Genomic DNA, 57,671 nt, shown 5'->3' with positions numbered 1-57,671 from the left:
CGCGGCGATCGCCGAAACCGAAGCAGGTGCGGATGGCGAGCGCGGCGTGATCATCAACACCGCCTCGGCCGCAGCCTATGACGGCCAGATTGGCCAGGCCGCTTACGCCGCCTCCAAAGGCGCGATCGTCAGCCTGACCTTGCCCGCTGCCCGGGAACTGGCGCGCTTCGGCATCCGCGTGATGACCATCGCCCCGGGTATTTTCGAAACCCCGATGATGGCCGGCATGACCCAGGAAGTCCGTGCGTCCCTGGCGGCAGGCGTGCCGTTTCCGCCCCGTCTGGGCAAACCGAGCGAGTATGCCGGGCTGGTCAGGCATATCATTGAAAACAGCATGCTCAATGGCGAGGTGATCCGTCTCGACGGCGCCTTGCGCATGGCCGCCAGATAAGGAGGATTTGTCATGACTATTTCCAACGATCCCATTGTTATCGTCAGCGCCGTCCGCACCCCGATGGGCGGTTTTCAGGGCGAACTGAAAAGCCTGACTGCACCGCAACTCGGTGCGGCGGCGATTCGTGCCGCCGTCGAACGCGCGGGTGTGGCACCCGACTCGGTTGAAGAAGTGCTATTTGGTTGCGTACTGTCCGCCGGCCTCGGCCAAGCCCCTGCGCGCCAAGCCGCACTGGGCGCCGGGCTGGATAAATCGACGCGCTGCACCACCCTGAACAAAATGTGCGGTTCGGGCATGGAAGCGGCCATTCTGGCCCACGACATGCTGGTGGCCGGCAGCGCCGACGTAGTTGTTGCCGGCGGTATGGAAAGCATGTCCAACGCGCCGTATCTGTTGGACCGCGCTCGTAGCGGTTATCGCATGGGCCACGGTCGTGTGCTTGATCACATGTTCCTCGACGGTCTGGAAGACGCTTACGACAAAGGTCGCCTGATGGGCACCTACGCCGAGGATTGCGCTCAAACCAACGGTTTCACCCGTGAAGCCCAGGACGCGTTTGCCATTGCCTCGACTACCCGCGCGCAGCAGGCGATCAAGGATGGCCGCTTCAAAGACGAGATCGTGCCGCTCACCGTCACCGTCGGTAAAGAACAGGTCCTGATCAGCGACGACGAGCAACCACCGAAAGCCAAACTGGACAAGATCGCTTCGCTGAAACCGGCGTTCCGCGAAGGCGGCACGGTGACGGCGGCGAACTCCAGTTCGATCTCCGATGGCGCCGCCGCACTGGTGTTGATGCGCCGTTCCGAAGCTCAAAAGCGCGGCCTGAAACCGCTGGCAGTGATTCACGGCCATGCGGCGTTTGCCGACACCCCGGGCCTATTCCCGGTGGCACCGGTGGGCGCGATCGAGAAGCTGATGAAAAAAACCGGCTGGTCGCTGGACGAAGTCGATCTGGTCGAAGTCAATGAAGCCTTCGCCGTGGTCAGTCTGGTGACCATGACCAAACTGGAAGTCCCTCACGAGAAGGTCAACGTTCGCGGCGGCGCTTGCGCCCTGGGGCACCCGATCGGCGCGTCCGGCGCGCGGATCCTCGTGACGCTGCTCTGGGCCCTACGCCAGAAAGGCCTGAAACGCGGCGTTGCAGCGATTTGCATCGGCGGCGGTGAAGCCACGGCGATGGCCGTTGAATGCCTGTACTAAGGAATCACTATGCTGCCCAATGACGAACAACTTCAGATCAGCGAAGCGGCCCGGCAGTTTGCCCAGGAACGGCTGAAACCGTTCGCCGCCGAGTGGGACCGCGAGCATCGCTTCCCCAAGGAAGCCATCGGCGAGATGGCCGAACTGGGCTTCTTCGGCATGTTGGTGCCCGAAGAGTGGGGCGGTTGCGACACCGGTTACCTGGCCTACGCCATGGCCCTGGAAGAAATCGCGGCCGGCGATGGCGCCTGTTCGACCATCATGAGCGTGCACAACTCGGTGGGTTGCGTGCCGATTCTCAAGTACGGCAACGACGACCAGAAAGAGCGCTTCCTCAAACCTTTGGCCAGCGGCTCGATGCTCGGGGCTTTTGCCCTCACCGAACCGCAAGCCGGTTCTGACGCCAGTGGCCTGAAAACCCGTGCGCGTCTGGAAGGCGATCATTACGTGTTGAACGGCTGCAAGCAGTTCATCACCTCCGGGCAGAACGCCGGGGTGGTGATCGTGTTCGCGGTGACCGACCCAGGTGCCGGTAAACGTGGCATCACGGCGCTGATCGTGCCCACCGATTCGCCGGGCTACAAAGTCGCACGGGTCGAAGACAAGCTTGGCCAGCACGCCTCCGACACCTGCCAGATCCTGTTCGAAGACGTGAAGGTGCCGGTGGCCAACCGCTTGGGCGAGGAGGGCGAAGGTTATCGAATCGCCCTGGCCAACCTCGAAGGCGGCCGTGTCGGCATCGCTTCGCAATCGGTGGGCATGGCCCGCGCAGCATTCGAAGCGGCCCGCGACTATGCCCGCGAGCGTGAGAGCTTCGGCAAGCCGATCATCGAGCATCAAGCGGTTGCGTTCCGCCTGGCGGACATGGCCACCCAAATCGCTGTGGCCCGGCAGATGGTGCATTACGCGGCGGCGCTGCGTGACAGCGGCAAGCCGGCCTTGGTCGAAGCGTCCATGGCCAAGCTGTTCGCCTCGGAAATGGCTGAGAAGGTGTGCTCCGCAGCCTTGCAAACCCTCGGTGGTTACGGTTACTTGAACGATTTCCCGCTGGAGCGGATCTACCGCGACGTGCGGGTCTGCCAGATCTACGAAGGCACCAGCGATATTCAGCGCATGGTCATTTCGCGCAATCTTTGAGAAGGAAGCTACGTGTGAACTACGAAACGATTTTGTTGGAAACCCACGGTCGCGTTGGCCTGATTACCCTGAACCGTCCGCAAGCGCTGAATGCGTTGAACGCGCAGATCGTCAGCGAGCTGAACCACGCCCTCGATGGCCTGGAAGCCGATTCGAACATCGGCTGCATCGTGCTCACCGGCTCGAAAAAAGCGTTCGCCGCCGGTGCCGACATCAAGGAAATGGCTGAGCTGACCTACCCGCAGATCTACCTCGATGACCTGTTCAGTGACAGCGATCGCGTGGCCAACCGCCGCAAGCCGATCGTCGCAGCGGTCAACGGTTTTGCCCTGGGGGGTGGCTGTGAACTGGCGCTGATGTGCGACTTCATCCTGGCCGGCGACAACGCCAAATTCGGTCAGCCGGAAATCAACCTCGGCGTACTGCCGGGCATGGGCGGCACCCAGCGCCTGACCCGCGCGGTGGGCAAGGCCAAGGCCATGGAAATGTGCCTCAGCGGTCGCTTGATCGATGCGGTGGAAGCGGAGCGTTGCGGGATTGTGGCGCGGATTGTTCCGGCTGATGAGTTGCTGGAAGAAGCGTTGAAAGTCGCGGCGCTGATTGCCAAGAAGTCGCTGCCGATTGCAATGATGATCAAGGAAAGCGTCAACCGTGCGTTTGAAGTGAGCCTGTCGGAAGGTGTGCGCTTTGAGCGTCGAGTGTTCCATGCGGCGTTTGCGACGCAGGATCAGAAGGAAGGGATGGCGGCGTTTATTGCCAAGCGTGAAGCAGAGTTCCAAGGTAAGTAACCCGAACCGATCGTTCCCGCGCAGCGTGGGGACGATCAGCTCAGCGGCGATTCTCCTAGACCAGGTAGTGTTTCAGCTCGCGAGCAATCACCATCCGCTGTATCTCGCTCGACCCTTCATAGATCTGCGTAATCCGTGCATCCCGGTAGTAACGCTCCACCGGGTAATCCTCCAGATACCCATATCCGCCATGAATCTGCATCGCCGACGAACACACTTTCTCGGCGATCTCGGATGCAAACAGTTTGGCCTGTGAAGCCTCCGACAGGCACGGCTTGCCGGCACTGCGCAACCGCGCGGCATGCAAGATCAGCAGTCGTGCCGCGTTCAACCGGGTGTGCATGTCGGCCAGCATGTTGGCAATGCTCTGGTGCTCGATGATTGGCTTGTCGAACTGCACCCGATCCCGCGAATAGGCCAGCGCTGCTTCAAACGCCGCGCGGGCAATGCCTAACGCCTGCGCCGCGATGCCGATGCGGCCACCTTCGAGGTTCGACAGGGCAATCGCCAGTCCTTTACCGCGCTCACCCAGCAGGTTGGCTTCGGGAATCGTGCAGTTGCTCAAGGTCACCGCGCAGGTGTCGGAGGCGCGGATGCCCATTTTGTGTTCGGTGCGATCAACGATGAAACCCGCTGTATCGGTCGGCACCAGGAACGCCGAGATGCCGCGTTTGCCCAGCTCCGGATCGGTCACCGCAAACACAATGGCCAGTTTCGCCCGTTTGCCGTTGCTGACGAATTGCTTGGCGCCGTTGATCACCCACTGGCCGTCGCGCAGTTCGGCGCGGGTGCGCAAGTTGTGGGCTTCGGAACCGGCCTGAGGTTCGGTCAGGCAGAAGCAGCCGATGGCCTGGCCGCTGGCCAGATCCGGTAGCCACGCCTGTTTTTGTTCTTCGGTGCCGTAATTGAGGACCGGACCACAGCCCACCGAGTTGTGAATGCTCATCAGTGCGCCAGTGGCGCCGTCACCGGCCGAAATCTCTTCCACGGCCAAGGCGTAGGCGACGTAGTCGACATAGGTGCCGCCCCATTCCTCGGGCACCACCATGCCCAGCAGCCCCAGTTCACCCATCTTCGCCACCAGACCGTCGTCGATCCAGCCGGCCTTTTCCCAGGCCTGTGCATGGGGTGCGATTTCGCCGCGGGCAAAGTCCCGGGCCATATCGCGGATCATGACTTGCTCTTCGCTCAATTCGATATCGTGCATGGCTCAGCTCCCGCGTTGGTCAAAACCGGTGAAGAAACTCGCGACGTGCTCGGCGTCCAGCGCCTGCAAGGTCGGTGGGTTCCAGCGCGGTTTCTTGTCTTTGTCGATCAGCAAGGCGCGTACGCCTTCGATCAGGTCGCCGCGCTCGAACCACTGACGGTCCAGGTGCAGCTCAAGGGCGAAGCAGTCTTCCAGACCCAAGTGCCGACCACGACGGAGCATCTCCAGGGTCACGCCCATGGCCAGCGGTGAACGGCTTTCCAGCAGGTCGGCGGTGGTTGTGGCCCACTCGTGGCTGTCGGCGACCGTTACTTCACGCAGTTGCTCAACAATACTCGGCACATCGGGCAGGGCGAAGAAGTGATCGATGGCCGGGCGCAACGCCGCCAAAGGTGCCGCCGGCAGTTGTTGCACGGCGAGTTTGGCCAGCAGACCTTGAAGGTCTTTCAACGGTGTTTCGTGCCATTGGAGCTGATCGAGTTGCTCGTCGAGGGTGCCCAGCCTGTCGCTGTCCAGGTACCAGTCAGCCAGGCCGCAATAGAGCGCATCGGCCGCACGGATCTGTACGCCGCTGACGCCGAGGTAAATCCCCAGTTCACCGGGAACGCGCGGCAGGAAATGGCTGCCACCGACATCCGGGAAATAACCGATCGCCACTTCCGGCATCGCCAGACGGCTTTTCTCGGTGACCACCCGCAAGTCGGCGCCTTGTACCAAACCCATGCCGCCACCCAGGACAAAACCATCCATCAAAGCGAGTACAGGTTTGCGGTAATGGTGAATCGCGAGGTCGAGGGCGTATTCCTCGACGAAGAAATCTTCGTGCAGCGTGTCGCCGTTTTTGAAGCTGTCATACAGCGAGCGAATATCGCCGCCGGCACAGAAAGCCTTCTCGCCAGCACCGCGCAATACTACTGCGTGTACGTGCGGGTCGAGTGCCCAGGTGTCGAGCTGACGCTGCAGATTGCGCACCATGTCCAGGGTAATGGCGTTGAGTCCTGCGGGGCGATTGAGGGTCAGGTGGCCGATGTGGTTGCGAACCTCGGCCAGCACTTCGTTTTGCATCGCATCCATGGACGAAGTCCCCTTCGATGAAACCTGAGCAGTCATCACTAACTCCCTGCTTTTATTGTTCTTTATAGAGAAGCTCGCGCGCGAGCGATGCTGGATCGTAACAGTGCAAATTTGTGATGTACAACCGGGATATGTGCAGGTCTCGTCTGCATTTTTACATCAAGGCTGCGATCTTTTGATCTTCAAGGCTTATTGGAAAATACAGTACCAATGCTGCGCCGCTTGGCATGCAGCTCACTGGCATGGATCAGCTGTTCGAGGTCTTCGGGGGTGACGTCGAAGAAGGCTTCCATGTCCGCCAGGGCCAGTTTCAAGTCCTGGGCTGTGATCGCCTGGCTATCGGTGGGCGGGTGGTCGGCCGGCACCCGGGATACCGGTTCGCTGGCGCGTTTTGGGTAACGAATGCGCGTCAGGTTGTTGTAGGCCAGGGCGCTGAGCAGCATGGCCGATGCGCCAAGCATCACCGGGCCGAGCGCTTTCCAGTTCAGGGCAATGGTCGCCGGGTCTGCCAACACTAGAAGCAACGCCAGCGCCCCGGCCGGAGGATGCAGACAACGCAGCCAGCACATCAGGATCAGCGCCATGCCGGCCGCCAGACAGGCACTGCCAAGTGTTCGCCCGAGTACGTGAGCGACCAGAAGCGAAACCACCCCCGCGCTGAGGTAGCCGCCAAGAATCGACCAGGGCTGGGCGAGGGCGCCGGAGGACACTGCGAACAGCAACACGGCCGATGCGCCCAGCGGCCCGATCAGGTGCTGCGCCACTTGCATGCCGAATACCTGACTGCAAAGCCAGACGCTGAACATCGTGCCCAAGGACATGCCGATTGCGGCGCGGCTCCATTCGGAGGGGCGAGTGTTGATGGCGGCGGGAAACCAGCGAGCAAACATGAGGCAGACGATCCGTTAAAAAACCAAGGCAAAAAAAAGGCTTAGCTGGGATACCCAGAAAGCCCTTGAAGTTGTTCCAACTATTGGGGGAGGAACGCGCACAGTGTGCCGTTCATTCCTGATGCTGACAAATTCATATTAATGCAGTTTGAATGCATTAATTTTGCTGTAAAGCCGCCGTTCAATCTGATCCTTCGTCACAACATTATTATCGGCGGTATCGCCGAGGTAGAGCATCGCAAATGCCACGACTGGCAGCGGATAGCGGGTGACATTGCACTCAGGCGACGACCGAAGCCGTGGGCCACTGTTGATGCGGAATCGGCAAGTTGCGCGACTCACCACGGCCCATCGGGAAGTACATGAAGCCGGCGCGGGCCAGGCGTTCGGCGTCGTAGAGGTTGCGTCCGTCGAAGATCACGGGTGCGTTGAGCCGCTGCTGGATCAGACTGAAATCCGGGGCCTTGAACTGCTGCCATTCGGTGCAGATGATCAGCGCGTCAGCACCGGACAATACTGATTCCGGTGTGCCCATCAGCATCAACCGGGATTCATCGGGATACAGCTGCTGGGTTTCCTGCATGGCTTCGGGGTCGAACGCGCGGACGTTGGCCCCGGCGGCCCACAGCGATTCCAGCAGCACCCGGCTCGGTGCATCGCGCATGTCGTCGGTGTTCGGTTTGAACGCCAGCCCCCACACGGCAAAGGTCCTGCCGCGCACATCGCCCTTGTAGAACGCATTGATGCGTTCGAACAGCTTGTGCTTCTGACGCTGATTGATCGCTTCCACCGCTTGCAGTAAATCGCTGGAGCAATGCGCCTCTTCGGCGCTGTGGATCAGCGCGCGCATGTCCTTGGGAAAACACGAGCCGCCATAACCGCAGCCGGGGTAGATGAAGTGGTAACCAATGCGCGAATCGGCGCCTATGCCCAGGCGCACCGATTCGATATCGGCGCCCAGGTGTTCGGCCAGTTCGGCGATCTGGTTGATGAAGCTGATCTTGGTCGCCAGCATGCAGTTGGCGGCGTACTTGGTCAGCTCGGCGCTGCGCAGGTCCATGAACATGATCCGGTCATGATTACGGTTGAAGGGCGCGTAGAGGTCGCGCATTACCTCGCGCACCTCATCGCGTTCGCAGCCGATGACGATCCGGTCCGGGCGCCGGCAATCGGCCACGGCCGAGCCTTCTTTCAAAAATTCCGGGTTGGAGACGATATCGAATTGCAGCAGCCGACCGACTTTGATCAGGCACTTGTCGATGTGCGCGCGCAAGGTGTCACCGGTGCCCACCGGCACCGTGGATTTTTCTACCAGAATCACCGGGTGTTCACGATGACGCGCCACGGCTTCTCCCACCGACAGCACATAACGCAGGTCCGCCGAACCATCGTCCCGGGATGGCGTACCGACGGCGATAAACAACACCTGGCCATGCTGCACCGCAAACTTCTCGTCAGTGGTGAACTGTAGACGATTGGCTTCCAGACTTTCGCGCACCAGGCTGGCCAGCCCCGGTTCGAAAATGCTCACGTGGCCTTGTTGCAGCAGTTCGACTTTCCTCTCGTCAATGTCCATGCAGACCACGTCGTGGCCGACTTCAGCCAGGACAGCCGCTTGCACCAGGCCAACGTAACCGCTACCAAATACACTGATTTTCATGGGGCACTCCTGAATTCGGACGCGAGAGCAGGTTGAGCGTTGATGGTGATGACGCCAAGGATGACCAAGGCCACCCCGAGACTTTTTGAAAGGCTGAAGGTTTCGTTGAACAACGGCAGGCTGGCGGCCAAGAGCAGCAACAGGCTCATGACGCCTCCTGAGCAAAGATCAGAATCACAATGTTGCCTTGTTCATCGCGTTTGCCATCCCTGGGCAGCTGTTCGAGTTCGCGCAACTCGTCGGCGCCCTTGATGCGCATGACCACGCCGACCGAGCCGCTCTGACGGGTTGTGCGCATCCACGCTTGAACCTGGTCCGGATCGACTTGTTGCTGTGCGCCGTCAGAATAGGCAGGCCATATTTCAATTCGTCTATCGTGTTGTACAACGCCACGTCCGGACGTTTCAGACGCCAGGCCAGGGCGCCGGCGCCGGCGCCGCCGAGGTCGTTGCTCGGCACGTGGTCGCGCAACAGCGCCTCGCCCAGCTGGCGAAGGCTTCACCGTCACTGACGAACATGGCGTCCTCGGCGCAGTACTTGCTCTACGGCGGCAATGTCTTCATCGCCGATACTGGGGCGGGAAAATGGGATCAACGCCTGACTCATGCAGAGCCTCGGGGCGTAAGCCGTCCTTCAGCGAAGATGCCGAAACACACGCTATTTCAATGATTTAGCTAACTGGCAAGCTCACACTGGATTTGACTTTTACAGCCTTGGCCGGCAGGTTGGGAGTCCGTCGAGGCTCACTGGATTGATTGAAGGTTGTTCCCGATTTTGTGAAAGGAACATGAAAATCCGATCGGCGAATCGTTTGTCTGAATGTCATACAGCCACTGTTCAGACTTCTACCGCTCATCGAGTTTTTAGTGGGAAGTGCCACAGAAGTGTTCCGCTTTATATGAAGGATGTTTCAATTCTTAGTTGTTTAATGAACTGTTTCCACTGAAGGCCGTTTCGTTTGATTGACTTACCCGTTACCGACTCAATCCCCTCAACGCCCAATCCGCTGACCCTGTACCTGGCCCGTCTGGCGCCCTCCAGCCAACTGACCATGCGTTATGTGTTGCAGGACGCCGCTGACCGGTTGGGCTTTGAAGACATGAACGTCGAGGAAATTCCCTGGCACAACCTGCAACCGGAAGATGTCATCGCGCTGGTGGCCACTTTGCGCACCGACGGCTACGCGCCGAACACCTCTTCGCTGTACGTCAACGCGGTGCGCGGGGTAATGAACGAAGCGTGGCGCATGAGCCTGATCACTCAGGAACACTTGCTGAAAATGCGCACGGTCAAGGGGATTGCCGGCACGCGATTGTCCCAGGGGCGCAACCTCAGGCGTACGCTGATCCAGGAACTGATGGCAGTCTGCGCTGCCGATCCACGGCCACAAGGGTTGAGGGATGCGGCGATCATCGGGATTTTATATGGTTCGGGAATGCGCAAGTCGGAATCGGTGAACCTGGACCTGAACCAGGTCGATTTCGCCGAGCGCAGCCTTCGTGTGACCGCCAAGGGCAACCGGCAATTGATCAAGTACGCCCCGGCCTGGGCGTTCGCCAAACTCAATGACTGGCTCGAACTGCGGCGCTCGCTACTGAAGGACGGCGAAACGGACGATCCGTTCCTGTTCAACCGCATCCGCCGCGGCAGTCACATCACCCGTGAGCGCATCACCAAACATGCGATCTATTACATCGCCCGACAGCGGGGCGCGCAGGTTGGAGTGAAAATCATGCCGCATGATTTTCGACGTTCGTTCATTACCCGAGTGATTGAGGAGTATGACTTGTCGATCGCCCAGAAACTCGCCCATCACAGCAACATCCAGACCACGGCCAACTACGATGTGCGCAATGACAACGAACGGCGCCGGGCCGTGGACCGGTTCGATCTTTGATGGACGGGGTTCAAGATTCGTTCAGTACGTGGGCATGGCCGATCGTCGAGACGTGAACCGCGCTACCGGCGGGTGGCGCATAAAGGCCCGAACTGCGCACCATTAATGATCGACCAGGCTGTTGCCCGCAAAGCAACGTTTCCAATTCCACCGTCAACGTGCAGGTATTGCCGCTGAAATCCCGTTCAGTCACGACGGCACGACAACCGGCAGCCTCGGTTGGGCTGGGCTGGATGCTGACGAGTTGAAGTTGTTCGGGACGCAGCATGATCTGCGCCGAAGGGTTGTTCCGGTGGTTGTTCACCGGTATCCGACCGAGATCGCAATGGGCCCAGCCGGCTTCGATTCTGGCGGGCATGACCACGGCATCCCCCAGAAACAGCGCGGTTTGCTCATCCTCGGGGTAGCGGTAAAGATCCAACGGATGACCTGACTGCACAAGTCGACCGTCGCGCATCACCGCCAACTGATCGGCAAACGACAATGCTTCACTCTGGTCATGGGTGACCAGAATGGTGGTCACGCCGGCGCCTGTCAGTAGCCGTGCGACCATTTTGCGCATGGCGCCTCGAAGTCCGGTGTCGAGGGCCGAAAACGGCTCGTCCAGCAACATCAACCGCGGCTGTTGCGCCAATGCCCGCGCCAGCGCCACGCGTTGTTGCTGGCCGCCGGAGAGTTCATGGGGCCAGCGGCCGGCCATGTTCGCATTCAGCGCCACGCTGTCCATCAACTCGGCGATCCGCGCCTGTTTTGCACCGCCCTTGATCGACAGCCCGAACCCGATGTTGGCGGCCACGGTCATGTGTGGGAACAGGGCACCGTCCTGGGGAACATAACCAATCAAACGCTGATGCGCCGGGACTTCGTGGGTGTCGTCGACGAGCGTTTGGCCATTGAGTGACAGACGGCCGGTGTCCGGGAATTCGAAGCCGGCGATCATCCGCAACAGCGTGGTTTTTCCTGAGCCTGACGGGCCGACGATGACCGTTCGGCTGCCCGTGGGCACCGACAGGTTGATGCTCTCCAGCGCTTGATGGGCACCGTAGGATTTGGAAATGGAATGGAGTTCAAGCGCGTTCATCGGCCAGCCGTTCGTTTGGATTGGTGATAAAGAAGTCCGGTCAAGGGAAGCGACAGCAAAATCATCAGCAGGGCATAGGGCGCAGCCGCGGCGTAGTCGATTTCGCTGGTCATGGCCCAGAAACCGGTGGCCAGGGTGCGTGTGCCGTTGGGGGCGAGCAGCAGGGTAGCGGTCAACTCATTGGTGATCGCCAAAAACACCAGCGCGGCGCCAGCGGCGGCGCCGGGCGCGGCCAGGCGCAGAGTGATCAGCCACAATGCCCGGGCGGGCGAGCGGCCGAGGCTGCGGGCCATGTTTTCCAGTTCGACCGGCGCCTGTGCGATACCGGCACGCAAACTCACCAGGGCGCGGGGCAAAAACATCAGCAGATACGCCAGCAACACTGTGACAGTCGTCTGGTAAATCGGCCGGGCGAACTGGATGGTGACGGTCACCAATGCCAAGGCAACGACGATCCCGGGCAACGAACTGGTGATGTAGTTGCAGCTTTCCAGCACGCGTTGTAGCCGGCCCGGAGAGCGAATCGACAGCCAGGCAATCGGGATGGCGGCGCAGGTGGTGACGGCGGCACCCGCAACGCCGAGCAGCAGCGTCTGTTCGAGCGCCGGCAGAAGCTCGTCCATCTGCCAGACCTGCGTACCACCGGCTATCAGCCAGTTACCTAACGTCACGAGTGGTACGCCCAATGCCAGTGCACAGGTTGCGATCTGTACGGTCAGGGCGAGGAGGGTGGTTGCGGGTTTCAGGCGTACTACCCGTTGCTCGCGAGCGCTTCCCGAGCCGACCCGAGCGTAGCGCGCCGTGCCGCGAGCGGCCGATTCTGCGGTCAGCATCACCAGGCAACACAGGGCGAGCACGCTGGCCAGCATGTGGGCGGCGGGGCCGTTGAAGGTGGATTTGAACTGATCGAAGATGGCCGTGGTGAAGGTGTCGAAGCGGATCATCGCGTACAGGCCATATTCGGCCAGCAGGTGCAGGCCCACCAGCAACGCGCCGCCGCAGATGGCCAGGCGCAATTGCGGCAGCACAACGCGGAGAAATATCGCCCAAGGCTTGAGCCCCAGCGATTCGGCAACGTCTTCGATGGCCGGATCGAGCCGGCGCAGGGTCGCAGCAATTGGCAAATACAGGAACGGGAAGTAGGCGATGACCGAGACCAGAACTCCGGCAAACAGCCCGTGAATCGGCGGCACCAGACTGACCCACGCATAGCTGTGAACGAACGCTGGCACCGCCAACGGCGCGGTCGCCAACAACGACCACCAGCGTCGGCCCGGCAGGTTGGTGCGCTCTGTCAACCAGGCCAGAGACAGGCCTAATGTGACGCACAGCGGAATCGTGATCACCACCAGTAAAACGGTATTGATCAACAGTTCAGCGACCCGCGGCCGGAACACCAGCGGCACAAGGGTCGCCCAGCCTGTCTGAAACGATACGCCGATGACGAAGGCAATCGGTAGCAGCGACAGCAGCGAAACCAGCACCGACAAACCGATCACCCACGCGCCACCACGGCCCGCGAAGAGGCCGCGGGATCGTCGTCGCAAGTTCGCGGGTATCGCCTCGGCGACACCCGCTGGTAAGGTTTCAGGCATCAATTAGAGCAGTCCCGCCTGCGTCATCAACTCCACGGCTTTTTTACTGTCGAGTTTTGACGCATCGACTGTCGGCGCGTCGAGTTGCTGCAAAGGCACCAGTTTTGGATTGGATTCAGCGTTCTTGCCCACGGCGTATTCGAACGATTTGCCGGTTTTGAGGATGGCCTGGCCCTCTTTGCCGGTAATCCATTTGAGGAATGCCTGGGCGTGGTCCTTGTGTTGGCTGGACGCCAGAATGCCGCCACCGGAGACACTGACATACGCGCCCGGATCCTTGTGCTTGAAGTAGTGCAGGGCGGTGTTCTTGCTGTTTTCGCCGGTCTTGGCCTGGTCGGCGAAGCTGTAATAGTGGTAGATCAAGCCGCTGTCGATCTGCCCGGCGTTGACCGCTTTGAGCACGGAGCTGTTGCCCCGGTACGCGGTAAAGTTAGTTTTCATCCCTTTCAGCCACTCCAGGGTGGCGGCTTCGCCTTTGAGTTCCAGCACGGCGGCGACGATGGCCTGGAAGTCGGCACCGGCGGGTGACGCAGCCCAGCGACCTTTCCAACTCGGGCCGGCGAGGTCCATCAGCGACTTGGGCACCTGGGCGTCGGGCAGTTTGCTCGGGTTATAGACAAACACCGTGGAACGCGCGGCGATCCCCACCCATTTGCCATGGGCCGGGCGGTAAGCATTGCCGACTTGCTCCAGGGTGGCCGGCGCAACCGGTGCAAATAGCCCCGCGTTGTCGACCAGCACCATGGCCGGGGAGTTTTCGGTGAGGAACACGTCCGCCGGGGAGGCCGCGCCTTCCTGCACGATCTGATTGCCCATTTCGGTGTCGTCGCCATTGCGCACGGTGACCTTGATGCCGGTTTCCTTGGTAAAGCCCTCGATCCAGGATTTGGTCAAGCTTTCGTGCTGGGCGTTGTAGACCACGATGCCATCGGCCTGCGCTGCATACACGTGACCGGCGCTCAGCAATGCGGTGGCCAGCAGTGCTGTTTTCAAGAAATAGGGAAAAGGGGGATTCATGCGTTGGCAGCTCCTGTTTTTTATAATCGTGCGCGTAGATCAACCGGGACGGTCGCCAAGTATTGTAGGTCAATACGAATCATTTGCAGGATTAAGGCGGCGGCAAATGTACTGCGCAGAATGAGAAAAAAACGTCAAATCACTGCGGTGCCGGGCAACCTTTTTGGTTTCCGCTCGCGGCCTGGTTAATCAACGCGCCAAGGCGCTTGATGTTGTTCTGATGGGCGATCACCAGGTCGTCGATGGACGGCCCTGAAGGTGTTTGCAAGGTGCTTCGGCAAGTGACCAGCGCGTTATCACGTTCGCCGAGGTTGCGCAGGCGCCATTTGACGTCGATCAACCCATATTGGCCGGGGATCGAATCAAAACGTTGCACGTCCAGCCGCACCGAAACCTTGCGTTGGGGATTGCTGTTAACCAGTTGATCGACCAGGGCACTGCGCAATTCATCCGACAGGCTCGCGCCCCACCACTCGGTTTCGAGGATCGCCATGCCGCTGTTACCCTGACGAATGACGATCTGCGGGCGGTCGACCTGGGGTGGGACGCTGAGGCTCTCGATCTGAAACTCCGCAGCGCTGGTCCTTGAACTGCCGCTTGGTTGGGCCGGCGTCAGGGTGTGGAACTGGATCGGATCACTGCGGCAAGCAGTGAGTAATAACAATGCAGTGACCCAGCTGATCTTCAGCGGATAAACCATAAGTGATGCTCCTGTGGTCATTTGCGCGGAGGCCCCTGCAGGTCCATCGGCGCAGCATTGTCGGGACGACCGCGAATCAGCGATTCCGGATGCCGTCCCAGGTAATCCGCGAGTTCACGCAAGGAGCGCGACATGCGTCCGAGCTCGTCCAGGGTTTGGCCTAATTGTTCGCGTTGCGGCGAGTCTTCGGCCAAGGTCGAACTGGCTGATTGCAGCGTCTTGCTGACATCCGCCAGGGTGGTCTGCACGCTGGGGAGGGTTTTGGCGTTGAATTGTGCGAGGCCTTTGCGCAGTTCGACGAGATTGCTGTCCAAATTGCCGGCGATGCGCTCAATTGGCAGTTGGTTGATCTTGTTGACCATGCCCTCCAGTTTTTCCTGCAATTGTTCGAGGCTGCCAGGAACGGTTGGGATAGAGATTGGACGGTCGGTTGGATCGAACACGACTTTCTCCGCTTTGGGGTAGAAGTCGAGCGCAATGTAAAGCTGACCGGTCAGCAGGTTGCCGCTCCGGGCCTGGGCCCGCAGACCGTTGTCGATGAAACTGCCGATCAACCGCACGCCCGCGGCTTCGTCATTGGGATCATGCTTCAAGGTCTTGAGCATTTTGAGGTGGGCCTGGCCGAGCCGTTGCGGGTAGATCACGATGCCGACATTGACCGGAAAACTGCGTTTTTTTGCGTCGAAATCCAGATTGACCGACACCACTCTGCCGAACTCGATGCCAAGAAATTCCACTGGCGCACCCACCTTGAGCCCGCGCAAAGCCTGTTCGAAACGCAAACTCAAGAATTGCCCCTTACCGCTGGGCGGGGCGAGAGCGGTTAGCGTGTCTTCGAACAGCTGGAAGGCTTTGTCCTCGGCGGCCGATGGGTCGTTAGGGCTGTATTCCGGAGCGCGGAACGCGATTCCGCCCACCAGGATGGAGGACAGCGATTCAGTTTTCACCGAAAAGCCATTGGCGCCGACATTCACGTCGATCCCGCTGGCGTTCCAGAACCGGGTGTTTTCAGTGACGAAGGCATCGTTGGGCGCGTGGATGAACACTTCGATGCTCACCCCTTTACCGTCGGCGTCCAGGGCATAGGCCACCACTTGCCCCACCGGAATCTTGCGGTAGTAAACCGGCGAGCCAATGTCCAGCGAACCGAGGTCCTGGGTGCGCAGGGTGAAGCGCTTGCCCGGCTCGCCATAGGTAATCGGCGGCGGGTTTTCCAGGCCGGTAAAGTTTTTTGCGCGAGCGTTGGCCTGGCCGATGTCGGCGCCAATGTAGTCACCGGACAGCAGGGTATCGATACCCGACACCCCGCCAGCGCCAATACGCGGACGCACAACCCAGAATTGCGAGTCTTCGCGGGCGAAACTTTCCGCACGCTTGGACAGTTTGATGGTGGCGTTGACGCTCTTCTGATCGTTGCTCAACTCCACGTCCGAGACACGGCCGATCACCACGTTGCGGTATTTGACCTCGGTCTTGTTGGCGGTCAGGCCGCTGCCGGTTTTGAACGTGACAGTAATGGTCGGACCTTCCTGCATTATGGTGTGCACGACCAGGGATATCCCCACCAGCACCGCGACGATCGGCACGATCCATACCAGCGAAACGCTGAAACGTCGGGTTTTGACAGGGGCCTGACCGGGGGATTGCGCCCCGTCAGTGGCTTGCGACTTCATCCATGACCTCCTCGGTTTGCGGATTCTTGCGCTCGGCATCCCAGATCATGCGTGGGTCGAAACTCATCGCCGACAGCATGGTGAACACCACCACCAGGCCAAAAAACAGAATGCCCACGCGCGGTTCGATATCGCCCAGCGCCTGGAACTTCACCAGCGCGGCTACCAGCGCGACGACAATCACGTCGAGCATCGACCAATAGCCGATCAGCTCGACGAAACGGTAAAGCTTCGATCTTTCCTTGCGCGCCCATTGGCTGTTGCGTTGCACAGTGACCAGCAGCAACGTCAAGGCGACGAATTTGATGCCCGGCACCGCGATACTGGCGATGAAAATGATCAGGGCGATGTCCCAGGCGCCGTGCTGCCAGAACTCCAGCACGCCGCTCATGATGGTGCTGTCGGCGCCACTGCCGAGCATGGTGGTGTTCATCACCGGCAGCAGGTTGGCCGGGATGTAAAACACCAGTGATGTCAGCAAGTAGGCCCAGGTCCGGGTCATGGCATTGAGTTTGCGCCGATGCAGGGACGCGCCGCAGCGCTCACATTCGTGAGGCTCATGGGTCATGTCACAGGCCAGGCCGCAGCGGTGACACAAGCACAGGTTGAGTTCACTGGCAGTCGGTGGCGTGTTCATAGGATGTCCCACAGATCACGGATATCGCGCCCGGCAAGGCGGATCATCATCAGGCTGAGGATAGCCAGGGCAAACAGGCCAATACCCGGCAGCACATCGAGTAATCCTGCGAGTTTGAACACTGCCACCATGGCCCCCAGCAAGCACACTTCCAGCATGCTCCAGGGCCGAAGGGTTTCCAGCCAGCGCATGCAGAACCTGAAGCCGGGCGAGCGCCGGGAGCCGAGGGCGAAGCTCAGGACCCAGATCAGCAGGAGTAGCTGGAAAACCGGCGCGATGATGATGGCAATCGCCGCCACCATGGCAATGAACGTGATCGGCCCATGGTTCAAGGCCAACACGGAATCCCAGAGCGTCGCGCTGTTTTTCAGGCCCTTTAGGCTGATGCTCATGACCGGATAGAAGTTGGCGAAGATCCACAGCACCGCAGCGGTGAAGGTCAAGGCCAGCCGCTGCTCCTCCGACAGGCCGTTATGGCGCTGAAGCACGCCGCCGCAGCGTGTACACAGGGTTTTCTGATGTTTGGCGAGCGTGACTTTTTCATACACGCAGTCGCAGTGCTCGCAGATGATCAGTGGGTCAGTCGTCGCCATAGGCTGCACTCGCCAGGTCGCAGGGAATTCAGAGCACTCCCTCAATATAGAAGCGCCTAGCGATTGAGCAAATCTAAAGGCTGAACGATCAGTTGGGGCGTCAGCCGAGCAGTTCGCGCAGGCGATACCAGAGCATGCCGAGGGCCAGCAGTGGAGAACGCAGCATCGGCCCACCGGGAAAGGTCATGTGCGGCACCGCGCTGAACACGTCAAACCCCTGACTGTGTCCGACATGGATCGCTTCGCCCAACAACTTTGCGCACCAGTGGGTCACGTTCAGGCCATGACCGGAGTAACCCTGGGCGTAAAACACGTTCGGATGCTGACTCAAGCGCCCGACCTGGGGGAAGCGATTGGCGGAAATGCCAATCTTGCCGCCCCATTGATAGTCGATCCGCACGTTGGCCAATTGCGGGAAGACCTTGAGCATGTGCGGGCGCATGTAAGCTTCGATGTCCGCCGGATCGCGCCCGGAATAATGACAGGCGCCGCCGAATAGCAAACGTCGGTCCGCCGAGAGCCGGTAGTAGTCCAGGCCGACTTTCTGGTCGCAGAGTGCCAGGTTATGCGGGATCAACTGCGCCGCAACGTCAGGCGCCAGCGGCTCGGTGGCGATGATGTAGCTACCCGCCGGGAGGACCTTGCCGCTCAGTTTCGGTTCGAGTTCTTCCAGGTGAGCGTTGCACGCCAGCACCAGACTGCCAGCGCGCACCGTGCCGCCCGCACAGCGAACCTGCACGGTGCTGCCATGGACCAACTCCCGCACCGGGCTCTGCTCGAAGATCTGCACGCCTAAGGATTGCGCCAATAGCGCTTCGCCAAGGACCAGATTAAGCGGGTGCAAGTGACCTGAGCCCATATCAACGAGACCACCGGCATACACGTCCGAGTTCACCACCTGCTGACGGATCTGCTTCGGTCCGATGAGTCGGGTTTCGTGGGCGTAACCCGATTCGGCAAGGCCTTGCTGCTCGGCCGTGAACGCTGCGAACTGCGCTTTAGTATTGGCCAGTTCGCAGAACCCCCAGCGCAGGTCGCAATCAATCCCGTGTTCACGAATGCGGTTGCCCACGAGCGCTACCGACTCGACGCCCGCACGCTCAAGGTAACGCACGCCTTCTTCACCGACATGACGGGAAAAACCGCTGACGTCATGGCCGATACCGCGGATCAACTGACCACCGTTGCGCCCGCTGGCACCCCAGCCGATCCGTCGGCCCTCCAGCAAAATGACCGAGAGACCGCGCTGCGCCAGTTCGATCGCAGTGTTAACGCCGGTAAAACCGCCGCCGATCACACAGACATCGGCTTCAAGATCCGCGGCCAGTGTGGGGTAGGGCGCCATTCCATTGGCTGACGCCGCGTAATAGGAACGAGCATGTTCGTTGCGGTACTGGTTCATTGGTTGGACTTCACTTTGCTCCAGGAACGGGTCATCAAACGCATGATTGCCTGGGGCGGGGTGGTCGAAATGTAGAGCTTGTCGAGGACTGCCTGAGGCGGATAAATCTCGGGATTGTTGACCAGTTCAGGGTCCATGTCTTGCTTGGATGCCGGGTTCGGGTTGGCGTAACCGACGGACTCACTGATCTTGGCAATCACTTGCGGATCAAGCAGGTAATTGATGAAAGCATGCGCCTCTTTCTGGTTGCTGGAGTCTGCGGGAACCGCCAACAGGTCGAACCACAAGTTACTGCCTTCCTTGGGAATCGCGTAGGCGATGTGCACGCCGTTCTTGGCTTCCTTGGCCCGGTTCGCGGCCTGGAACACGTCACCCGAGTAACCGAAAGCCAAGCAGATGTTGCCGTTGGCCAGGTCCGAAACGTACTTGGAGGAGTGGAAGTAGGTGATGTAAGGGCGGATGGTCAACAGCTTCGCTTCGGCCTTTTTGTAATCCTCAGGATTTTCGCTGCGGGGGTCCATGCCCATGTAATTAAGGATCGCCGGGTACACTTCATCCGCCGAATCCATCATCGACACGCCGCACTGGCTGAGCTTCTTCAGGTTCTGCGGTTCGAAAAACACGGCCCAGGAATCGATGCGGTCAATGCCGAGCACTTGCTTGACCTTGTCAACGTTGTAGCCAATGCCGTTAGTGCCCCACAGGTATGGGACTGAGTGTTCGTTGCCCGGATCGTTTTTCTCCAGCAGCGCCAGCAGTTTCGGGTCGAGGTTTTTGAAATTGGGCAGCTGCGAACGATCGAGCTTCAGGAACGCACCGGCTTTTACCTGACGAGCGAGGAAGTGGTTGGACGGCACCACCACGTCATACCCGGTGCGGCCAGCGAGCAATTTGCCCTCCAGGGTTTCGTTGGAGTCGAACACGTCGTAGATTACCTTGATCCCGCTTTTCGCCTGGAAATCGGCGAGGGTGGTCTCGCCGATGTAATCGGTCCAGTTGTAGACGCTGACTGTTGGCTTAGCCTGTGCAACGGCGCTGAACAACAACGCCAGCGCGACCGGAGCCACGGATTTCAATAGACACATATCGCCACCTCTTATTGTTTTGTTTGTGATCGTTCCCACTTCGCGTGGGAACGATAGGCGTTAGACGCTGAGCAGCAGAAACTCACGTTCCCAGGAGCTGATCACCCGTTTGAAGTTCTCGTGTTCGGCGCGCTTGACTGCGACATACCCGCGGACGAATTTGCTGCCCAGATAGCGCCCGACGGTTTCGCATTCTTCCATCTGCGTCAGCGCGTCTTCGATGGTGATCGGCAAGCGCAGGTTGCGACGTTCGTACGCACGACCTTGCACCGCAGCGCTCGGTTCGACGCGCTCGACCATGCCCAGGTACCCGCACAACAGGCTTGCTGCGATCGCCAGATATGGGTTGGCATCGGCTCCCGGCAAACGGTTTTCCACGCGCATTGCATCCGGCGTGGAGGTCGGCACACGCAGCCCCACAGTACGGTTTTCTTCGCCCCATTCGACGTTCACCGGTGCCGAAGTGTCCGGCAGGAAGCGGCGGAACGAATTGACGTTCGGCGCGAACATCGGCAGTACCTTGGGAATGTACTTTTGCAGGCCGCCGATGTGGTGCAGGAACAGTTCGCTCATCTGCCCGTCGGCATCGGCAAAGATCGGCTGGCCGGTGGCGATGTCCACGACGCTCTGGTGAATATGCATGGCGCTGCCGGGTTCATCGCCAATCGGTTTGGCCATGAAGGTCGCGGTGACGTTGTGCTTGAGCGCCGCTTCGCGCAGGGTTCGCTTGAACACGGTGATCTGGTCGGCCAGATCCAGTGCGTCGCCATGACGGAAGTTGATTTCCATCTGCGCCGGGCCGTCTTCGTGGATCAAGGTATCGAGGTCCAGACCCTGAAGTTCACACCAGTCGTACACGTCTTCAAACAGCGGATCGAATTCGTTGGCGGCGTCGATGGAAAATGACTGACGACCACTTTCCGCACGGCCCGAACGCCCCAGCGGTGCCTTGAGCGGCAAGTCCGGGTCTTCGCAGCGCTGAGTCAGGTAGAACTCCATTTCCGGCGCGACAATCGGCCGCCAGCCTTTGTCGGTGTACAACTGCAGGACTTTTTTCAGCACGTTACGCGGTGACAGTTCAATCGGGTTGCCGAATTTGTCGAAGGTGTCGTGAATCACGATAGCGGTGGGCTCAATGGCCCATGGAATCACATACACCGCGTCAGAGACGGGCTTGCACACCATGTCGATGTCGGCCGGATCGAGCAGGTCGTAGTAGATGTCGTCGTCGACAAAGTCCCCGGTTACCGTTTGCAAGAGCACACTTTCCGGCAGGCGCATGCCTCGCTCATGCAGGAACTTGTTGGTGGGTGCAATTTTGCCGCGTGCGATGCCGGTCAAGTCGCTGACCACACACTCGACTTCGGTAATCTTGTGATCTTTCAGCCACGTGAGCAGCTGATCGAAAGGGACATTCATAAAGACCTCGTTATTGGTTTTATTAACGCCGGGGAGGCTGGTTTCATCCACCACACACTTCCCCTGTGACGCGTTGACGACTATCTTGGGCGAGCCATGACGTTCCATCTATCCACTTTCAACAGCACCAAAACGCACCAAACGAGTGCGTAAGGTCACCCATGACAACGTGCAACCCCCTACAAGTCCAAGCGTTCAACACCGCCGATGTGGCCGAGCAAATCCGCGCCACACCAGGCTGGGTGCAGCATTATCAGCAAATGTCACCGGGGCATTTCGCCGGGCGCGTGCGCTACCTGGACCTGCAAGGCGTGGAGATTTACGAGGAACAGATGAACACGCGAGTCGAACAGAATTTCAGCGCGCCCGAAGGTGCGTTGGCGTTCTGTTTCGATCGAAGCGACAACGCGCTGTACGTGTTGAATGGCGAAAGCCGCAACATTTGGATCACCCCGGAGAACTACCAGGAAATTGCCGTGGTGTTCGGTCCGGCGTTCGTGCAGCGTCACGGTTTGAACGTGGCCAGGCTCGAAGGCCTGTTCATGGCGCCACTGAATTCGGAGCAGAACGCATTGTTCAGTCGCTGGCTCAGCGGGACGTTGACCCGACTGGCGCAAACACTCGATCCGCCGAGCAAGGAGGCGTTGACCCAGCAGTTGCTGGAAGACTGCCTGTACATCCTCGACAACGCGTGTGTTTGCCTTGATCGCGGAGGTTTACAGCGCCGCGCCGAAGAGCGCGCAGTGATGAAACGCATCGGTGAGTGGGCGGCTGATGCACCGGAAGACACCCTGAATCTGCTGGAGCTTTCGCAAATTGCCGGGGTTTCACTGCGTCAGTTGCAGCATGCGTTCAAGGCTTATACCGGGATGACCCCAACCCATTGGCTGCGCTTGCGCCGACTGAACAGCGCACGCCGCGAACTGCTCAATCGCACAGCGATGGACACCACCGTTGCCGAAGTGGCGATGCATTGGTCGTTCTGGCATTTAGGGCGATTTTCCAGCAGCTATCGGGCGTTGTTCAACGAACTTCCCAGTCAGACGCTTGCCCGCACACCCTGTGGCGTACCAGGTCGCGGGTAGTCTGGGATACGTCAGCTTGCGTTTAAACAGCAGGGCCCCACTCAGACCGAAAAACAGGGGTCAGGCGTGGGCGACTTTCTCGACATCGTCGAAGTAACCTTGCAACGGCTGAAGCGTCGCTATCGCCAATGAACTTCCGCGCAGACGACCTTCCGGAGCCCGATGGATGGGAACAGGCAGACTTCCCGCACCTGTAGGGTGCGACATACCCGCTCGGCCGTATCTGCCAATGGATGCTGCAGGCGCACTTCAACCTCAAGCAGAGCAAGCCCTGTTTGAACTAACGCTTTCACATCTAAAACAGGCGGTCGGCGAAACACTAGAAGGCACTAGCACAAACGGGTACTGCTTCAGCAGCTCAGCTATCAAGGTGTCTGGAATTAGTTGACCACTACACCTCGTAAATCATTTCGCCGAACAATTCACCACCAGCCCCGACTACCGCCCCGCCAGCATATGAGCCTGCCGCTACGACTACAACGCCGCATGCGAGGGTATTTTGATACAACAACCGCACGCATCGGGGGCGTGTGGTACCTCTATCAAAAAAAGCCCGGCAGTGTCGCAATACCGGGCTTTGTTATTAGGACGGTACTCAGAATCGGTAGTTAGTGCTCAACTCCAGAGTCCGTGGTGCACCGGGTGTGATCAGATCCACGGAGCCATGCGCCGAGGCGTAATAGTCCTTGTCGAAGACGTTACGCAAACGCAGGGCCATGTCCCATTTCGGCAGGTTGTAGAGCAAGGCTGCGTCCACGGTGGTGTAGGCAGGCATGACCACTTGGTTATCCAGGGCGGTATAACGGTCATCGACATAGTTCGCCCCCATGCCTACACGCCACTCCTGTGTCAAAGAACGTACCAACCACAAATTGGCACTGTGGCGCGGGGTCAAGGTCGGAGTCTGGCCTTCGTTGGCGACACCGTTGGTACGGCTGTTGGACTTGGTGATCTCGGCATCCAGATAGGCGTAACCGGCATAGACCTGCCATTTGTCGCTCAACTGCCCACTGGCGGTCAGTTCGAGACCATCAGTACGCTGCTCTCCCGCAAGCACCAGTTTGGTCGGGTTCGCCGGATCGGTGGTTTTCATATTGGTGCGTTCCAGCCGGAACAGCGCGGCCGTCAGCGCCAGACGATTGTCGAGCAGGTCCCACTTGCCGCCGATCTCGAAGTTGGTGGTCTCTTCCGGCTCCAAGTCCTGGTTGGTCGTACTCAGGGCGAACATTTCAGCTGACGGTTGGTAGGAACGGCTTACCGAGACGTAATAGGACTGAATCTGGTCAGGCTGATAAACCAGGCCGACTCGCGGGCTCCAGGTGGTATCCGATCGGGACAGGGTGTTATGCGTCAGATCATCAGAGTATTCCTGGTCGAACAAGTCATACCGTACGCCTAGAAGGGCTTTCCACTGTGGCGCCAGTTCAATCAGATCCTGCAGGTAGAATCCGGCGGTATCCTGGGTGTTGGTGCCCTTGGCGGTTTGCCGGTTAGCCTGGAACGGCACATCGACCAGAGCATCGCGATACACCGGCACCCGCGCTACGTTGCTCTGGCTGAACACGGACTGGTCCTTGACCTGGCGCCCTAGTTCCACGCCATAGAGTAAGTTGTGGTTCATCCCGGCGAGCGTGGCCTGTTGCTTGAGTTCGGTCTGGTTGAACCAGCCATCTTCCTTGCGCTGCACATTGCCACGGTTGAGCTTCACCAACAGTTCGCCGTTGGGGGCGGTGACGAAGCGTGTCGGGCTGGAGTCGGCGAGTGTGTTATTGCGATCCAGGTCGTAATGGTAGTAGCGGCTGGTGTTGCTCAGGGTGAAATTGTCGTTGATCCGGTAGTCGACACCGGCCGTGAACGAAAATACCTCGCTGCGGGTGTAGTCGTCATCCGGATCGGCGGAGCCGAAGCGTTTGTCGCGGTCCACATCGACTGGACGATTGCCTCGCGCCGGGATGCCGAAGTCGATCAGGCGCTTGTCATACAAATAGGTAGCGCCCAGGTTCAACTCCAGATCGTCCGAGAGCTTGAAGTAGGCCGAAGGCGCGATGGCCTTACGCTCGATATAGCCGTCATCGCGGAAGGTGTCGCTGTTTTCCAGCGCACCGGTCACCCGGAAGGCCTTGTCGCTTTGCTGCTGATCGGCCCAACCGGCGTCGAACTGCGTGCGCTTTTTACCCTCACTGTCGAAGCTGACACCCACTTCCTGCTTGGGGGTGAAGTTGGGCTTCTTGCTGATGCTGTTGATCAGGCCACCAGATGAACCGCGACCATAGAGCACCGCTGCGGGCCCCTTGATCACTTCCACACGCTCGACATTGGACAGATCGCGAAAGTATAGGGCGTCGTCACGGATACCGTCGATGTACATGTCGCCGATTGCACTGAAGCCGCGGATGGTGACCTGATCACGCTGGCCATCGCCATTGGACAGACCGATCCCCGGGACATTCTTCAGTACGTCTGCCATCGACTGCGCGCCCTGGTCCTTGATCACGCTCTGGGGGATCACGTTCACCGTTTGCGGGATATCACGTAGCGGGGCATCGATCTTCAGCGCACTCCTGCTCTCGGTCGTCATATAGCTCTGCTCGTTGTACTCACTGTTTACAGCAGTTGCCGGCAGGGTCAGAACAGGCTCGGTTTGTGCCCGTAGATCAGGTACAAAAAAAACGCCCAGCAACGACAGAGAGGCCGGGTAAATGCGCGATAGAGCCACCATGGACACCTTTTGTGTGAATTATCGCGCGAATAATAACGATTATCTTTTGTAAGTAAATACATATCATTTCGATACAGGTGACTGGCACCTATCAGAACAATCGTCCCAATCTCGTCTATCGGCTGTACTCTTGAGCATTTTCCTGCCGTTGATCGAGCAGATGAACCATCAGGCAGGCATACAGCGTTACGAGGATGAACAAGCCCATGCGGATGGCGAACGCGGTGTAAACGTCCTTGCCTGCTGCGCTGTCCTGTACCGATTGACCCAACAGGATGATCAGCGTGATCAGCGTATTGAGCCAAAACCCCGGGGTAAACCGCGTCGGGCTCAGGGCATACAGCTTGCGCGCCAGCACCAGGCCGAACAGCAGCATCCACAGAAAGAACATCCACAGATGCACAAACAGACTGAGGGCACTCCAGAAGAGGATCGCCAGCAGGCCTGCGAGCAAGGTTGAGCCGAGGAGTTCGCGACCGGCATTGCGGGCATTCGTTGTGGAGCTTTGCTGACCCAGGCCGACGGCCTTCAGGATGATCGGCAGATACCCTGCCGGGTCGATCAGCGCCAGCAGGAATGCCGGTAACACGATCAGGGTTGCACGCAGCGCAATCCGACTGACTTCTTCTGCCGGCAGGGGTGGGGCAACTGGCGGGGAAGGGGCATTGGGTGGGTCCGGGAATAATCCATGACTGAACGCCACGACGACAACGGCGAGCAGCAAACCCTTGACCAGTGCGCCGATGACCATCGCCGCCAGATCGAATTCGGCGATACCGGCCGAGGAGATCATGGTCAGGCCAATCACCAGGAAGGTCATGATCAAGGTGTTGCCACCGCGCAGGCCAAAGCGGAAGACCAGGAACAGACCGACGCTGATCAATAGCACGCCGCTGATGGGGTAATAACGCAGGATCGGGATCAATAGCAGGCCGATGCCGGTGGTCAACATGGCGGCCAGCGTGAGAACGAGTCCGGCCTTGAGCGGCAGCGGGCGATTGACCGAGGCCAGCAACAGCAGACAAAGCACCGGCGCCATAAAAGGAATCGGCAAGCCCAGGCCGAAACTGGCGGTGAGGCTCAACGCCGTGCCGGTGGCCAGGCGCAGTGCGCGTTGATCCCGTGGCGTGCGCCGAGTAGGCATACCCTTAATAGGCATAGCTCAGCCAGCTCATGAACCTTAAAAACACGCGGCCGAGCGGGTTCAGCGGATTGCCTTCGGTGGGGAAGGCCATGACTTCGGCCTGCCCACCCGCACGGATCCCCCGACTGTCACGCAAGGTCTTCAGTGCGTCTGGCGAAAACTCGATAATGACCGGGAAACGCTGAGCCGAACGCAACCAGTCGCGACTGTTCTGCACGCTGGGCAAGGTGCCAGGTGCGGGTGTCTGCCCCACGCTGACGCCATAACCAACGCTGCGCACGCGCCCCTCGAAAACCTCGCCCGGCAGAGCATCCAGAACAATCGAAACCGGCGTGTCGAGCTTCACCAGACCGAGGTTGTTCTCGGTCATGTCCGCACTGATCCACACATCATGAATGGCGATCAGGGTCATGACCGGGCTACCGGCAGCAGCGAATTGCCCTGCGTCGGTACGCAGATCCGTAATCAGTCCGGCCGAGCGAGCGCGGATTTGCGTATTGGACAGATCCAGCTCAGCTTTGGACAACGCCGCGGCGGCACTGCGCAGCAAGGCGTTGTCTTCCTCGCTACCACCTTCCTGCTCGCGCGCACGCTGTACTTCGGCGCGCGCGGCGGCGACCTGGCTCACCGCCTGTTCGCGGTTGGCGCGAGACACTTCGAGCAGGCGCACGGAAATAGTGCCGGGGTCTTCGCGATACAAACCCTCAAGACGCTGATTGTCCTGGCGCGCCTTGAGCTCATTGGCCTGGGTCGCCCGCAAGTTGGCTTGCGCCGAGGCAATGCCGGCGGTGCTCGCGCCGATCTGTCGGCGGGTCGATTCAAGGTCGGCGCGCGCACGGTCGACGGCAATTTGGTAGGGCTGAGGGTCTACTTCGAAAAGCATTTCGCCAGCCTTGATGTCCTGGTTGTTGCGCACGCTCACTCGGATCACGCGGCCCGCCACTTCCGAGGCGACCGGAATCACAAAGGCCCCCACCCGGGCCTGTTGTGTGTAGGGTGTGAAACGATCCGCCAGCAGGTACCAAGTCAGACTCAGAAGGATCAGTAGGAGGACCCACTTGATGCCTTTTTTCGTTGGGTCGGCAGCCGGCGCTGATGCCTGGGCGACTGGGGGCTCGGACGAGGAAGGGGCTGTTTCACTCATGGGTCTTTTACCTCGTAAGACATTGGAATGGCAGGCTGTGCAGTGGAGGGCTCTTCCAGCAGATCGCCCCAGTCGGTACGTTTTTCCATCTGTTGGCGGGTGGTCGGATCAACTATTGGCTGGGCGCTGTACCAGCCACCCCCCAAGGCTTTGTACAAGGCAATGACATTACTCACGGCATTGCTGCGGGCGACCAGATAATTGTCCTGTTGTTCGAGCAAGGCACGCTGCGCATCCAGCACCCGCTGGAAGTCCGAGTAACCTTCGCGATACTGCGCGCTGGCCAGCACCAGCGAGCGTTTGGCTGCCACTTCGGCCTCACGCAGGATGCCTTCGCGCTCCAGGGACTTGATCAGGCCATAGGCCGCATCGTCGGCCTCGCGTGCGGCCTGGCGAACTTTGTCTCGGTAGGCTTCGATCAGTTGCTGCAACCGCGCATCCTGCACGCGCACGTTGTTGCTGATCTGGCCGTGATCAAACAAATTCCAGCGCAGACTGGGGCCGCCGATCAGATCCAGATTCCGGGGCGTGCCACTGAGCGTGTCGGTGGACCAGACGATGCTGCCCAGCAAGGTCAGCGACGGATAGAAATCGCTCTCGGCCACACCGATCAGCGCTGACTGGGCGGCGACATTCAGCTCGGCGGCGCGCACGTCGGGCCGACGCAGGAGCAGGTTGGCCGGTACATCTTGCAACACGGCACGGTCAACCAGCGGGATCAATCCCACGTTCTCGACCCGTTGCGGCAGCGCGCCGGGCGGCTGACCAATCAACACCGCCAACGCATTGCGGGTCCGTTGCAACTGGTCTTCGAAACTGGGGATGGTGCTCAACGTACCCAGGTACTGGGTCCTGGCCTGTTGCAGGTCAAGTTCAGCCGTTTGGCCACTGTTGAAGAGTTTTTCGGTGATCTCGAAGTTGCGCTTTTGCTGTTTGGCGTTTTGCCGGGCGACACGCAAACGTGCTTCGGTGGTGCGCAGCGAAAAATAGGTATCGGCCACTTGCGCGCGAAGCAGTACGAGTACGTCTTCATAGTTGGCCTGCGCGGCGAAGTAGCTGGCATCGGATGACTCGATGGCGCGACTGAAGCGGCCCCAGAAGTCCAGTTCCCAACCCACATCGAACCCCGCGCTGTGTTGCCAAAAATGACTGTCTTGCGGGTGGGTGCCGCCGGATTGCCTGCGGTTAAAGTAAAGACTGTCGACACTGGCTTGCTGCAGTTGCGGATAAAGACCACTTTGCGCAATGCCGAGTTGAGCCCGGGCTTCCATAACGCGCAGGCCGGCGATTTTGAGGCTGGAGTTGCGTGCATCCGACTCGGCAATCAAATGATTGAGGACCGGATCGACAAAGACGTGCCACCACTGGCGAATGTCCGGGTTAAGGCTGCGTTGGCTGGACTGCTCGAGGGCAGGGGTGCTCCAGTGTTTGACCCATTCCTCACCGGGTGGCTGGAATTCCGGCCCAAGCCGTACGCAACCACTGAGGCCGAATACACCAAGCAGCACGAACCGGCCAGGCCACTTCAACAGGGTTGTACCTGGGTGCATTACGCATTTCCCGACCAATAAAGATCACTGGAGCATAGCCGTCCAAATGGGCAGGCGGCTGCTACGCTTTTTAAGCGCCATCAAATCTACTGTGATCCGTTAGAAAGGTACGACGATTATGAATAACCCCCCGGGTGCTGTTGAACCTCATTCAGCCGGTTGGCGCTTTAAGTTGGGAATAGTCATTATCTGTTTGATGCTGGGGTCCTGGCTGTTGGTGCCACTCGCAGCGGCAACCGATGTGCCGGGTTCAAAGATCGCGGCACTGACCGGCGTACTGTTCATCAGCAACAAAATCCTGCTGATTCTCGCCATTGCCATCATGGGCAAGTCCGGATTCCAACAGTTAAAGCGCAGCCTGTTCAGTTATGTGTTCTCACTGGCACCCAGCAGGGAAGTCGAAGTGGGTCCATGGCGTCATAGAATTGGCATCGTTATGTTCTTTGTGCCGCTGATATCCTCCTTTCTTGAGCCCTATATCGACAGCATTTGGCCGGGGCTCAGACCCAACCTCTGGCAAGTTCAAGCGCTGGGTGACCTCATGCTGATCGGTAGCTTTTTCGTATTGGGGGGGAATTTCTGGGAGAAAGTGCGCGCCTTGTTTATTCGCACCGCTCGTGTTGCAAACACAAGTGCGGCGTGAATAGCCCGGCGTGCAGTTGCGGCCCTTGATCGATGCTCTGCGTGAGGTAGTGATCGGGCAGCAGGTCGTGCACGCGGATGAAACACCCGTGCAAATGCTCGCTCTTACGCCACCGGCCAGTCCTGCGAAACAGTCGCTGTCGCCTACGATTTCAGCCGCAGCCGCGCCGGTGAACATGCTCGTACGAACATCATCAATCAAATCGGCGTTCTTGTTTCTGTGTTCCCCGGGATTCCGTGAAGAGCCCAAAAAAAACCCCGCGACCGAATGAGGCGCAGGGCAAAGGAGTTGGTTGGTTGCGGCCAACCAAAGGAGCTCGTTAAAACATTATTTGCTGGCGACTGTCTCGGGTTGCCAGCCACCGCCCAGCGCTTTGTAAATCGCGACAATGCCGCGATACAGATCGACTTCGGCCTGGGCCTGAGTGTCTTCAGCCGCCAGGCGCTCGCGCTGGGCGTCGAGCAGCACGAGGAAGTCCGCCGCGCCTTCGCGGTAGCGAATTTCGGCGAGGTCGGCCGCTGCACGGCTGGATTCGCTCTGACGAATCAGCGAGATCAAGCGCTGCTGACGTTTGCCGTAATCGCTAAAGGCGTTTTCTGACTCTTCCAACGCCAACAGCACTTGCTGCTCGTAGGCCGCCAGGGCGCCTTCGGCATCCGCATCGGCACCACGTAGGCGGGCGCGCACGCTGCCAAGATCGAAAGCCGCCCAGGTAATGCTTGGGCCCAGTGCCCAGGCGTTGGCCGCCGAGGAACCGATTTGCGAACCGCGCCCGGCGGTGAAACCAAGGAAACCACTTAGGCTGACCCGTGGGAACAAATCAGCCTTGGCCACACCGATACGGGCGGTGGCGGAGGCCAGTTTGCGCTCGGCGCTGAGAATGTCCGGGCGACGTTGCAGCAGTTCACCCGGATCGCCGATCGGGAGGGCCTTGGCGATCGCAGGCAAGTCTTTTGGGCTCAGGTCGACGGTCAGCGTGTTCGGACGTTCACCCAACAGGGTCGCGATGCGGTTTTTCTGCCGTACCTGTTCGGCCTGCAATTGCGGCACGCTGGCTTCGACGGACGCCAGGCGTGCGTCAGCGCGAACTACATCGAGCTGATCGCCAACACCGGCATCACGCAGGCTGACAGTAATCTTGCTCGATTCCTGCTGGTTATTCAGGTTGGCCAGGGCGATCTTCTCCCGCAGTTGCGCACCGCGCAGTTGACCGTAGGCGTCCACCAGTTCGGCAATCATCGAGACTTGCAGTTGGTACAGATCGGCTTCGAGCGCTTGCTGTTCGGCGTCGGCAGATTCCAGGTTGCGCTGGATACGGCCAAACAGGTCGATCTCCCACGCCATGTCCAGGCCCAGGTCATAGCGTTCGCTATTGACCCGCTTGGTGGTCTGCCCCGGGATCTGCCCCTTGGCCAGGTCACTGCTGGCTCGGCTGGTGATGGTTGGCATGGCGTCATTGCTGACATCATCGCGAATTGCCCGCGCCGTTTTCCAGCGAGCGAAGGCTACGCGCAAATCACGGTTGCCTTGCAGCGATTGAGTCACCAACTGGTTGAGGGTCGGATCTTCGAACTGCTGCCACCAGATGCCTTCGAAACGCGAACGATCGAAGTTCTTCTGACCGGCGCTGCCATCGGTGGCGGTCGCGATGTTGGCCGGCTCAGTGGCGGGTGTCTTGTAGTCCGGGCCGACGGCACAGGCACTCAGGGCCAGTACCAACAAGCTCGGCAGGAAGGCTTTCAGGCTCATTGTTGCGCCTCCAGTTTCAGGGCCTTGGCCGCTTTGCGCTTTTCACCGCGCTTCACAAAGTTACGAATCAGTACGTAGAACACTGGCGTCAGCAACAGACCGAAGAAGGTCACTCCGAGCATCCCCGAGAACACCGCCACACCCATGGCATGGCGCATTTCGGCACCGGCACCGCTGGAGAAGACCAGAGGCACAACACCCATGATGAATGCGAAGGACGTCATCAGGATCGGCCGCAGACGCAGGCGGCACGCTTCGAGCACCGCGTCGAGCGGGCTCATGCCCTCATCCTGCTGTTTGTCCTTGGCAAACTCGACGATCAGAATCGCGTTCTTACAGGCAAGCCCCACCAGTACGATCAAGCCGATCTGGGTGAAGATGTTGTTGTCGCCTCCCGAAGCAATCACACCGGTAATGGCTGACAGCAAGGTCATCGGTACGATCAGGATCACCGCCAGTGGCAGGCTCCAGCTTTCGTACTGGGCCGCGAGCACCAGGAACGCCAGCAATACGCAGAGCGGGAACACAAACAGCGCGGTGTTGCCGGACAGAATCTGCTGGTAGGTCAGGTCAGTCCATTCGTAGGTCATTCCATTCGGAAGTTCTTCCTTGAGCAGTTTCTCGATGGCTTTTTCGGCCTGGCCGGAGCTATAGCCGGGGGCTGCCGCACCGTTGATTTCAGCGGTGATGAAGCCGTTATAGTGCATCACGCGGTCCGGACCCGAGGTGTCACTGACTTTGATGAAGGTCGCCAGCGGGATCATCTCGCCCCTGTTGTTACGCACTTTCAGCTGACCGATCTGGTCTGGTTCGAGACGGAACTGCTGTTCAGCCTGAACATTGACCTGATAAGTGCGCCCAAAGCGGTTGAAGTCGTTGGCATACAGCGAGCCCAGGTAGATCTGCAGGGTGTCGAAGATGTCGCTGACGGCCACGCCGTGGGTCTTGGCTTTTTCCCGGTCGATGGCGGCATCGACTTGCGGCACGTTCACGGTGTAACTGGTGAACAGGGCGGCCAGTTCCGGCACGTTGTGGCTTTTGTTGATGATGTTCATGGTTTCTTTGTACAGCTCGTCGTAGCCCAGGTTGCCCCGGTCTTCGATTTGCAGGCGGAAACCACCGATGGTGCCCAGGCCTTGTACCGGTGGCGGCGGGAAGATCGCCATGTAGGCTTCCTGAATCCCGGCGAACTGGCCGTTCAACGCACCGGCAATCGCGCCGGCGGACATGCTTGGGTCTTTACGCTCGTCGAACGGTTTCAGGGTGACGAACACGATGCCGGCGTTAGAACTGTTGGTGAAACCGTTGATCGACAGGCCCGGGAAGGCCACCGCACTTTCCACGCCCGGTTGTTTCAGGGCCAGGTCGGACATGCGTTTGATCACCTCTTCGGTACGGTCCAGGCTCGCCGCATCTGGCAGTTGAGCGAACGCCACCAGGTATTGCTTGTCCTGGCCGGGGACGAAACCGGTCGGGGTGTTGGCGAAGCCGAAGAAGGTCAGCACCATCAGGCCTGCGTAAAGCAGCAGGGCGATACCGCTGCTGCGGATAACCCGGGCCACGGTGCCGACATAACCGTGGCTGGCCTTGTCGAAGAAGCGGTTGAACGGACGGAACAGCCAGCCACCAAAGAGCGTGTCGAGCACCTTGGAGAAACGGTCCTTCGGCGCGTCATTGCTTTTGAGCAACACCGCCGCCAGGGCAGGCGACAGGGTCAGCGAGTTGAACGCCGAGATCACGGTCGAAATCGCAATGGTCAGGGCGAACTGCTTGTAGAACTGCCCGGTGAGTCCGGAGATAAAAGCTGCCGGGATAAACACCGCACACAGCACCAGCGCCGTTGCGATGATCGGACCAGTCACTTCACGCATTGCACGCTTGGTCGCTTCGACCGGCGTAAGCCCCAGTCCGATGTTTCGCTCGACGTTTTCCACCACCACGATGGCGTCATCCACCACGATGCCGATGGCCAACACCAGGCCGAACAGTGACAGGGCGTTCAGCGAGAAGCCGAACAGGTGCATTACGGCAAACGTACCGATCAGCGAAACCGGGACCGCCACCAATGGAATGATCGAGGCGCGCCAGGTTTGCAGGAACAGGATCACCACCAGAACAACGAGGATCAGCGCTTCGAAGAGGGTGTGAGCCACCGCCTCGATAGAGCCGCGCACGAAAATCGTCGGGTCATAGACGATGCTGAAGTCCATGCCTTCGGGGAAGTTCTTTTTCAGCTCCGCCATCTTGTCGCGCACGTCGTTGGAGATTTCGATAGCGTTGGAACCAGGGCGCTGGAAGATCGGGATCGCCACTGCCGGTTGGTTGTTCAGCAGTGAACGCAAAGCGTATTGGCTGGAACCCAACTCAATGCGAGCGATGTCTTTCAGACGCGTGATTTCACCGTTGTCGCCGGCGCGAACGATGATGTTCTCGAACTCTTCTTCAGAAACCAGGCGGCCTTGCGTGTTGACCGATAGCTGGAACGCGGTGGCAGTTGGTGCAGGCGGCGCACCCAGTGCCCCGGCAGCCACCTGACGGTTTTGTTCACGGATTGCGGTCACGACGTCGGTGGCGGTCAGGTTGCGTGAAGCGGTCTTGTTTGGATCGAGCCAAACCCGCAGCGAGTAATCGCCCATGCCGAATAGCTGCACATCACCGACACCGCCCAGACGTGCCAGCTCATCCTTGATGTTCAGCAAGGCGTAGTTGGACAGGTAGAGCATGTCGTAGCGTTTGTCCGGCGAGGTCAAGTGCACAACCATGGTCAGGTCGGGCGAAGCCTTGTCCACGGTGATACCGATGCGCGTCACTTCTTCTGGAAGTTTCGGCTCGGTGCGGGTCACTCGGTTCTGCACCTGTACCTGTGCGTTGTCCAGGTCAGTGCCCAGCGCAAAGGTGATGGTCAGAGTGATTTTGCCGTCAGCGGTGGACTGCGAGGACATGTACAGCATGTTCTCGACACCGGTGATGGCCTGCTCCAATGGAGCGGCCACGGTTTCACCGATGACTTTAGGGTTGGCACCCGGGAAGTTCGCACGAACCACAACGGTCGGCGGAACCACTTCCGGGTACTCGCTGATCGGCAACTGGAACAGCGAGATGGCGCCGGCGATCAGGATCAGCAGCGAAAGTACCGCTGCAAAGATCGGCCGTGAAATGAAGAATTGGGAAAAATTCATCGTAGAGATCCCTTAACCGCGTGGAGTCGCAGCAGTCAGTTTCACAATCGAACCCGGCGCGACCTTGGCAGGTGCGACTTGGGGCAGGTTGCTGGCTTCCAGCGCTTGTCGTTGTTGTGCCAGAGCGGCGAGGGTTTGCTCGCTGGCCATCGGGATCATTTCAGGGGTGACCGGCGATCCGGGGCGAACCCGTTGCAGCCCCTTGACGATAACGGTGTCGTCCTTGTTCAGGCCGCTGCGCACGATGCGCAAACCTTCGATCTTCGGACCCAGTTCGACCGAGCGATACACCGTGTTGTTGTCGGCATCCATTACCAGCACGAATTTTTTACCCAGATCGGTACCGACCGCCTCGTCGTTGATCAGCACCGCGGAATAGGTGCCGCTGCCGACCAGTTTCAAACGTGCATACAAACCTGGGGTGTAGGCGCCGTCGCTGTTGTCGAACACGGCACGACCGCGGATGGTGCCGGTTTTCGGGTTGACCTGGTTGTCGATGAAGTTCATCACGCCCAGGTGTGGGTTGCCGTCTTCGTTGGAAAGGCCGAGGTACACCGGCGTGGTAGCACCACGTTTACCCTGGCGAGCGAGCTGGTTGTATTTGAGGAACACGCGCTCGTCGGCGTCGAAGTAGGCGTAGACCTTGTCGGTGGACACCACGCTGGTCAGCGCAGTGGTATCGGCGGTCACCAGGTTGCCGGCGGTGATTTCCGCGCGGCTGGCGCGACCACTGATCGGCGCGGTGACACGGGTAAAGCTCAGATTCAGTTTGGCCAGGTCCAGTTGCGCCTGGAGGGCACCGACGGCGGCGCGGGCTTCTTGAGCAGCGCTGGTGCGCGAATCAGCCAACTCGGCGGAAATCGCGTTGCTGGTGCGCAAACGCTCACCGCGCCGGGATTCGTTTTCGCTGCGAGTAGCGTTGGCGCGGGACTGGCCAACCAGCGCTTGGAGGCGGCGAACCTCGGCCTGGAAAGGACGCGGGTCGATCTGGAACAACAGGTCGCCTTTCTTGACCAAAGCGCCTTCAGTGAAGGCCACTTCATCGATCTGACCAGAGACCCGTGGACGAATTTCTACGGTTTCCGGCGCTTCGAGGCGCCCAGTGAATTCGTCCCACTCGTTAACCGGTTGTTCCAGCACCTTGGCCACACTGACCTTGGCTGCGGGCATAGTGGCGGCCGTGTCCGGAGTTTTGCCGCAGGCGCTCATCACCAGCACGGCCAACAGGGCCACAGGGAAGCGCAAGTGTTTGAGTGATTGTTCCATGGATGCATCCGCCAATGTATTGAGAATGGGCGGATGATGCTCGGCGAGAATGTATCGCACGAATTGAATGAGCCAAAAGTAACTATCATTCGGAATGATATAAGGCCCAGGCAAGCTCACTAGCCTGCACCTTTTATTAGGCTGTTATCAATCGAGTTGATGACAATTCAGTGTTGCAGGACGTGCAAAGGACCTCTGCACAAGAGGTCCCTACACACCGCTTTTGATCAAGCCAAACTCTCAGGATCCCCAAAAAACATTTGAATCCGCGATCTTAACCAGCGCTCGCCCGGATCATTATCCTGCGACCCGCGCCAGACCATGTGCAATTCAAAACTGCGCACCGGCAACGGCGGGTCTTCAGCCCGCACACCGCCGGCCGCCGTCAACGCTTCAGCCGTGTAATCCGGCACGGTCGCGACGATATCGGTCCCGCTGATGAGCGTGCTGAGTCCGTTAAACTGCGGCACAGCGAGCACCACATGTCGTTTGCGTCCGAGCTTTTCCAGCTCTTCATCTATAAAGCCGCTCAGGTCACCGGCGAACGACACCAGCGCATGAGGACGTGCGCAGAAGTCATCCAGGCTCAACGGCCCCGGCACCGTGTCGGCCCGCAACAGTTTTGGCATGCTGCGACGCAGTAATTTGCGCTTGGCGTTGGCCGGCAGGTCGGCGGTGTAGCTGACGCCGATGGAAATTTCGCCCGAGGCCAGCAGGCTCGGCATCAGGATGTAGTTGGCCCGACGCACCACCAACACAATCCCCGGTGATTCGGCGCGCAGGCGCTTGAGCAGCATCGGCAGCAACGCGAACTCGACATCGTCCGACAGGCCGATGCGAAACACCGCGGTGCTGGTGGCCGGGTCGAATTCCGCCGCACGGCTGACCGCGGTGGAAATCGAATCCAGCGCGGGAGAGAGCAGGGCGAAGATTTCCACCGCCCGGGCGGACGGTTCCATGCTGCGACCGGTACGCACGAACAACGGATCATCGAACAGCCCGCGCAGGCGCGAGAGCGCCGCACTGATGGCCGGCTGGCCGAGGAACAATTTCTCCGCAGCGCGGGTCACACTGCGTTCGTGCATCAATGTTTCGAAAACGATCAACAGGTTCAGGTCGACACGACGCAGGTCATTACGATTCATCTGGAGTCCTGGCAGAGTCATCAAGCTTGACGAGAGCGGCCATATGAGAACAATGGCCGGCATGAATATTACGGGGAAAGGCTGCTACTCTGCACCGAGTAATTCATTTTTCCTGAAAAGGCTGCTTCGGTTTTCACGGCATTTGACGATGTCGCCGGCGCTACGGAATCAATGACAGGCATGTCGACTATTAATAGCCACTGATAGTCTTGGGTAGAAAGCCCAGATAGAGTTCAGGGCATTAGAGGTTTCTTTGACGAGGTTTGCGATGTCCCGCACGATCCGTTTTCACAAGTTTGGTCCAGCCGAGGTGCTCAAATGCGAAGAGCATGCGGCCGCTCTCCCTGCGCCGGGCGAAGTGCAGGTGCGCGTCGAGGCGATTGGCATCAGCTGGTACGACATTCTCTGGCGTCAGAACCTGGCCCCGTCCCACGCTCGCCTGCCTTCAGGCCTTGGCCATGAAATGTCTGGCGTCGTGACGGCGGTCGGCGAGGGCGTCGATGATCTGGCCGTCGGCGACAAGGTCGCCAGCTTCCCGGCTGAAAGCCCCAACGATTATCCGGTCTACGGCGAACAGATCGTTCTGCCGCGCTCGGCACTTACCCGTTACCCGGACGTGCTCAGCCCGATCGAAGCCAGCGTGCATTACACGCCGCTGCTGATCGCTTACTTCGCTTATGTCGATCTGGCACGGGTCAAACCCGGGCAATTCGCCCTGGTGACCGACGCCAGCCACTGTGCCGGTCCGTCCTTTGTACAACTGGGCAAGGCTCTGGGTATCCGAGTCATTGCCGCGACCAAGACGGCCGAAGAGCGTGAGAATCTGCTGTCCCTGGGTGCCGAGAAAGTCATCGTCACCGAAGAGCAGGATCTGCTGATGCAGATCAACAAGATCACTGACAACCGTGGCGTGGACGTTGTGTTCGACGGTCTCGGCGGTCCACAAATGTCGTTGCTTGGCGATGTGCTTGCTCCTCGCGGGAGCCTGGTGCTGTACGGTCTGCAAGGTGGCAACCAGACACCATTCCCGGCCTGCGCAGCGTTCCAGAAGAACATTCAGTTCTTTGTGCACTGCATCGGCAACTTCACCGGCAAGCCGGAACTGGGCATCGTCCAGGACCAGGTCGCACTGCAGCGCGCGTTGCGCGACATCAACCAGTTGACTGCCGATCGCGTTCTGTTGCCGCTCAAGACTCGGGTCTTCCCGTTTGCCGAGTTTGTCGAAGCGCACCGCTACATGGACGAATGTCCATGCCGCGAACGGGTCGCCCTCCAGGTCGAACCTGCATAAGTCCTTCATGTGAGCCCCTCTGCAAGAGTCCGTGCCCCCACGGACTCTTCAGGTTTCAGCACCTGCCAAAATGAGACGTCCCATTGCCCCTCGATGGGCCAGTTCAGCAACTGAACTGGTTTTTGCTCTCAATCTGTATCTTCTAATCATCATATAAGCCTTGATAATTGAATGATTACTTTCATCTCAAGGAATGAGTCATGGCTGGGTATCGGCTTGATACTTTTCTATACACACTGTTAATACCTATCCGACCAATAGTTCGTTGTTGCGCAGTTGCCAAAAAAACATGGGTGACTTCTTTCTCTATTTCTTGTGCTAATTGTCTGTGGGACGCTGTCGGACATTTCCTAGGATGTCACTTGCAGCCCTTAGAGGCCGATTCTGCTGGGGCTCGCGACCACCCTCCGCTGGCTGGAGCAGGGGAGACTTTCAGTTATTTCAAATAATTACTAAAAGCTTAAGTGCTAGCATTTAGCAATAATCTCCAGTACTTCAATCGTGGCAAGCAACCCATTGCGCAATGCGTGTCGTTGTTGGCGTGATATCGAACTTACAAGCATCAGGTAAATAAAGATGACCAACATCCATGACCAAGCGATGAATTATGTCTATCAGCAAGTGCTTCAGCGATTGCTGAGTTTCTTCTCGCGCGCCGAGCGCACGGCATTGCAGTTGATGATTCAGCGACTGGTGGTGGCCGCCGGGGGCATGGGGCGTATTGGCGATTACAAGGTACTGGCGATTCAGTCCGGGTCCCGCGACAGTTGTTACACCCTGGCGCTGCTGCGCGCTGCACAGCTGAGTATCGCCGGTCGGGCTCCAGCGACATTCCAGTTGCGAGTGGCTTCGTTGCGCTTGAATGGAGCAAGCTCGACGGCCCTGGAAAACATCCATCGCAGCTACAGCGCCTTGTTCCTCTACGACGATCCTCGGGTCGAAGTGTTGATGGTTGATAACCGGGAAGTCCTGCCGTTCAACCATCTGACGCCGATCTCCGAAGGTGGCCGTGAGTCGAATCGGCTCAATTTTTTGATGGTGGGCCATTGTCGCACTTGGAACGGGCCGCTTGATTTGTGGGACGACGGGTATCTGGCCACCGGCGAGTTCTATGGGCAAATAGCGCGTTGGGACAGCGGGGTCGATGCATTGATCAGCAGCGACTCACTTTGTCAGCAGAAGCAGTTTCTTGCCGGGTTGAAGCGTGCTGCCGCCAAGGTCGGGCTCAAGACTTCGAATCATCACGAAACCGGCTACGAGGAACTTTTCGCGGTGCTCGATGAACTGGGCAGCGACTGCTACCGCGCTTTTTATGCTGAGCATGGCCAGGTTGCGTGGCGTCCGGCCGAACGATTTGAAGCCTGTCGTCGCGCTACGTACATCGACATTTACGACATGCTGGTCAGCAACCTGGAAGAACGTTGGCCGCTGCTCACAGAGTTTCTCGGTTTTCAACCTGACGAACTGGCGGCTCAGCTCAGCGACAACGAGTACGTCAGCCTTTCCATCTCTGCACACCTACGGGGGCTGCAGTCGTGCTTCGTGCTCGGCCGCGACTACGAGACGGGTGTCGCCGAGTACCTGCAACGGGCATTGGTGATGATGCGGCGCAAACCACTGGCGGAACGGTTGTGCGAGCAAGCGGTAGAGGCGTTCGGCAATCCGGCAACGCTGGCCGAGCAGCGCGGGTTGGCAGCGGCCGAGGCTCAAAAAAATCTTGGTCTGAGCGAGGCTCAACTGGTGTGCTTGCTCTTTTCACCTTTCGTCGAGAATGGCGCGGCGCTTGAGCGTTTTCTGCGCCAGTGCCACCCCGGCATGCTCGTGGCGATGCCGGATTTGCACCGGGCAATGCAGGGCAACCCGGTGCCTGAGCAGATTGTGCAGTGGATGACCGATGTCAGCGGATTGGCGGTCAGCTTGATCGGCAAGCTTTACCGCATGGGGCCGGTGAATGCGAATGAGGGTAGGGCAGGTACCCCGACACTCGGCGGCGCGGGTTTGCAAGCCAAAGCCGCCGACGATGACGTTGACGCGGCGGTGGCGGATGAATGGTCTGCGGGGCGCTGAAAGTGCGTGGCTTGACAGATTTCTTGACGATGCATGATGACGCTCATACGGCATTCGGCCCTTGCCCATGAAAGGGCCACGAGAAACTGACTTTGCATATCAGGCGGTGTACCGGTATCTGACGAACCTGATCAACGAACCGGTCAGTGACACGCGAGTCCGTCTGCCTTCGTTGCGACAGTTGGCGGAGCGTCTGAGCGTGTCGATCTCGACCATTCAGTACGCTTATTCGCTGTTGGAGAAGGAAGGGCGCGTTTATTCGGTGGCCAAGTCCGGGTATTACGCGTTACCAGTGTCCTACATCAGCACGCTCAGCAGTGGCAACGACCTGCTCGAAACCGTTTATGTCAACGCCAGACGTCCCGGAATGCTGGTCTTGAGCGCCGATGAACCGGCGTTGTTGCAACCCCTCGACAGTCCGTTGTTACTGCTGGAACGAGAACTGCTGCGTCAGTATCCGCGTCAGCCGCAACCGACATCGCAACCTTGCGGCGAACTGGAGCTGCGCATTGCGCTGGCAGCGCGCTACACCACCTCGCCGCTGCGCCGCTGGCATGCCGACGATGTCTATATTGGCGCCGACCTGCGTGGGGTGCTGGAAATACTGATCGCTGTATTGAATCTCAAGGACGCCACGGTGTTGGTCGAGTCGCCGTGCGACTGGGCGATTCTGCGGTTGTTCCAGGCTGCGCAGGTGCGAGTGATCGAGCTGGCGGTGCAATCCGGCGGTGGCCTGGACGTCGAATGGCTCAAGGAACTGCTGGAGACCGAGCCGGTGCGGCTGGTGATGGTTTCATCCGGGCTGAACATGCCGCGAGGCAGCCTGGCACCCGACGACAACCGACAAGTCGTCGCGCAGTTGCTAGAGCGACATGGCAGTTGGGTGTTGGAAAACGACTGCTACGGCGAACTCGGATTCGAACCGTACGGCCAGCGGTTTCGTGACTTGCTGGACCCTGATCGGCTGATCGTGTTTTCCACCTTCGAGAAAATCATCGGACCGGAGGCGCCATACGGCTATCTGCTGTCGCGGCATTTCAGGGCCGAGCTGCAACGGCACTTTCTACTGCGTTCGTTCCGCTTGTCACCGATTCGCCAGAAAGCCATCGCTCGTTTGTACAGCAACGGACGTGTCGATCAACATCTTCAGGTACTACGGCGGATGCTCAAGGACCGCAAGGTGCAGATGACGCAACTGTTGCAGGATCGTCTGGGCGATGCCTTGCACTTTGTCGAACCCCAGGGCGGTGCAACCATCTGGGTACGTTCGCTGCGCCGGGTCGATGTACGTCGAGTGTTCCAGCGCCTGCTCAAGCACCAGGTGGTGATCGCACCGGGAGAGCTGTTCAGTCTCCAGGGCTTGCATGCGCAACACTTGCGCCTGAGTCACACCTTCGGCGGTGATCACGACCTTGCCGCGGCAATGGGTTTGTTAGGGGACGCCTTGCGTCTGGAGTCGATCGATTGAACGGCGCCGCACACCTTGCGTGGCACTCATGGATCGATCCCATCGCGTTGCGGTCAAACTGCCAGTAAACTGCGTTCCTATTCCTGAACCCTTCTACTTCAGAGGTTTTGCATGACACTCAGTCCTTTTGCGGGCAAACCGGCACCGGTAGAACTGTTGGTCGACATCCCGCGACTGGTAACGGCCTATTACACCGGCCAGCCCGATGCCGCCATCTCGACCCAGCGTGTGGCTTTTGGCACATCCGGGCACCGAGGCAGCTCGTTCGACTTGAGTTTCAATGAATGGCACGTTCTGGCGATCAGCCAGGCGATCTGCCTGTACCGCGAAGCCCAGGGCATCGATGGCCCGCTGTTCGTCGGCATCGACACTCATGCGCTGTCGACCCCGGCCGGCGCCAGCGCCCTTGAAGTGCTGGCCGCCAACGGTGTGACAGTGATGATCGCCGAAGGTGACGAGTACACCCCGACACCGGCCATTTCCCACGCCATTCTCTGCTACAACCGCACACGCACGTCCGGCCTGGCGGACGGCATTGTCATCACGCCGTCCCACAATCCGCCGCAAAGCGGCGGCTACAAATACAACCCTACCAATGGTGGCCCGGCCGATACCCACATCACCAAGTGGATCGAAGCCAAGGCCAACGAACTGCTGAGCAACAAGCTCGCCGGCGTCAAACGCATCAGCTACGAGCAAGCGCTGAAGGTCGGCACGACCCATCGTCACGATTATCTCAATACCTACGTCGCCGACCTGATCAACGTGATCGACTTCGACGCCATCCGTGATGCCAAGCTGCGTCTGGGCGTCGATCCGCTGGGTGGAGCCGGGGTGCGCTACTGGCCGGCAATTGCCGAGCATTACCGTCTGGATCTGGAAGTGGTCAACAAACAGGTCGACCCAACCTTCCGCTTCATGACGGTCGACTGGGATGGTCAGATCCGCATGGACCCATCGTCCACTCACGCCATGCAGGGCCTTATTGGTCTGAAAGAGCGTTTCGACGTAGCCTTCGCGTGCGACCCGGACCACGATCGCCATGGCATCGTGACCCCGTCCGGTGGTTTGCTCGCGCCGAACAACTACCTCGCCGTAACGATCGATTACCTGTTCCAGAACCGCCCGCAATGGCGCGCCGATGCGGCCGTGGGTAAAACCGTGGTCAGCAGCGGCTTGATCGATCGGGTGGCAAAACGTTTGGGTCGTCGCCTGTACGAAGTGCCGGTCGGCTTCAAGTGGTTTGCTGACGGCCTGTTCGACGGCTCTCTAGGCTTTGGTGGCGAAGAAAGCGCCGGTGCTTCGTTCCTGCGCAAGGATGGCAGCGTCTGGTGCACCGACAAGGATGGCTTGACCCCGGCATTGCTGGCCGCAGAAATGACCGCCCGCACCGGCCGCGACCCAAGTCAGGCCTATCGCGCCTTGACCGATGAACTGGGCGAACCTTTCTCGGTGCGCGTCGATGCCAAGGCCAACCCTGAGCAGAAGGCACTGCTGAGCAAATTGTCGCCGGACCAGGTCACCTCGACCCAACTGGCGGGCGAAGCAATCCAGAGCATCCTCAGTCACGCACCGGGTAACGACCAGGCGATCGGTGGCCTGAAAGTCATGACCGAGAATGGCTGGTTCGCGGCGCGTCCATCGGGCACTGAAGACATCTACAAGATCTACGCTGAAAGCTTCGTCAGTGACGTACACCTCAAGCAATTGGTGGCAGAAGCGCAAACACTGGTGGACGGCGCGATCTCGGCGAAGTAATCCAGAATGTAAAAAGGGGCGGCCATGACGGTCGCCCCTTTTTTGACACGTATTTAGAAGATCAAGCCAGGTCCACCAGGACGATTTCACTGTCTTCGATGGCGGTCACCCGCAAGACCTGCTCATTGGCAACCGCAATACCGTCTCGAGCTTGTGCACGCAAGCCATTGACTTCAATGACGCCGGTGGCCGGCACCAGATAGGCGCGACGGCCATTGTCCAGGCGATACTCGGCGGATTCACCGGCCTTCAGGTTCGCCGCCACCAGTCGTGCATCGGCTCGAATCCGCAGGCTTTGATCGTCGCCAGCCTTACCGCTCGCCAGTGTTACGAAACCTTCGCGCTGGCCTTTCGGAAAAGGCTTGGCGCCCCAGGACGGTGCCAAACCGGATTCGTTCGGGATGATCCAGATCTGGAAGATTCGGGTCTCGGTCGCTTCCAGGTTGTACTCACTGTGGGCGATCCCGGTGCCGGCGCTCATGACCTGAACGTCGCCCGCTTCGGTGCGACCCTTGTTACCCAGGTTATCTTCGTGAGTGATTGCGCCTTCACGGACATAAGTGATGATCTCCATGTCCCGGTGCGGGTGTTTCGGGAACCCGGTGCCAGAGGCAATTACGTCGTCGTTCCACACCCGCAAGTTGCCCCAGTTCATGCGTTTTGGGTCATGGTATTGGGCGAACGAAAAGTGGTGATGAGCATCCAACCAGCCATGGTTGGCGCCGCCCAGGGATCTGAAAGGTCTGAGTTCAAGCATGATCGTCTCCTGAAAAGGTTCGTCATGGGGCAGGGCGCCTGAGCCACGAAACGCGAACCGGTGGTTGATGGCGAGCATCATCCATCAGGAATTCATCGATAAAAAGCGTAAAAATCGCCTCAATACAATCGAATAATTTAATGTCAAACAGCCTCAAAAGATTCTCACCCAACCTTCACTTCATCGCATAAGCCAATGACCTGTAAGCATTTCACTAGAACTGAACGGCAAATGCAGACACCATAGCTCTCAACAGCCTCACACCCTGGAGTCAGTCCGCGTGCCGCAACACACCCCCGATCTACCTCCTGAACTTCGTCCCCTGGCCGAGATGCCGCTACTCAAGCGTCTGGCCGCGCGGTTCTTTGGTCACGGCCTGACGCGTCTGCGCGCACAACACCGGGCATCCTGGCTGCACGGCCAGGCCGACGGCTTTCGCAGCGGGCACAGCGCCGGGGTGGATTACGGCTATAAGGAAGGCAAACTTGAAGGGTTGGAGGAAGGCCGGCAGGTACTGTTGATCCGAGACTCGCGCTCGACCGAACACCGGCCGCCCAACGTTGACGAGAATCTGTTCGACGATTGGCGTCTGCCATTGAGCGCTGAGTTGAAGAAGCGCATGAAGACCGATGTCGCTCGACTGCTGCCACCGCACGCCCAGCCCAGCACCGCGCAGTGGAAAATGATTTTCAGCGACACACCCTCGACCTCGGTGATTGCCGGCGCGGGTGCGGGCAAGTCGACCACGTTGGTGTTGCGTATTTTGCTGCTCACCCATTATCTGGGGTTCGAGCTGAGTTCGATGACAGTGGTCACCTTTACCCGTGAGTCGCGCAAAGACTTCATCAAAAAGCTGATCGAGCTATTTGCACTCTGGGGCCGGTCGCTCAGTTTCAGAGAGGCGCGTGATCTGGTGCGCACCTTCCATTCACGAATCCTGCCGATGGTTCGCAGCCTACCGGGCTTCGAGCGGCTGCAAGCCTTCGAAAACCTCAGTCACCGTGCGCAAAGCGGCGATGAGGAGGTCGACAGCAATCCTTTCGACCTGCGCATCAACGACGCCCAGCGCCAGCAACTCAACACTTGCTATCACAGCCTGCACACCCGCAATGAGCGCTTTCGCGAATTGATCAAGCCATTGTCCCGTCACGCGCTGCAACTCAAGGAGCTGGAGCGCGATCATCCGGACGTGCAGAAGCGCATGGCCGTGACCGAACTGGCCGCCAAGCGTGATGAAGAGCTCTGCGACGCTATCGAAGATTTGTGGTTTCGCGCGGGTGCCTGGCCAATCAAAGGTATTGAGCCGAAGCGTCAGACGTTCGATATCAACGGCTCAACATTTCATTGTCATGGCTATATTCCGAGCCTGGACGCTTGGGTGGTGCTGGGGTTCGATCCCCGGGAAAACCCGCAGGTCAGCCGCCCCAATGCCAAATTGAGCGTGCGCGCGGAATGGGCGGTAAAGCGCACTCTGTTTCAAGCTTTCTGTCGTAAATCATTGATATGGCTGGATAGTTACGAGTCATCAACGCGGGTACTGGCCTCTCTGGGAGGCGATGCCAGTGCTGGGCCTGGCTTCGATTACAAGGTCAAGGGCGAGCTCAGCGCGGCTCCGCTACTGGACTGTTTTGTCGCTGCCGCCGGTTTTATCGAGAATCTTGGCCTGGATGTACCCCAGGCCGTGGGCCAAATGAGTTTTGCCAAGGACGACCCCGACCGGTTTTTCTTCGAGGCCTTGAGCCTGTACTGGCGAGCGCTGGAAGATCATCTGCTCGATCAAAAACCCCCCGTGATGACCTACAACCGGATGTTCGCCTTGTTCAGCGAACATTCGCCGCAGAACCTCAAGCTGCTGAGCGATGAACTGCTCAGGCCGATGTCGCACTTGATGATCGACGAATTCCAGGACGTATCGCCGCAGATCGTTTCCTGGATTCGCGCAAGCCTGACGGAGATCCGCAGTCGCGGCCCGGCCATGCACGTGGGGCGCGGCGCACAGCGTTCGTCGTTGCTCTGTGTCGGCGATGACTGGCAATCCATTTATGGCTGGCGGGGCAGTTCGCCGACGTACTTCATGGAATTCAACAAGGAATTCCCTTCGCCGAGCACGACCAAGGTGATGCTGAGCGACAACTATCGCAGCCATCAGCACATCATCGATGCCGCCGAACACATCGTTCGTGCGGCACCGGCGATCGCAGGCAAGAAGGCCAAGGCCAGTGGCGAGCCGAAGGCTTTGCTGCCAGTTAACGTTCTCGATCGTGACGATCAGGGCATGGCTAAACGCCTGATGGAACACTACGGAAAAGGCGATTCAATCTTGATGCTTTATCGAAAAAGTAGCGATAAGTTATTGATAGAAGATCATATTAAGTCTGTAGTTAATGTTGATTCTAGCTTGCCGTACGAAGCTCGCCGGCTTAAACAGCTGACTTATCACAGCGCCAAGGGACTTCAGGCAGACGCCGTGTTCCTGCTGGGTGATTGTCAGCACCTGACCCGTTCTCCGTACAAGAACCAGGTCTACCGCATGGCGGGTCTTGGCAAGACAGGCGACAGCGAAGCGTATGACAGCGCACAGAAAGACGAGATCCTGCGACTGGCTTACGTCGGCATCACTCGGGCGGTGAGTCATTGCTATTGGTATGTCGATGGGCAAGACACCCAGGCAACCAACCAGCCTAAAGCTTCCGATCGGATCGGCAAAGGCAAAGTGTTCTTTGCCGATCACCGACAGGGCAAGACATCGGCGTGAACCTTTAAAGATCGTCGCGCACAAAAAAGCCCACTTGTCGTGGGCTTTTTGTTGAGTGTTCAGCCTTCAGGCATAGCTCCTGAGGGCGGTGGGTGGAATGAAAGCCTCAAGCTCGTCTTCCACCGCTTCGATTATTCGTTCTACATCCGCAGCATTCATGACCGTCGCGCAAGGAATGCCGGCGATGGCGATCAGGGTCTCGCCACTGGCACGGTCAAATAGACGGGCAATCATGCTGCCCGGCGCATCCATGCTCGCCTCGAAACCCATGGGATGAAAATGCCAGCGCATCAGCTGGCAGGCGTTTGGAAAGGTGACTTTACTGAACCCTTTATTCATATGTAGCCCGCCTTGTTCATCGAGCGCTTCCTTTAGCTCATGTTAGGAGGGAAGAGCCTTCAATGGCTCAACCAGTGACTGCCTTTAAAAGTAGCATCCAGATGTGAAAACAATGTGGATTTTTCAGGCCGTTTAGCGATTGGTTCAGTTTTTTTGATGCCGGTCACGGGAGCGGTCAGTATTCGGCAGTTTGCCACTACTGGTTGGTCATTGAAGCTGAGACGAAATTTCGGCAAGCTCGGCTTTTTCTCGCCGAGTCCTTTATGCACGCCGATGATGATGGTCCGCTGCAAACCCAGGCCACAGGGGACACGGTGATGCGTTATCACTTGCGCTGGAAGCACCGGGATCTGGACGGGGTGATGGCGCTCTATCACCCAGAGATTCAGTACAGCGATTTTTTTCAGAACCGTGTGATGGAACTGTGCGAATTACGTGAGTACGTGCGCAGCAGCATGCCCCGCGATCCCGACGAAGCCTTGGAACATTCGGACCGCATTCGTCTGGACGGCAACACGGCGTTCATTCAGTACCGCATCACCCTTCGCGGCGGTGAAGGCCTTGTGTCATTCCGGACCGGCGAGGCGATTACCGTTCGTGACGGACTGATCTGGCGGGTCAACGAATATGCCTCGCTGGTGCGTGAACAGCCCGTCAGCAAAGTTGCCAGCAGTCAACGCCCGGCGGTCAGTCGACTCGGACTGTCTGTGCGTCAGCTGAGTTTCATGGCTGAAGACTTGCTGCAGTATTTTCAGCGCCAACAACCTTACCTCGATCCCGAACTCGACCTGCAACGGGTGGCGAAGGAGTGCGGATATAGCCGCAATCAGATTTCCTACCTGCTGAATCAGGTACTGGGCCAGAGCTTCTATCGATACGTCAACCAGGCGCGTCTGCAGCATGTGCTCACGGCACTGAATAACGCCACGCCGCCACTGCGTATCGACGAACTGGCGTTTGCCGCCGGGTTCAATTCGCTGTCGGCGTTTTATAGCTGCTTCCGTCAGCACACTGGCCAGTCGCCCAAGGCCTACGTAAAACAAATTTCTTTGCGTGCACGCGCGCAAGACAGCCTTTAAGGCTACGCACTAGGATCGACACTATCGAAGATTGAGTGGCGGAGTCTTACATGCCGGCGTGGCGCACTATCAGTTTGTGGATGGATCAGCTCGACGAGCCATTATTGGCGCGTCCGGCGCTGGAACAGGATCTGGACGTCGACGTCGCTATCATTGGCGCGGGATACACCGGGCTCTGGACGGCGTACTACCTCAAGCGCCTGGCGCCTGACCTGAATATAGCCATCGTTGAAGCGCAAACCGCCGGTTTTGGCGCCTCGGGGCGTAACGGCGGCTGGATGATGGGCAATGTGCTGGGCGAAGACCGCTTGCTCGCCGATTTGCCGCCCGAACAGCGCCGGGCTTCTTTTGATTTGCTGCACGGCATTCCGGATGAAGTCGGTAGGGTCCTCGAACGCGAAAACATCGACTGCGATTACCGCAAAGGCGGGGCGCTGTATTGCGCTGCCCGCTATCCGGAACAGGAAGCCAGCCTTCGGCACTATCTCGACACCCTCTATCGCCAGGGATTGACCGAAAGCGACTACCGCTGGCTCAGCCCCGCGCAGTTGGCGCAACAGATCAGAGTCGCCAAACCTTATGGCGGTATCTATGCACCGCACGTCGCGACCATTCACCCGGCAAAGTTGGTGCGAGGTCTGGCGCGGACGGTGGAGAAAATGGGCGTCAGGATCTACGAAAAAAGCCCGGTCACCCAGTGGCAGCCGGGTGGCCTGCGCACGGCGAAAGCGTCGGTCCGCAGCCGTTGGATCGTGCCGGCGGTGGAAGGTTACTCGGTCACCTTGCCTCCTTTGGGGCGTTATCAGCTGCCGGTGCAAAGCTTGATAGTGGCCACCGAGCCGCTATCCGCTGCCACGTGGGATGAAATCGGCCTGAGTCGCGGCCAGGCCTTCAGCGAAAGCAGTCGCCAAGTCACTTACGGTCAGCGCACGGCTGACAACCGGCTGGTGTTCGGCGCGCGGGGCGGTTATCAGTTTGCTGCCAAGTTGCGCCATGACTTCGACTTGACCACCAGCGAAGTGGAGCTGCGGCGTTATCTGTTTGGCGAACTCTTCCCGCAGCTCAAGCACGTACGGGTTACCCATGCCTGGGGCGGCAATCTGGGGATGTCCCGGCGTTTCAAGCCGCACATGCTGTGCGATCAGGCCAGCGGCACCGCCTTGTCGGGTGGCTATGGCGGGGAGGGCGTCGGTGCCAGCAACCTGGGTGGCCGGACTCTGGCCGACCTGATTCTGCAGCGCGACACCGAACTGGTGCGCCAACCGTGGGTCATCCAGGGCGGGCTCGACGCGCTCAGGGCCTGGGAGCCGGAGCCCTGCCGCTGGCTGGGTTACAACGCGATCATCCGCAGCTTCGCCCATGAAGACCAGACCCTGGCCAACCCGGCCACCGCACCATGGCGTCGCAAACTCGCCAGCGGCATTGCCGGCTTCATGGAAGGTTTCATGCGGTAAACGGTGCGCTCTTTATCCAAAGACCGACATTTGTAAGTCCTTTTTTTCAGCCGATGTGGTGCGACATATCTCGATGTTTGTTCGTCATGGCAAACAAGGACGGGTGAAACACAGCCCTTTCACGAGCGAAAGTTAACGGTCTCAAATGAGCGTGATTGTGCCGAGCGGGCAATCGTCTCCACAATTTCGGCTACCCGATACCCATCCTCAAAAGTTGCGCGCGGAGCAATTAGCTTGCCTGCTGCTATCGCTTCGAGCATATGTCGAGCTTGATGGGCAAAACACTCGTTCCAGCCGAGTGGATGCTGGCCTTGGATGCCGATAGGCAACCAGAAATCACTGTAGGGATGATCCGCTTGAGTGACCATCTGCGTGCGCGAACCGCGTTTTGGTTCATAAATAACGAGTTCGTTCAGGCGCTCCATATGAAATGCGATTGAACGCTTACTCCCGTCAATTTCAATGAAGCCACCAAGATTATGCGCGCTGGCTACTCGCGAGGCTTCGAACGAGGCGCTGGCGCCATTGTCCAACTGGGCAACACATACGAAGGAGTCGTCATTCACGTCAATCACTTTGCCGGCCGGGTCTTTGGTCCATGTGTTGGTCATGGCGGCTACCGAGCTCACTTCACCCACCAGGAAACGCGCTTGATCTATGTGGTGTGATCCAAGGTCGCCCAGTGCACCAAGGCCTGCTTGCGAACGACTGAAGCGCCAAGACAAAGGATCGCCAGTCACCATATTGAGTAAAAAGCGGGAGCGGAAATGACGAATTTCACCAAGCTCGCCCGACTTGATCATTTCTCGTGCGAGATTGAGCGCAGGGATTGATCTATGCATGAAGGCGCACATTGCGGTGGCCTCGGTTGCTTCGACTCCTTTCCACAATTGATAAGCCTGATCGGCGGAGCCAGCCAGCGGCTTTTCACAAAATACCGCCTTGCCGGCTTTGGCCGCCGCAATCGACGGTTCTGCGTGAAGATGATTGGGCCCGCAGTTGATCAACAGATCGATATCTGCGGCGCCTGCCACTTCACGCCAGTCAGTCGTGATGCGTTCAAATCCATAGCGTTTCTGGGCTTCTGCGGCGAGTTCGATATTCTGATCTGCCAGGGCGACCAAACTGATATCTATTTTGGGCGACCAGCTTGCCATCGCGGCATTACGGAAAGCCAATGCGTGCATCTGGCCGATAAAACCCGCGCCTATTAAGCCAATTCTGATCATCGTGTTTTTTCCATATTTTGTTTTTGTATGGTGCGCATAGCGCGTCTTTGTGCTGCAAACGCAACATGATGAGGTTACGAGCAAATGTCAAATAAATTGTTGACAATGTTGTCGATGATTCTGTGCTGAGCCCAATGCACCTCGCTTGAAGGGCAACTAATAAAAAGAGGCAGACATGAATACAGGATTCTCGCGCCGCCGTTTTGGACAGATCGTGCTAGGAGCCAGCGCTGTACTGGCATGTGGTGGCGTGCTTGGCGCTATCGTGGGTCCGGGCAAGAAGATCGCCATCCTGCCAAAGACACTCATTAATGATGTTTTTCAAATCAAGATTGCTGAAGCTGCGGAACGTACGGCAGCAGCGCTCGGTATCTCTACCGAACGTTTTAGTTCAAGCAGCGATGTGGCGGTATTAGATCAGATCAACATTATCGAAGCGCTGATCGCCCGTGGCGAGTTTGGCGGTATTGTGTTGGCGCCGACGGTCGCACGAGGTTTAGGTAATGTGGTGCGTAAGGCAAAGCAAGCAGGCATTTTTGTTGTATTGGTTGACTCTAGTACAGACGGAGATGGCCATGTCACGTTGATCCAGGGTAACAATATCAAGGCGGCGGGAGCCGCTGCCGATTTCAGCGCCAAACTGATCAATGAGAAAGGCAAAGTTGCGATGCTGGAAGGTGAGCCTGGCGGCACAACAGCGGCGCAGCGCAAGCAAGGCTTTCATGACGCGCTCAAGAAATATCCTGAGATTAATCTGGCGAGTTCCATTACTGGACATTGGACATTGCCGGGTGGGGTACAAGCTACCGAGGCGATTATTATTGCCCATCCGGATATCGATCTTATTTTTGCCGCATCCGACATGATGGCTCTAGGCGCTCGCCAAGTTCTTGAGCGGTCGGCAAAAAAAGCAAAATCGAAAGGTGATCTCGTCCAAGCCAAAAAATTGTTAGAGGTCAAGATAGTTGGTTTTGATGGCGTTGCCGAAGCGGTGACACAGATCAGGGATCACAAGATGTCAGGCACTATTTCTTTGTACCCCGATGTAATGGGCAGCGAAGCGGTCGAGATAGTGGCACAGTTGATGTCGGGCGAAAAGCAGTCTTCGGATTTTCCCGAACTTATCGATTCCGGTATGTTGCTGGTGACGCCAGAAAATGTTGAAGATTACGCTATGCGGACAGGTCTGCCGAAGGGCTAAGTTGCTTTAATTGCAAACAATGCATGGCGAGCAACGTTTAGCTGCTGAGCAACTAAGATCCGATTAATAAAAACACTATCCAAGATAGGAGGAATGCATGCCACTTCTTTCAATTCGCAACGTGCGTAAGCAATTTGGTGCGCTATTCGCGCTCGACGATGTTTCTATCGAATTCAATGCCGGCGAAGTTGTTGCTTTGCTGGGTGATAACGGTGCAGGTAAGTCGACGCTGATCAAAGTCATTTCTGGTACCTATATTCCTGAGGAGGGCGAGATCCTATTAACGGGTGAAAAAATCGAATTTCCTACACCCAAGGCCGCCCTTGAGGCCGGCATCCAGACGGTGTTCCAGGATCTTGCGCTTTGCGACAACCTCAGCGTTGTGGCCAATCTGTACCTAGGGCAGGAGCTGCGTAAATCGATTTTCCCGGGCCTGTCTGTTTTCGATACTGCACGCATGCGACGCCGAGCCACTGAGCTGCTGGTGGAACTTGCCGTCGATTTGCCTAGCGTCGATGCCATGGTCAAGGACTTGTCCGGAGGTCAACGGCAATCTGTCGCCATCGCCAAAGCGGTCAACGCCGATTGCCGTGTGATCATCATGGATGAACCGACGGCTGCGCTCGGTGTAGCCCAGACCCGCAAAGTGCTGGCGCTGGTGAAAGAGTTGCGGGCGCGTGGCATGGCAATCATTTATGTCACTCACAATATGCACGACGTGATGGAAGTGTGCGACCGCTGCGTGATTATGAAAAACGGTCGAAAGGTCGGCGAGGTTGCGACGTCGGCAATCAGCAAAGAGGAGTTGGCCAACATTATCATCACCGGTGAAATGAAGACTGCTGCCACTGCCCCAATCCAACTTCCTGTTTAGGTGCCTTATGTCCGCGAATATTCACTCTAAAATGCCACCGGAAAACCCCACCGAAAAAATGTTCTCATTTTCTTTCTGGCGTTTATTCGATGTGATTGGCCCCTTGCTGCTACTGATTTTTATTTTTCTGGCCATTACGTTAATCCATCCTGCGTTCTTTAGCGCTGCCAACATGATGACCATCAGCTTGCAGGCATCGGTTAATGCTTTGCTTGCGATCGGCATGACGTTGGTAATCATTTCCGGCGGTATTGATCTCTCTGTCGGCACCATGATGTCGCTGTCGATGGTGGTGATGGCGGTCGCCACTACTTCACTGGGTATACCGATGTCTGGAGCGATGGTTATTGCCATTGGTCTAGGTATCGTTGGCGGCGCCATTAATGGTTTCTTGATTTCCTATGGTCGGATCCCGGCCTTCATCGTCACGCTTGGCATGTTAGGAATCGCTCAAGGAACAGCGTTGAAACTTTCTGATGGTTATGCGCTGTATGGCTTTCCGGAGTGGTTTGATTACATCGGGAATGGTGAACTGCTAGGCATTCCATTCCCGGTCTGGATTGTGGCGGTAGTTGCTATCTTGGCCCACTATATATTTACCCAGCGTCCCTTGGGTCGCTACACCTATGCGATTGGGGCCAGCGAAGAGAGCGTCAGGCGAGCGGGTGTCAATGTTAAGCGGCTGAGAATAAAGATCTACATGTTTGCCGGTTTCACTGTTGGTTGTGCAGCGATTGTGCTGTCGTCACGCATCAGCTCAGCCCATCCTGGAATTGGTCTTGGTTATGAACTAGATGCAATTGCTGCTGCAGTCATCGGTGGTGCTAGTTTGATGGGGGGGCGCGGTAGTGTGATGGGGGCTGTTAGCGGCGCTCTAGTCATGGCGACTATTCGCTTTGCCTTGAATGTCTTTGGCATGGATCCATTTTTACAACAAATCGTAGTGGGAGTGGTGCTGATCGGCGCTGTGTATCTAGATACGATCCGTGTTTCATATGAAGCAACGCTCACAAAAGCGCGTGCACGACAAAAATGACAATCACTTTCGCACAAGGGCAAAAAGCATGTACTCAACTATTTTAACGAAACTCGGCCGCCGTTTGCGGCTGGGCATGGTGGGCGGAGGCTTTGACTCGGTCATCGGTGAAACGCATAGGATTGCTTATCAAACCGATGGTTACTATGAACTGGTCGCGGGTGCTTTTTCGATAGATCAAGAAATATCGCGCGCGACCGGCGCGGGGTTGCTGGTGTCGCCTGATCGCATTTACGACGATTATCGAGATATGGCAAGGCGTGAGGCGGCACGTAAAGATGGCATCGACGTGGTGGTGATTGCAACGCCGCCGCAAATACATAAAGACGTTGCGATGGCGTTTCTTAATGCGGGCATCGATGTCATCTGCGAAAAACCACTGACCAAGACCGTAGCGGAAGCGCAGGAGCTCGCGGCATGCGTAGCATCGTCGGGGCGTTTGTTTGTACTGACGCATTGCTATTCCGGTTTTCCCATGGTTCGCCATGCACGTGATCTGGTCAGGTCAGGTGCGCTGGGACGTCTACGCATGATAGAGGTGGAATTTGCTGGCGGTGCGCCGGGAGTCTCGGTGGAGCCGGAAGATCCGGCGCAGCGGCATTGGCGCTTTCGTGCGGCATCGATGGGTAAAGAAGCGGTGCTTGGTGAAGTCGGTTCGCATGCTTATCATCTGATGAGCTATATCACCGGCATGCTGCCGCAGCGTTTGTCTGCACGCATGCAGACGTTGGCGGCGCGGCGAGAAGTGTATGACAACGCTTATCTCGATTTCGACTATAAGGATGGTGTTGTTGGTCGTCTGTGGGCGAGCTATGTCGCTACTGGCAGCCAGCATGGTTTGTCATTTCGTATTTATGGTGACAAGGCGGCGCTTGAATGGCGCGAAGAGAATGCCGAATACCTTCATTTTCGACCCCTCCAAGCGCCAGAAATGATTCTTCGATCGGGGCAGGACGGCACCTCTGATTTTGTCGCGCGCTCTTCGCGTTTCCGACCTGGGCATCCGGAAGGTTATCCGCTGGCTTTTGCCAATATCTATGCAGAAGCTGCACTGGCGTTGGTAGCCGCCCGTACCGATACCAGCAGTTCGGATTATATGGGCAATTTGCCAAGCATTGCCGACGGTGTCGCCGGTATGCGCATGATTGCCGCGGCGACTGCATCAAACCTAAACGATGGTGACTGGCACCCCTTGTAGTTATGGGGCGGTTGTAAAGCTGAGTGCAGTACCTTACTGCCCGTTAGGGTGCTGCCACGTTCCATAAAGATCTCGCGCTTTTGGCGAGTGAGTAGCACGTAACTCAGAGCAACTTTAAGAAGCCGATCGAAGTATCCACTTGGCGGGTGGGCTTGCAACATTAAACTCATATATTAATTCGGTAATCGTGTTGCCCTTAGCGCCTGCAACCGTCCTGTGCCGCCGGCGAAGTTAATAAAGCGAGTCGTGCGGCTGTGCCGAATATTTAATTCAGGTGAAAAATATGCGAGCAAACGGATTACAAGACGTATGGCAGCAGGGCAGATGCGCGTTGAATGCGTGGTTGTCGATAGGCTCCAGTTACAGCGCCGAGGTGGTGGCGCATTTGCCTTACGATGCAGTTACGGTTGACCTTCAACATGGGATGTTTGATATAGAGACCGCGCTCAGTATGCTGCAAGCGATCTCCACCACGGCTGCAGTGCCCATGGTGCGGGTGCCAGCCAACACGGCCTGGCTAATTCAGAAAGTGCTCGACATGGGGGCGTATGGTGTCATCTGTCCTATGATCGACACGCGCGAACAGTGCGAAGCCTTCGTAAGAACGATGCGTTATCCCCCTCATGGCGAACGCAGTTATGGCCCAGCGCGCGGTATTTTATACGGCGGTGCCGATTACGTTAACGGTGCTGATGAAGCAGTGCTGTCGTGGGCAATGATAGAAACTGAGTTGGCATTGGAAAATCTTGAACAGATCGCCAGCGTGCCGGGTTTGCATGGTCTTTACATTGGACCTAGCGATTTATCCATGACGTTGGAAGGTGTGATTAGTAATCCACTCTCACCACGAGTAATTAGGGAAATAGAGCGCGTTATCCAGGTCGCACGCGCTCATGCTCTGCGCGTCGGCATTTTTTGTCCGGATGTGGCCTTCGCCCGTGTAATGGTGGCGTCTGGTTGCGATTTGGTAACGGTGATGAATGATGCCGGTTTGCTGCGCAAGGCCACCGGCGCACTCATTGCAGAAATGCAAACAACCGCCGACCTATAGACAGTGCGATGTTCCTGACCTATTACATGTAATGGGTCAGGAATAACTATCAGGCCTCAAGAACCAATTTTTTCACCACGGATATTGATTTCGATGCGGATACCATTCGGATCGATAACATATATCTGTGCCAGATTTAATGTCGGTGATTCCACTGTTTCGAATTCAGTGCCGAGATTGCGCAGGTGTTGACAAAAGGCCAGGTAATCGTGCCCCTCAAAAGCGACATGGTCTATGGCGCCTGTTTTACCAGATTGATCAACTTCAACGAAATTGACATGAATGGCCGGCACATCACCTACGTAAATCCAGGTTCCCGGTTGGCTGACGTCGGGGCGGCGGTGTGGGGCATTTTCCAGCCCTAAAACCTCAGTGTAAAACTTGACGGTCTGTTCCGGTTTTACGGTTTCTATATTGTAATGCTCCAGCTTGCTGAGTTTCATATAGGGTACCTTTTTTATGGGTTTTCACTGTGCGCATTGTTGGGTAAATTGTCAACAATATATTTACCACTATCATTGAGGCTTTTTTTGGTATTATCGCGGCAGTAAATCGTACTTAGGGCTTACGTAAACAGTGCACGAAAAAGGCATGCCAACGCTGTTTATGTCAGCCCCAGCAATCAAAAAACATCAGGAAATTCTGAGGATCCGGAATGCGTGCAGATGTGGTTCAACAGTTGGAAGAAGAAATTGTTTTTGGCATTCTTCATTCAAAAGAGAAGCTGATTGAAGAGGATTTGGCCGCACGTTTTAATGCAAAACGTCACGTCATCCGAGATGTGCTGGACGACCTGCACGCAGCCGGATTAATCACCCGCATCCCCAATCGCGGTGCATTTGTGCGCGAACTGACGCCGACTGAGGTGACCGAAATCTATGAGGTGCGGGAGGTACTGGAAGTCGCCGCTGCCATGCGTACGCCGCTGCCAGCGCCAGAAGCGATTTTGACGACAATGCGAGAAATTCAAAATCGCCATTCGGCCGCCATTGCTGCGGGAGATCTGCGCGCAGTGTTCTATCTGAACATCGAATTTCA

General features: G+C 58.1%; 47 protein-coding genes and 3 pseudogenes (2 of these 50 cut by a window edge). 21 read left to right on the top strand and 29 right to left on the bottom strand.

The genetic code is table 11. The features are described 5' to 3' along the window. The 4 genes in view from ACXPVS_RS17040 to ACXPVS_RS17025 are tightly spaced (at most 14 nt apart) and all read left to right on the top strand, a layout consistent with a single transcriptional unit that may run on beyond the window. Positions 1–391: the 3' portion of an SDR family NAD(P)-dependent oxidoreductase gene (locus tag ACXPVS_RS17040; RefSeq protein WP_458510966.1), read on the top strand. The gene continues 371 nt to the left of window position 1, outside the view; only the last 391 of its 762 coding nucleotides appear in the window; its start codon lies beyond the left edge, outside the window; its stop codon occupies positions 389–391. Between the two features lie 12 nt (positions 392–403). Further along, positions 404–1,597 carry an acetyl-CoA C-acyltransferase gene (locus tag ACXPVS_RS17035; protein ID WP_458510965.1) on the top strand — a complete coding sequence of 398 codons (1,194 nt, stop codon included), beginning with the start codon at positions 404–406 and terminating at the stop codon, positions 1,595–1,597. Positions 1,598–1,606: 9 nt separating this feature from the next. Next, on the top strand, positions 1,607–2,734 hold the full coding sequence (locus tag ACXPVS_RS17030) for an acyl-CoA dehydrogenase (protein ID WP_458510964.1): 1,128 nt from the start codon (positions 1,607–1,609) through the stop codon (positions 2,732–2,734). A 14-nt stretch (positions 2,735–2,748) separates the two neighbouring features. Further along, a complete protein-coding gene (locus ACXPVS_RS17025) occupies positions 2,749–3,522 on the top strand; it encodes an enoyl-CoA hydratase (protein WP_458510963.1) in 774 nt (257 codons plus the stop codon). Between the two features lie 55 nt (positions 3,523–3,577). Here the strand turns inward: ACXPVS_RS17025 and ACXPVS_RS17020 are convergent, their stop codons facing one another. From ACXPVS_RS17020 to ACXPVS_RS16995, 6 genes and pseudogenes are all read right to left on the bottom strand, one after another. Further along, entirely contained in the window at positions 3,578–4,729 is a 1,152-nt protein-coding gene (locus tag ACXPVS_RS17020; protein WP_458510962.1) for an acyl-CoA dehydrogenase family protein, read from the bottom strand. Between the two features lie 3 nt (positions 4,730–4,732). Beyond that, the gene (locus ACXPVS_RS17015; RefSeq protein ID WP_458510961.1) at positions 4,733–5,839 is read right to left on the bottom strand and encodes an enoyl-CoA hydratase/isomerase family protein; all 1,107 of its coding nucleotides are present in this window, start codon (positions 5,837–5,839) and stop codon (positions 4,733–4,735) included. A 146-nt stretch (positions 5,840–5,985) separates the two neighbouring features. After that, entirely contained in the window at positions 5,986–6,693 is a 708-nt protein-coding gene (locus ACXPVS_RS17010) for an HPP family protein (protein ID WP_458510960.1), read from the bottom strand. A 280-nt stretch (positions 6,694–6,973) separates the two neighbouring features. Then, the gene (locus ACXPVS_RS17005) at positions 6,974–8,353 is read right to left on the bottom strand and encodes a UDP-glucose dehydrogenase family protein (RefSeq protein WP_458510959.1); all 1,380 of its coding nucleotides are present in this window, start codon (positions 8,351–8,353) and stop codon (positions 6,974–6,976) included. Then, positions 8,350–8,499 (bottom strand): annotated as a pseudogene (locus ACXPVS_RS17000) (4-amino-4-deoxy-L-arabinose-phosphoundecaprenol flippase subunit ArnF); the annotation flags it as partial. The pseudogene ACXPVS_RS17000 and the gene ACXPVS_RS17005, both read right to left, overlap by 4 nt. Further along, positions 8,499–8,809 (bottom strand): annotated as a pseudogene (locus ACXPVS_RS16995) (lipid IV(A) 4-amino-4-deoxy-L-arabinosyltransferase); the annotation flags it as partial. The pseudogenes ACXPVS_RS16995 and ACXPVS_RS17000, both read right to left, overlap by 1 nt. A 502-nt stretch (positions 8,810–9,311) precedes the next feature. Between ACXPVS_RS16995 and ACXPVS_RS16990 the strand changes: the two are divergent. Then, positions 9,312–10,250 carry a site-specific integrase gene (locus tag ACXPVS_RS16990; RefSeq protein WP_458510958.1) on the top strand — a complete coding sequence of 313 codons (939 nt, stop codon included), beginning with the start codon at positions 9,312–9,314 and terminating at the stop codon, positions 10,248–10,250. A 10-nt stretch (positions 10,251–10,260) separates the two neighbouring features. Here ACXPVS_RS16990 and ACXPVS_RS16985 read toward each other — a convergent pair whose 3' ends face one another. The 10 genes from ACXPVS_RS16985 to ACXPVS_RS16940 form a co-directional block, all read right to left on the bottom strand. Beyond that, positions 10,261–11,331: an ABC transporter ATP-binding protein gene (locus ACXPVS_RS16985; RefSeq protein WP_458510957.1), complete on the bottom strand. Its 1,071-nt coding sequence runs from the start codon at positions 11,329–11,331 to the stop codon at positions 10,261–10,263. Then, complete coding sequence (locus tag ACXPVS_RS16980) at positions 11,328–12,926, bottom strand: ABC transporter permease (protein ID WP_458510956.1); 1,599 nt, start codon at positions 12,924–12,926, stop codon at positions 11,328–11,330. The genes ACXPVS_RS16985 and ACXPVS_RS16980 overlap by 4 nt, the downstream gene beginning before the upstream one ends. Positions 12,927–12,929: 3 nt before the next feature. Further along, positions 12,930–13,943 (bottom strand): iron ABC transporter substrate-binding protein, encoded by a 1,014-nt coding sequence (locus tag ACXPVS_RS16975; protein ID WP_458510955.1) that lies wholly within the window; start codon positions 13,941–13,943, stop codon positions 12,930–12,932. A 139-nt stretch (positions 13,944–14,082) separates the two neighbouring features. After that, positions 14,083–14,643 carry a PqiC family protein gene (locus ACXPVS_RS16970; protein ID WP_458510954.1) on the bottom strand — a complete coding sequence of 187 codons (561 nt, stop codon included), beginning with the start codon at positions 14,641–14,643 and terminating at the stop codon, positions 14,083–14,085. Between the two features lie 17 nt (positions 14,644–14,660). Further along, positions 14,661–16,316: a PqiB family protein gene (locus ACXPVS_RS16965; protein ID WP_458510953.1), complete on the bottom strand. Its 1,656-nt coding sequence runs from the start codon at positions 16,314–16,316 to the stop codon at positions 14,661–14,663. Further along, positions 16,297–16,953, bottom strand: a complete 657-nt coding sequence (locus ACXPVS_RS16960) for a paraquat-inducible protein A (protein ID WP_458510952.1) — start codon at positions 16,951–16,953, stop codon at positions 16,297–16,299. Before ACXPVS_RS16960 ends, ACXPVS_RS16965 begins: the two co-directional genes overlap by 20 nt. Beyond that, a complete protein-coding gene (locus tag ACXPVS_RS16955) occupies positions 16,950–17,546 on the bottom strand; it encodes a paraquat-inducible protein A (RefSeq protein WP_458510951.1) in 597 nt (198 codons plus the stop codon). Before ACXPVS_RS16955 ends, ACXPVS_RS16960 begins: the two co-directional genes overlap by 4 nt. 100 nt (positions 17,547–17,646) lie before the next feature. Next, on the bottom strand, positions 17,647–18,948 hold the full coding sequence (locus tag ACXPVS_RS16950) for an NAD(P)/FAD-dependent oxidoreductase (protein ID WP_458510950.1): 1,302 nt from the start codon (positions 18,946–18,948) through the stop codon (positions 17,647–17,649). Next, on the bottom strand, positions 18,945–20,033 hold the full coding sequence (locus tag ACXPVS_RS16945) for a polyamine ABC transporter substrate-binding protein (protein WP_458510949.1): 1,089 nt from the start codon (positions 20,031–20,033) through the stop codon (positions 18,945–18,947). The genes ACXPVS_RS16950 and ACXPVS_RS16945 overlap by 4 nt, the downstream gene beginning before the upstream one ends. 60 nt (positions 20,034–20,093) lie before the next feature. Continuing rightward, on the bottom strand, positions 20,094–21,452 hold the full coding sequence (locus ACXPVS_RS16940; protein ID WP_150657966.1) for a glutamine synthetase family protein: 1,359 nt from the start codon (positions 21,450–21,452) through the stop codon (positions 20,094–20,096). A 161-nt stretch (positions 21,453–21,613) separates the two neighbouring features. Between ACXPVS_RS16940 and ACXPVS_RS16935 the strand changes: the two genes are divergently transcribed. Then, on the top strand, positions 21,614–22,537 hold the full coding sequence (locus tag ACXPVS_RS16935; RefSeq protein ID WP_458510948.1) for a helix-turn-helix domain-containing protein: 924 nt from the start codon (positions 21,614–21,616) through the stop codon (positions 22,535–22,537). 60 nt (positions 22,538–22,597) lie between these two features. Here the strand turns inward: ACXPVS_RS16935 and ACXPVS_RS16930 are convergent, their stop codons facing one another. From ACXPVS_RS16930 to ACXPVS_RS16910, 5 genes are all read right to left on the bottom strand, one after another. Next, entirely contained in the window at positions 22,598–22,744 is a 147-nt protein-coding gene (locus ACXPVS_RS16930) for a hypothetical protein (RefSeq protein WP_458510947.1), read from the bottom strand. 388 nt (positions 22,745–23,132) lie between these two features. Next, a complete protein-coding gene (locus ACXPVS_RS16925) occupies positions 23,133–25,256 on the bottom strand; it encodes a TonB-dependent receptor (RefSeq protein ID WP_458510946.1) in 2,124 nt (707 codons plus the stop codon). A gap of 115 nt (positions 25,257–25,371) precedes the next feature. Then, entirely contained in the window at positions 25,372–26,400 is a 1,029-nt protein-coding gene (locus tag ACXPVS_RS16920) for a DUF2955 domain-containing protein (RefSeq protein ID WP_458510995.1), read from the bottom strand. A gap of 4 nt (positions 26,401–26,404) precedes the next feature. Beyond that, the gene (locus tag ACXPVS_RS16915) at positions 26,405–27,544 is read right to left on the bottom strand and encodes an HlyD family secretion protein (RefSeq protein WP_458510945.1); all 1,140 of its coding nucleotides are present in this window, start codon (positions 27,542–27,544) and stop codon (positions 26,405–26,407) included. After that, a complete protein-coding gene (locus tag ACXPVS_RS16910) occupies positions 27,541–29,094 on the bottom strand; it encodes an efflux transporter outer membrane subunit (protein ID WP_458510944.1) in 1,554 nt (517 codons plus the stop codon). The genes ACXPVS_RS16915 and ACXPVS_RS16910 overlap by 4 nt, the downstream gene beginning before the upstream one ends. A 118-nt stretch (positions 29,095–29,212) precedes the next feature. Between ACXPVS_RS16910 and ACXPVS_RS16905 the strand changes: the two genes are divergently transcribed. Further along, positions 29,213–29,737 (top strand): transporter suffix domain-containing protein, encoded by a 525-nt coding sequence (locus ACXPVS_RS16905; protein ID WP_458510943.1) that lies wholly within the window; start codon positions 29,213–29,215, stop codon positions 29,735–29,737. Between the two features lie 7 nt (positions 29,738–29,744). After that, positions 29,745–29,953, top strand: a pseudogene (locus ACXPVS_RS16900) (IS66 family transposase); the annotation flags it as partial. Positions 29,954–30,064: 111 nt separating this feature from the next. On the opposite strand, the gene ACXPVS_RS16895 reads toward ACXPVS_RS16900, so the two are convergent. The 4 genes from ACXPVS_RS16895 to ACXPVS_RS16880 all read right to left on the bottom strand — a co-directional run bounded on the left by ACXPVS_RS16895 (position 30,065) and on the right by ACXPVS_RS16880 (position 37,076). Beyond that, on the bottom strand, positions 30,065–31,486 hold the full coding sequence (locus ACXPVS_RS16895; protein ID WP_458510942.1) for an efflux transporter outer membrane subunit: 1,422 nt from the start codon (positions 31,484–31,486) through the stop codon (positions 30,065–30,067). Beyond that, positions 31,483–34,665, bottom strand: coding sequence for an efflux RND transporter permease subunit (locus ACXPVS_RS16890; RefSeq protein WP_458510941.1), 3,183 nt, complete (start codon positions 34,663–34,665; stop codon positions 31,483–31,485). The genes ACXPVS_RS16895 and ACXPVS_RS16890 overlap by 4 nt, the downstream gene beginning before the upstream one ends. A gap of 12 nt (positions 34,666–34,677) precedes the next feature. Beyond that, on the bottom strand, positions 34,678–35,931 hold the full coding sequence (gene mexE / locus ACXPVS_RS16885; RefSeq protein WP_458510940.1) for a multidrug efflux RND transporter periplasmic adaptor subunit MexE: 1,254 nt from the start codon (positions 35,929–35,931) through the stop codon (positions 34,678–34,680). A gap of 227 nt (positions 35,932–36,158) precedes the next feature. Further along, positions 36,159–37,076: a LysR family transcriptional regulator gene (locus ACXPVS_RS16880; RefSeq protein WP_458510939.1), complete on the bottom strand. Its 918-nt coding sequence runs from the start codon at positions 37,074–37,076 to the stop codon at positions 36,159–36,161. Between the two features lie 268 nt (positions 37,077–37,344). Between ACXPVS_RS16880 and ACXPVS_RS16875 the strand changes: the two genes are divergently transcribed. The 4 genes from ACXPVS_RS16875 to pgm all read left to right on the top strand — a co-directional run bounded on the left by ACXPVS_RS16875 (position 37,345) and on the right by pgm (position 43,660). Next, positions 37,345–38,367 carry a zinc-dependent alcohol dehydrogenase family protein gene (locus tag ACXPVS_RS16875; RefSeq protein ID WP_458510938.1) on the top strand — a complete coding sequence of 341 codons (1,023 nt, stop codon included), beginning with the start codon at positions 37,345–37,347 and terminating at the stop codon, positions 38,365–38,367. A 576-nt stretch (positions 38,368–38,943) separates the two neighbouring features. Continuing rightward, entirely contained in the window at positions 38,944–40,434 is a 1,491-nt protein-coding gene (locus ACXPVS_RS16870; protein ID WP_458510937.1) for a hypothetical protein, read from the top strand. Positions 40,435–40,501: 67 nt separating this feature from the next. Beyond that, positions 40,502–41,902, top strand: coding sequence for an aminotransferase-like domain-containing protein (locus ACXPVS_RS16865; RefSeq protein ID WP_458510936.1), 1,401 nt, complete (start codon positions 40,502–40,504; stop codon positions 41,900–41,902). Positions 41,903–42,013: 111 nt separating this feature from the next. Next, a complete protein-coding gene (pgm, locus tag ACXPVS_RS16860) occupies positions 42,014–43,660 on the top strand; it encodes a phosphoglucomutase (alpha-D-glucose-1,6-bisphosphate-dependent) (RefSeq protein WP_458510935.1) in 1,647 nt (548 codons plus the stop codon). Between the two features lie 61 nt (positions 43,661–43,721). On the opposite strand, the gene ACXPVS_RS16855 is transcribed toward pgm, so the two are convergent. Then, positions 43,722–44,417, bottom strand: coding sequence for a pirin family protein (locus tag ACXPVS_RS16855; protein WP_458510934.1), 696 nt, complete (start codon positions 44,415–44,417; stop codon positions 43,722–43,724). Between the two features lie 280 nt (positions 44,418–44,697). Between ACXPVS_RS16855 and ACXPVS_RS16850 the strand changes: the two genes are divergently transcribed. Further along, positions 44,698–47,172, top strand: a complete 2,475-nt coding sequence (locus tag ACXPVS_RS16850; RefSeq protein WP_458510933.1) for a UvrD-helicase domain-containing protein — start codon at positions 44,698–44,700, stop codon at positions 47,170–47,172. A 66-nt stretch (positions 47,173–47,238) separates the two neighbouring features. Here the strand turns inward: ACXPVS_RS16850 and ACXPVS_RS16845 are convergent, their stop codons facing one another. After that, the gene (locus tag ACXPVS_RS16845; protein WP_458510932.1) at positions 47,239–47,511 is read right to left on the bottom strand and encodes a DUF1652 domain-containing protein; all 273 of its coding nucleotides are present in this window, start codon (positions 47,509–47,511) and stop codon (positions 47,239–47,241) included. Positions 47,512–47,774: 263 nt separating this feature from the next. Between ACXPVS_RS16845 and ACXPVS_RS16840 the strand changes: the two genes are divergently transcribed. Together ACXPVS_RS16840 and ACXPVS_RS16835 are read left to right on the top strand one after the other, a co-directional pair. Further along, positions 47,775–48,590, top strand: a complete 816-nt coding sequence (locus ACXPVS_RS16840) for a helix-turn-helix domain-containing protein (RefSeq protein ID WP_458510931.1) — start codon at positions 47,775–47,777, stop codon at positions 48,588–48,590. Positions 48,591–48,640: 50 nt separating this feature from the next. Continuing rightward, positions 48,641–50,044 carry an NAD(P)/FAD-dependent oxidoreductase gene (locus ACXPVS_RS16835; protein ID WP_458510930.1) on the top strand — a complete coding sequence of 468 codons (1,404 nt, stop codon included), beginning with the start codon at positions 48,641–48,643 and terminating at the stop codon, positions 50,042–50,044. 119 nt (positions 50,045–50,163) lie between these two features. Here ACXPVS_RS16835 and ACXPVS_RS16830 read toward each other — a convergent pair whose 3' ends face one another. Beyond that, positions 50,164–51,273 (bottom strand): Gfo/Idh/MocA family protein, encoded by a 1,110-nt coding sequence (locus ACXPVS_RS16830; protein WP_458510929.1) that lies wholly within the window; start codon positions 51,271–51,273, stop codon positions 50,164–50,166. A gap of 175 nt (positions 51,274–51,448) precedes the next feature. Between ACXPVS_RS16830 and ACXPVS_RS16825 the strand changes: the two genes are divergently transcribed. From ACXPVS_RS16825 to ACXPVS_RS16805, 5 genes are all read left to right on the top strand, one after another. Beyond that, positions 51,449–52,474, top strand: a complete 1,026-nt coding sequence (locus ACXPVS_RS16825) for a sugar ABC transporter substrate-binding protein (RefSeq protein ID WP_458510928.1) — start codon at positions 51,449–51,451, stop codon at positions 52,472–52,474. A gap of 97 nt (positions 52,475–52,571) precedes the next feature. Next, the gene (locus ACXPVS_RS16820) at positions 52,572–53,348 is read left to right on the top strand and encodes an ATP-binding cassette domain-containing protein (protein ID WP_458510927.1); all 777 of its coding nucleotides are present in this window, start codon (positions 52,572–52,574) and stop codon (positions 53,346–53,348) included. 7 nt (positions 53,349–53,355) lie between these two features. After that, on the top strand, positions 53,356–54,384 hold the full coding sequence (locus ACXPVS_RS16815) for an ABC transporter permease (protein WP_458510926.1): 1,029 nt from the start codon (positions 53,356–53,358) through the stop codon (positions 54,382–54,384). Beyond that, entirely contained in the window at positions 54,344–55,582 is a 1,239-nt protein-coding gene (locus ACXPVS_RS16810; protein WP_458510994.1) for a Gfo/Idh/MocA family protein, read from the top strand. Before ACXPVS_RS16815 ends, ACXPVS_RS16810 begins: the two co-directional genes overlap by 41 nt. A 283-nt stretch (positions 55,583–55,865) precedes the next feature. After that, positions 55,866–56,633: an HpcH/HpaI aldolase family protein gene (locus ACXPVS_RS16805; RefSeq protein WP_458510925.1), complete on the top strand. Its 768-nt coding sequence runs from the start codon at positions 55,866–55,868 to the stop codon at positions 56,631–56,633. A gap of 56 nt (positions 56,634–56,689) precedes the next feature. Here the strand turns inward: ACXPVS_RS16805 and ACXPVS_RS16800 are convergent, their stop codons facing one another. Beyond that, positions 56,690–57,076, bottom strand: a complete 387-nt coding sequence (locus tag ACXPVS_RS16800) for a VOC family protein (RefSeq protein WP_458510924.1) — start codon at positions 57,074–57,076, stop codon at positions 56,690–56,692. A 212-nt stretch (positions 57,077–57,288) separates the two neighbouring features. On the opposite strand from ACXPVS_RS16800, the gene ACXPVS_RS16795 reads away from it, so the two are divergent. Then, on the top strand, positions 57,289–57,671 hold the 5' portion of the coding sequence (locus ACXPVS_RS16795; protein WP_458510923.1) for a GntR family transcriptional regulator. Its footprint extends 271 nt past the window's final position; 383 of the gene's 654 nt are visible here — the first part of the coding sequence; the start codon lies at positions 57,289–57,291; the stop codon falls past the right edge of the window.

Source organism: Pseudomonas sp. Ma2-10 (assembly GCF_054330215.1).
Note: the sequence above shows the minus strand (reverse complement) of the source record. Positions and strands in the feature narration are given on the sequence as shown.

Excerpts from the sequence above, each read along its gene's own strand:
- ACXPVS_RS17035 (WP_458510965.1), top strand. The coding sequence starts at position 404 with ATGACTATTTCCAACGATCCCATTGTTATCGTCAGCGCCGTCCGCACC.
- ACXPVS_RS17030 (WP_458510964.1), top strand. The coding sequence starts at position 1,607 with ATGCTGCCCAATGACGAACAACTTCAGATCAGCGAAGCGGCCCGGCAG.
- ACXPVS_RS17020 (WP_458510962.1), bottom strand. The coding sequence starts at position 4,729 with ATGCACGATATCGAATTGAGCGAAGAGCAAGTCATGATCCGCGATATG.
- ACXPVS_RS17015 (WP_458510961.1), bottom strand. The coding sequence starts at position 5,839 with ATGACTGCTCAGGTTTCATCGAAGGGGACTTCGTCCATGGATGCGATG.
- ACXPVS_RS17010 (WP_458510960.1), bottom strand. The coding sequence starts at position 6,693 with ATGTTTGCTCGCTGGTTTCCCGCCGCCATCAACACTCGCCCCTCCGAA.
- ACXPVS_RS17005 (WP_458510959.1), bottom strand. The coding sequence starts at position 8,353 with ATGAAAATCAGTGTATTTGGTAGCGGTTACGTTGGCCTGGTGCAAGCG.
- ACXPVS_RS16985 (WP_458510957.1), bottom strand. The coding sequence starts at position 11,331 with ATGAACGCGCTTGAACTCCATTCCATTTCCAAATCCTACGGTGCCCAT.
- ACXPVS_RS16980 (WP_458510956.1), bottom strand. The coding sequence starts at position 12,926 with ATGCCTGAAACCTTACCAGCGGGTGTCGCCGAGGCGATACCCGCGAAC.
- ACXPVS_RS16975 (WP_458510955.1), bottom strand. The coding sequence starts at position 13,943 with ATGAATCCCCCTTTTCCCTATTTCTTGAAAACAGCACTGCTGGCCACC.
- ACXPVS_RS16970 (WP_458510954.1), bottom strand. The coding sequence starts at position 14,643 with ATGGTTTATCCGCTGAAGATCAGCTGGGTCACTGCATTGTTATTACTC.
- ACXPVS_RS16965 (WP_458510953.1), bottom strand. The coding sequence starts at position 16,316 with ATGAAGTCGCAAGCCACTGACGGGGCGCAATCCCCCGGTCAGGCCCCT.
- ACXPVS_RS16960 (WP_458510952.1), bottom strand. The coding sequence starts at position 16,953 with ATGAACACGCCACCGACTGCCAGTGAACTCAACCTGTGCTTGTGTCAC.
- ACXPVS_RS16955 (WP_458510951.1), bottom strand. The coding sequence starts at position 17,546 with ATGGCGACGACTGACCCACTGATCATCTGCGAGCACTGCGACTGCGTG.
- ACXPVS_RS16950 (WP_458510950.1), bottom strand. The coding sequence starts at position 18,948 with ATGAACCAGTACCGCAACGAACATGCTCGTTCCTATTACGCGGCGTCA.
- ACXPVS_RS16945 (WP_458510949.1), bottom strand. The coding sequence starts at position 20,033 with ATGTGTCTATTGAAATCCGTGGCTCCGGTCGCGCTGGCGTTGTTGTTC.
- ACXPVS_RS16940 (WP_150657966.1), bottom strand. The coding sequence starts at position 21,452 with ATGAATGTCCCTTTCGATCAGCTGCTCACGTGGCTGAAAGATCACAAG.
- ACXPVS_RS16935 (WP_458510948.1), top strand. The coding sequence starts at position 21,614 with ATGACAACGTGCAACCCCCTACAAGTCCAAGCGTTCAACACCGCCGAT.
- ACXPVS_RS16930 (WP_458510947.1), bottom strand. The coding sequence starts at position 22,744 with ATGTCGCACCCTACAGGTGCGGGAAGTCTGCCTGTTCCCATCCATCGG.
- ACXPVS_RS16925 (WP_458510946.1), bottom strand. The coding sequence starts at position 25,256 with ATGGTGGCTCTATCGCGCATTTACCCGGCCTCTCTGTCGTTGCTGGGC.
- ACXPVS_RS16920 (WP_458510995.1), bottom strand. The coding sequence starts at position 26,400 with ATGCCTACTCGGCGCACGCCACGGGATCAACGCGCACTGCGCCTGGCC.
- ACXPVS_RS16915 (WP_458510945.1), bottom strand. The coding sequence starts at position 27,544 with ATGAGTGAAACAGCCCCTTCCTCGTCCGAGCCCCCAGTCGCCCAGGCA.
- ACXPVS_RS16910 (WP_458510944.1), bottom strand. The coding sequence starts at position 29,094 with ATGCACCCAGGTACAACCCTGTTGAAGTGGCCTGGCCGGTTCGTGCTG.
- ACXPVS_RS16905 (WP_458510943.1), top strand. The coding sequence starts at position 29,213 with ATGAATAACCCCCCGGGTGCTGTTGAACCTCATTCAGCCGGTTGGCGC.
- ACXPVS_RS16895 (WP_458510942.1), bottom strand. The coding sequence starts at position 31,486 with ATGAGCCTGAAAGCCTTCCTGCCGAGCTTGTTGGTACTGGCCCTGAGT.
- ACXPVS_RS16890 (WP_458510941.1), bottom strand. The coding sequence starts at position 34,665 with ATGAATTTTTCCCAATTCTTCATTTCACGGCCGATCTTTGCAGCGGTA.
- mexE (WP_458510940.1), bottom strand. The coding sequence starts at position 35,931 with ATGGAACAATCACTCAAACACTTGCGCTTCCCTGTGGCCCTGTTGGCC.
- ACXPVS_RS16880 (WP_458510939.1), bottom strand. The coding sequence starts at position 37,076 with ATGAATCGTAATGACCTGCGTCGTGTCGACCTGAACCTGTTGATCGTT.
- ACXPVS_RS16875 (WP_458510938.1), top strand. The coding sequence starts at position 37,345 with ATGTCCCGCACGATCCGTTTTCACAAGTTTGGTCCAGCCGAGGTGCTC.
- ACXPVS_RS16870 (WP_458510937.1), top strand. The coding sequence starts at position 38,944 with ATGACCAACATCCATGACCAAGCGATGAATTATGTCTATCAGCAAGTG.
- ACXPVS_RS16865 (WP_458510936.1), top strand. The coding sequence starts at position 40,502 with ATGAAAGGGCCACGAGAAACTGACTTTGCATATCAGGCGGTGTACCGG.
- pgm (WP_458510935.1), top strand. The coding sequence starts at position 42,014 with ATGACACTCAGTCCTTTTGCGGGCAAACCGGCACCGGTAGAACTGTTG.
- ACXPVS_RS16855 (WP_458510934.1), bottom strand. The coding sequence starts at position 44,417 with ATGCTTGAACTCAGACCTTTCAGATCCCTGGGCGGCGCCAACCATGGC.
- ACXPVS_RS16845 (WP_458510932.1), bottom strand. The coding sequence starts at position 47,511 with ATGAATAAAGGGTTCAGTAAAGTCACCTTTCCAAACGCCTGCCAGCTG.
- ACXPVS_RS16840 (WP_458510931.1), top strand. The coding sequence starts at position 47,775 with ATGCACGCCGATGATGATGGTCCGCTGCAAACCCAGGCCACAGGGGAC.
- ACXPVS_RS16835 (WP_458510930.1), top strand. The coding sequence starts at position 48,641 with ATGCCGGCGTGGCGCACTATCAGTTTGTGGATGGATCAGCTCGACGAG.
- ACXPVS_RS16830 (WP_458510929.1), bottom strand. The coding sequence starts at position 51,273 with ATGATCAGAATTGGCTTAATAGGCGCGGGTTTTATCGGCCAGATGCAC.
- ACXPVS_RS16825 (WP_458510928.1), top strand. The coding sequence starts at position 51,449 with ATGAATACAGGATTCTCGCGCCGCCGTTTTGGACAGATCGTGCTAGGA.
- ACXPVS_RS16820 (WP_458510927.1), top strand. The coding sequence starts at position 52,572 with ATGCCACTTCTTTCAATTCGCAACGTGCGTAAGCAATTTGGTGCGCTA.
- ACXPVS_RS16815 (WP_458510926.1), top strand. The coding sequence starts at position 53,356 with ATGTCCGCGAATATTCACTCTAAAATGCCACCGGAAAACCCCACCGAA.
- ACXPVS_RS16810 (WP_458510994.1), top strand. The coding sequence starts at position 54,344 with ATGAAGCAACGCTCACAAAAGCGCGTGCACGACAAAAATGACAATCAC.
- ACXPVS_RS16805 (WP_458510925.1), top strand. The coding sequence starts at position 55,866 with ATGCGAGCAAACGGATTACAAGACGTATGGCAGCAGGGCAGATGCGCG.
- ACXPVS_RS16800 (WP_458510924.1), bottom strand. The coding sequence starts at position 57,076 with ATGAAACTCAGCAAGCTGGAGCATTACAATATAGAAACCGTAAAACCG.